Origin of the sequence: Staphylococcus petrasii, assembly GCF_002902565.1 — a bacterium.
Taxonomy (GTDB): domain Bacteria; phylum Bacillota; class Bacilli; order Staphylococcales; family Staphylococcaceae; genus Staphylococcus; species Staphylococcus petrasii.
The window spans coordinates 1-57671 of record NZ_PPRC01000020.1; the positions used below are offsets into that span (position 1 = coordinate 1).

General features: G+C 33.1%; 57 protein-coding genes and 1 pseudogene (1 of these 58 running past the window's edge). 41 read left to right on the top strand and 17 right to left on the bottom strand.

What is annotated here, in order from left to right; genetic code table 11:
• Window positions 1-240 (top strand): annotated as a pseudogene (locus CD127_RS12630) (DUF4097 family beta strand repeat-containing protein); the annotation flags it as partial.
• A 55-nt stretch (window positions 241-295) separates the two neighbouring features.
• Here the strand turns inward: CD127_RS12630 and CD127_RS04110 are convergent.
• Window positions 296-1336: a C45 family autoproteolytic acyltransferase/hydrolase gene (locus tag CD127_RS04110; RefSeq protein ID WP_103365862.1), complete on the bottom strand. Its 1041-nt coding sequence runs from the start codon at window positions 1334-1336 to the stop codon at window positions 296-298.
• Between the two features lie 339 nt (window positions 1337-1675).
• On the opposite strand from CD127_RS04110, the gene CD127_RS04115 reads away from it, so the two are divergent.
• Together CD127_RS04115 and pglS are read left to right on the top strand one after the other, a co-directional pair.
• The gene (locus tag CD127_RS04115) at window positions 1676-1849 is read left to right on the top strand and encodes a hypothetical protein (protein WP_103299074.1); all 174 of its coding nucleotides are present in this window, start codon (window positions 1676-1678) and stop codon (window positions 1847-1849) included.
• A 158-nt stretch (window positions 1850-2007) separates the two neighbouring features.
• Window positions 2008-3045: a 6-phosphogluconolactonase gene (gene pglS / locus CD127_RS04120; RefSeq protein ID WP_103365863.1), complete on the top strand. Its 1038-nt coding sequence runs from the start codon at window positions 2008-2010 to the stop codon at window positions 3043-3045.
• A gap of 51 nt (window positions 3046-3096) precedes the next feature.
• Here the strand turns inward: pglS and CD127_RS04125 are convergent, their stop codons facing one another.
• The 3 genes from CD127_RS04125 to CD127_RS04135 all read right to left on the bottom strand — a co-directional run bounded on the left by CD127_RS04125 (window position 3097) and on the right by CD127_RS04135 (window position 6164).
• Window positions 3097-4482 (bottom strand): aldehyde dehydrogenase, encoded by a 1386-nt coding sequence (locus CD127_RS04125; RefSeq protein ID WP_380493277.1) that lies wholly within the window; start codon window positions 4480-4482, stop codon window positions 3097-3099.
• Between the two features lie 142 nt (window positions 4483-4624).
• Window positions 4625-5554 carry a manganese-dependent inorganic pyrophosphatase gene (locus CD127_RS04130; protein ID WP_103365865.1) on the bottom strand — a complete coding sequence of 310 codons (930 nt, stop codon included), beginning with the start codon at window positions 5552-5554 and terminating at the stop codon, window positions 4625-4627.
• Between the two features lie 55 nt (window positions 5555-5609).
• Complete coding sequence (locus CD127_RS04135; protein ID WP_103365866.1) at window positions 5610-6164, bottom strand: cysteine hydrolase family protein; 555 nt, start codon at window positions 6162-6164, stop codon at window positions 5610-5612.
• 195 nt (window positions 6165-6359) lie between these two features.
• On the opposite strand from CD127_RS04135, the gene CD127_RS04140 reads away from it, so the two are divergent.
• Complete coding sequence (locus CD127_RS04140) at window positions 6360-7463, top strand: glycosyl hydrolase family 28-related protein (RefSeq protein WP_103365867.1); 1104 nt, start codon at window positions 6360-6362, stop codon at window positions 7461-7463.
• A 152-nt stretch (window positions 7464-7615) separates the two neighbouring features.
• Here the strand turns inward: CD127_RS04140 and CD127_RS04145 are convergent, their stop codons facing one another.
• Window positions 7616-8416 (bottom strand): prephenate dehydratase, encoded by an 801-nt coding sequence (locus tag CD127_RS04145; RefSeq protein WP_103365868.1) that lies wholly within the window; start codon window positions 8414-8416, stop codon window positions 7616-7618.
• Between the two features lie 30 nt (window positions 8417-8446).
• Window positions 8447-9514 (bottom strand): nitric oxide synthase oxygenase, encoded by a 1068-nt coding sequence (locus tag CD127_RS04150; protein WP_103365869.1) that lies wholly within the window; start codon window positions 9512-9514, stop codon window positions 8447-8449.
• Window positions 9515-9695: 181 nt separating this feature from the next.
• On the opposite strand from CD127_RS04150, the gene CD127_RS04155 reads away from it, so the two are divergent.
• The 10 genes from CD127_RS04155 to CD127_RS04200 all read left to right on the top strand — a co-directional run bounded on the left by CD127_RS04155 (window position 9696) and on the right by CD127_RS04200 (window position 21125).
• The gene (locus CD127_RS04155; RefSeq protein ID WP_103297980.1) at window positions 9696-11165 is read left to right on the top strand and encodes a nicotinate phosphoribosyltransferase; all 1470 of its coding nucleotides are present in this window, start codon (window positions 9696-9698) and stop codon (window positions 11163-11165) included.
• The gene (gene nadE / locus CD127_RS04160; protein WP_103365870.1) at window positions 11158-11979 is read left to right on the top strand and encodes an ammonia-dependent NAD(+) synthetase; all 822 of its coding nucleotides are present in this window, start codon (window positions 11158-11160) and stop codon (window positions 11977-11979) included. The genes CD127_RS04155 and nadE overlap by 8 nt, the downstream gene beginning before the upstream one ends.
• A 147-nt stretch (window positions 11980-12126) precedes the next feature.
• On the top strand, window positions 12127-12732 hold the full coding sequence (locus CD127_RS04165) for a DUF2179 domain-containing protein (RefSeq protein ID WP_103297982.1): 606 nt from the start codon (window positions 12127-12129) through the stop codon (window positions 12730-12732).
• On the top strand, window positions 12713-12892 hold the full coding sequence (locus CD127_RS04170) for an NETI motif-containing protein (RefSeq protein WP_103297983.1): 180 nt from the start codon (window positions 12713-12715) through the stop codon (window positions 12890-12892). Before CD127_RS04165 ends, CD127_RS04170 begins: the two co-directional genes overlap by 20 nt.
• Before the next feature lie 259 nt (window positions 12893-13151).
• Entirely contained in the window at window positions 13152-14447 is a 1296-nt protein-coding gene (purB, locus tag CD127_RS04175) for an adenylosuccinate lyase (protein WP_103365871.1), read from the top strand.
• 95 nt (window positions 14448-14542) lie between these two features.
• Window positions 14543-14845: a YerC/YecD family TrpR-related protein gene (locus CD127_RS04180; RefSeq protein WP_103365872.1), complete on the top strand. Its 303-nt coding sequence runs from the start codon at window positions 14543-14545 to the stop codon at window positions 14843-14845.
• Between the two features lie 167 nt (window positions 14846-15012).
• A complete protein-coding gene (pcrB, locus tag CD127_RS04185; protein ID WP_103365873.1) occupies window positions 15013-15708 on the top strand; it encodes a heptaprenylglyceryl phosphate synthase in 696 nt (231 codons plus the stop codon).
• Entirely contained in the window at window positions 15705-17897 is a 2193-nt protein-coding gene (gene pcrA, locus CD127_RS04190) for a DNA helicase PcrA (RefSeq protein ID WP_103365874.1), read from the top strand. Before pcrB ends, pcrA begins: the two co-directional genes overlap by 4 nt.
• A gap of 3 nt (window positions 17898-17900) precedes the next feature.
• Window positions 17901-19904: an NAD-dependent DNA ligase LigA gene (gene ligA / locus CD127_RS04195; RefSeq protein WP_103365875.1), complete on the top strand. Its 2004-nt coding sequence runs from the start codon at window positions 17901-17903 to the stop codon at window positions 19902-19904.
• A gap of 12 nt (window positions 19905-19916) precedes the next feature.
• Complete coding sequence (locus CD127_RS04200; protein WP_103365876.1) at window positions 19917-21125, top strand: CamS family sex pheromone protein; 1209 nt, start codon at window positions 19917-19919, stop codon at window positions 21123-21125.
• A 753-nt stretch (window positions 21126-21878) separates the two neighbouring features.
• On the opposite strand, the gene putP is transcribed toward CD127_RS04200, so the two are convergent.
• Window positions 21879-23417 carry a sodium/proline symporter PutP gene (gene putP / locus CD127_RS04205; protein ID WP_103365877.1) on the bottom strand — a complete coding sequence of 513 codons (1539 nt, stop codon included), beginning with the start codon at window positions 23415-23417 and terminating at the stop codon, window positions 21879-21881.
• Window positions 23418-23859: 442 nt separating this feature from the next.
• Here putP and gatC point away from each other — a divergent pair, with 442 nt between their 5' ends.
• The 7 genes from gatC to dinB all read left to right on the top strand — a co-directional run bounded on the left by gatC (window position 23860) and on the right by dinB (window position 31629).
• Entirely contained in the window at window positions 23860-24162 is a 303-nt protein-coding gene (gene gatC / locus CD127_RS04210; protein WP_103298593.1) for an Asp-tRNA(Asn)/Glu-tRNA(Gln) amidotransferase subunit GatC, read from the top strand.
• 1 nt (window position 24163) lies between these two features.
• Window positions 24164-25621, top strand: a complete 1458-nt coding sequence (gene gatA, locus CD127_RS04215; RefSeq protein WP_103365878.1) for an Asp-tRNA(Asn)/Glu-tRNA(Gln) amidotransferase subunit GatA — start codon at window positions 24164-24166, stop codon at window positions 25619-25621.
• A 12-nt stretch (window positions 25622-25633) separates the two neighbouring features.
• The gene (gatB, locus tag CD127_RS04220; protein WP_103298591.1) at window positions 25634-27061 is read left to right on the top strand and encodes an Asp-tRNA(Asn)/Glu-tRNA(Gln) amidotransferase subunit GatB; all 1428 of its coding nucleotides are present in this window, start codon (window positions 25634-25636) and stop codon (window positions 27059-27061) included.
• 203 nt (window positions 27062-27264) lie between these two features.
• Window positions 27265-28203, top strand: a complete 939-nt coding sequence (locus CD127_RS04225; protein ID WP_103365879.1) for a diacylglycerol kinase — start codon at window positions 27265-27267, stop codon at window positions 28201-28203.
• Between the two features lie 151 nt (window positions 28204-28354).
• Complete coding sequence (rlmD, locus tag CD127_RS04230; protein ID WP_103365880.1) at window positions 28355-29725, top strand: 23S rRNA (uracil(1939)-C(5))-methyltransferase RlmD; 1371 nt, start codon at window positions 28355-28357, stop codon at window positions 29723-29725.
• A 167-nt stretch (window positions 29726-29892) separates the two neighbouring features.
• Entirely contained in the window at window positions 29893-30441 is a 549-nt protein-coding gene (locus CD127_RS04235; RefSeq protein ID WP_103298588.1) for a DUF3267 domain-containing protein, read from the top strand.
• Between the two features lie 117 nt (window positions 30442-30558).
• Window positions 30559-31629, top strand: coding sequence for a DNA polymerase IV (dinB, locus tag CD127_RS04240; RefSeq protein ID WP_103365881.1), 1071 nt, complete (start codon window positions 30559-30561; stop codon window positions 31627-31629).
• A 51-nt stretch (window positions 31630-31680) separates the two neighbouring features.
• Here dinB and CD127_RS04245 read toward each other — a convergent pair whose 3' ends face one another.
• Together CD127_RS04245 and ftnA are read right to left on the bottom strand one after the other, a co-directional pair.
• Window positions 31681-32235, bottom strand: a complete 555-nt coding sequence (locus CD127_RS04245) for a 3'-5' exonuclease (RefSeq protein WP_103365882.1) — start codon at window positions 32233-32235, stop codon at window positions 31681-31683.
• Window positions 32236-32392: 157 nt separating this feature from the next.
• Window positions 32393-32893, bottom strand: coding sequence for an H-type ferritin FtnA (gene ftnA, locus CD127_RS04250; RefSeq protein WP_103365883.1), 501 nt, complete (start codon window positions 32891-32893; stop codon window positions 32393-32395).
• A gap of 191 nt (window positions 32894-33084) precedes the next feature.
• On the opposite strand from ftnA, the gene murT reads away from it, so the two are divergent.
• Entirely contained in the window at window positions 33085-34395 is a 1311-nt protein-coding gene (gene murT, locus CD127_RS04255) for a lipid II isoglutaminyl synthase subunit MurT (RefSeq protein ID WP_103365884.1), read from the top strand.
• A gap of 2 nt (window positions 34396-34397) precedes the next feature.
• Window positions 34398-35117, top strand: coding sequence for a lipid II isoglutaminyl synthase subunit GatD (gatD, locus tag CD127_RS04260; RefSeq protein ID WP_103365885.1), 720 nt, complete (start codon window positions 34398-34400; stop codon window positions 35115-35117).
• Between the two features lie 143 nt (window positions 35118-35260).
• Here the strand turns inward: gatD and CD127_RS04265 are convergent, their stop codons facing one another.
• The gene (locus CD127_RS04265; protein ID WP_103365886.1) at window positions 35261-36271 is read right to left on the bottom strand and encodes an FUSC family protein; all 1011 of its coding nucleotides are present in this window, start codon (window positions 36269-36271) and stop codon (window positions 35261-35263) included.
• A 148-nt stretch (window positions 36272-36419) separates the two neighbouring features.
• Between CD127_RS04265 and map the strand changes: the two genes are divergently transcribed.
• Entirely contained in the window at window positions 36420-37172 is a 753-nt protein-coding gene (map, locus tag CD127_RS04270) for a type I methionyl aminopeptidase (protein WP_103298581.1), read from the top strand.
• A 91-nt stretch (window positions 37173-37263) separates the two neighbouring features.
• Here map and CD127_RS04275 read toward each other — a convergent pair whose 3' ends face one another.
• Together CD127_RS04275 and CD127_RS04280 are read right to left on the bottom strand one after the other, a co-directional pair.
• Window positions 37264-38121: an SDR family oxidoreductase gene (locus CD127_RS04275; protein ID WP_103365887.1), complete on the bottom strand. Its 858-nt coding sequence runs from the start codon at window positions 38119-38121 to the stop codon at window positions 37264-37266.
• Window positions 38122-38248: 127 nt separating this feature from the next.
• Window positions 38249-39262, bottom strand: a complete 1014-nt coding sequence (locus CD127_RS04280) for a HoxN/HupN/NixA family nickel/cobalt transporter (RefSeq protein ID WP_103365888.1) — start codon at window positions 39260-39262, stop codon at window positions 38249-38251.
• A gap of 234 nt (window positions 39263-39496) precedes the next feature.
• Between CD127_RS04280 and CD127_RS04285 the strand changes: the two genes are divergently transcribed.
• The 4 genes from CD127_RS04285 to vraR are packed head-to-tail and all read left to right on the top strand — an operon-like array spanning window position 39497 to window position 42274.
• Window positions 39497-39883 (top strand): hypothetical protein, encoded by a 387-nt coding sequence (locus tag CD127_RS04285; protein ID WP_103365889.1) that lies wholly within the window; start codon window positions 39497-39499, stop codon window positions 39881-39883.
• Between the two features lie 27 nt (window positions 39884-39910).
• Window positions 39911-40612 carry a cell wall-active antibiotics response protein VraT gene (gene vraT / locus CD127_RS04290; protein ID WP_103365890.1) on the top strand — a complete coding sequence of 234 codons (702 nt, stop codon included), beginning with the start codon at window positions 39911-39913 and terminating at the stop codon, window positions 40610-40612.
• On the top strand, window positions 40609-41655 hold the full coding sequence (vraS, locus tag CD127_RS04295) for a sensor histidine kinase VraS (RefSeq protein WP_103298576.1): 1047 nt from the start codon (window positions 40609-40611) through the stop codon (window positions 41653-41655). The genes vraT and vraS overlap by 4 nt, the downstream gene beginning before the upstream one ends.
• Window positions 41645-42274, top strand: coding sequence for a response regulator transcription factor VraR (gene vraR / locus CD127_RS04300; RefSeq protein ID WP_103365891.1), 630 nt, complete (start codon window positions 41645-41647; stop codon window positions 42272-42274). The genes vraS and vraR overlap by 11 nt, the downstream gene beginning before the upstream one ends.
• 52 nt (window positions 42275-42326) lie before the next feature.
• Here vraR and CD127_RS04305 read toward each other — a convergent pair whose 3' ends face one another.
• The 3 genes from CD127_RS04305 to CD127_RS04315 all read right to left on the bottom strand — a co-directional run bounded on the left by CD127_RS04305 (window position 42327) and on the right by CD127_RS04315 (window position 44390).
• The gene (locus CD127_RS04305) at window positions 42327-43541 is read right to left on the bottom strand and encodes a YihY/virulence factor BrkB family protein (RefSeq protein WP_103365892.1); all 1215 of its coding nucleotides are present in this window, start codon (window positions 43539-43541) and stop codon (window positions 42327-42329) included.
• A 93-nt stretch (window positions 43542-43634) separates the two neighbouring features.
• A complete protein-coding gene (locus tag CD127_RS04310) occupies window positions 43635-43919 on the bottom strand; it encodes a YtxH domain-containing protein (RefSeq protein ID WP_103298573.1) in 285 nt (94 codons plus the stop codon).
• 6 nt (window positions 43920-43925) lie between these two features.
• The gene (locus CD127_RS04315) at window positions 43926-44390 is read right to left on the bottom strand and encodes a low molecular weight protein-tyrosine-phosphatase (RefSeq protein ID WP_103365893.1); all 465 of its coding nucleotides are present in this window, start codon (window positions 44388-44390) and stop codon (window positions 43926-43928) included.
• 140 nt (window positions 44391-44530) lie between these two features.
• Here CD127_RS04315 and CD127_RS04320 point away from each other — a divergent pair, with 140 nt between their 5' ends.
• Genes CD127_RS04320 through CD127_RS04330 form a run of 3 tightly spaced genes read left to right on the top strand, consistent with a single transcriptional unit; the run spans window position 44531 to window position 46571 of the window.
• The gene (locus CD127_RS04320; RefSeq protein ID WP_103298571.1) at window positions 44531-44737 is read left to right on the top strand and encodes a DUF1128 domain-containing protein; all 207 of its coding nucleotides are present in this window, start codon (window positions 44531-44533) and stop codon (window positions 44735-44737) included.
• Between the two features lie 13 nt (window positions 44738-44750).
• The gene (locus tag CD127_RS04325) at window positions 44751-45998 is read left to right on the top strand and encodes an aminopeptidase (protein WP_103365894.1); all 1248 of its coding nucleotides are present in this window, start codon (window positions 44751-44753) and stop codon (window positions 45996-45998) included.
• Between the two features lie 39 nt (window positions 45999-46037).
• A complete protein-coding gene (locus CD127_RS04330; RefSeq protein WP_103298569.1) occupies window positions 46038-46571 on the top strand; it encodes an acyl-CoA thioesterase in 534 nt (177 codons plus the stop codon).
• Between the two features lie 220 nt (window positions 46572-46791).
• On the opposite strand, the gene yfkAB is transcribed toward CD127_RS04330, so the two are convergent.
• Window positions 46792-47931 carry a radical SAM/CxCxxxxC motif protein YfkAB gene (gene yfkAB, locus CD127_RS04335; RefSeq protein WP_167409919.1) on the bottom strand — a complete coding sequence of 380 codons (1140 nt, stop codon included), beginning with the start codon at window positions 47929-47931 and terminating at the stop codon, window positions 46792-46794.
• Window positions 47932-48089: 158 nt separating this feature from the next.
• Here yfkAB and CD127_RS04340 point away from each other — a divergent pair, with 158 nt between their 5' ends.
• From CD127_RS04340 to CD127_RS04370, 7 genes are all read left to right on the top strand, one after another.
• Window positions 48090-48251: an SE1561 family protein gene (locus tag CD127_RS04340; RefSeq protein ID WP_103298568.1), complete on the top strand. Its 162-nt coding sequence runs from the start codon at window positions 48090-48092 to the stop codon at window positions 48249-48251.
• Window positions 48252-48322: 71 nt separating this feature from the next.
• Window positions 48323-48841, top strand: a complete 519-nt coding sequence (locus CD127_RS04345; protein WP_103298567.1) for a type 1 glutamine amidotransferase domain-containing protein — start codon at window positions 48323-48325, stop codon at window positions 48839-48841.
• Between the two features lie 228 nt (window positions 48842-49069).
• The gene (gene sgtB, locus CD127_RS04350; protein WP_103365895.1) at window positions 49070-49882 is read left to right on the top strand and encodes a monofunctional peptidoglycan glycosyltransferase SgtB; all 813 of its coding nucleotides are present in this window, start codon (window positions 49070-49072) and stop codon (window positions 49880-49882) included.
• A gap of 177 nt (window positions 49883-50059) precedes the next feature.
• A complete protein-coding gene (gene recX, locus CD127_RS04355; protein ID WP_103365896.1) occupies window positions 50060-50863 on the top strand; it encodes a recombination regulator RecX in 804 nt (267 codons plus the stop codon).
• A complete protein-coding gene (locus CD127_RS04360) occupies window positions 50856-51170 on the top strand; it encodes a YfhH family protein (protein WP_103298564.1) in 315 nt (104 codons plus the stop codon). The genes recX and CD127_RS04360 overlap by 8 nt, the downstream gene beginning before the upstream one ends.
• A gap of 15 nt (window positions 51171-51185) precedes the next feature.
• A complete protein-coding gene (locus tag CD127_RS04365; RefSeq protein ID WP_103365897.1) occupies window positions 51186-52703 on the top strand; it encodes an ATP-binding cassette domain-containing protein in 1518 nt (505 codons plus the stop codon).
• On the top strand, window positions 52682-53521 hold the full coding sequence (locus CD127_RS04370) for a teichoic acid transporter (RefSeq protein ID WP_235851303.1): 840 nt from the start codon (window positions 52682-52684) through the stop codon (window positions 53519-53521). The genes CD127_RS04365 and CD127_RS04370 overlap by 22 nt, the downstream gene beginning before the upstream one ends.
• A gap of 50 nt (window positions 53522-53571) precedes the next feature.
• On the opposite strand, the gene CD127_RS04375 is transcribed toward CD127_RS04370, so the two are convergent.
• The gene (locus CD127_RS04375) at window positions 53572-54549 is read right to left on the bottom strand and encodes a metal-dependent hydrolase (RefSeq protein WP_103365898.1); all 978 of its coding nucleotides are present in this window, start codon (window positions 54547-54549) and stop codon (window positions 53572-53574) included.
• A gap of 143 nt (window positions 54550-54692) precedes the next feature.
• Here CD127_RS04375 and mutY point away from each other — a divergent pair, with 143 nt between their 5' ends.
• The 3 genes from mutY to CD127_RS04390 form a co-directional block, all read left to right on the top strand.
• On the top strand, window positions 54693-55736 hold the full coding sequence (gene mutY / locus CD127_RS04380; RefSeq protein WP_103365899.1) for an A/G-specific adenine glycosylase: 1044 nt from the start codon (window positions 54693-54695) through the stop codon (window positions 55734-55736).
• A gap of 125 nt (window positions 55737-55861) precedes the next feature.
• Window positions 55862-56404, top strand: a complete 543-nt coding sequence (gene ntdP / locus CD127_RS04385) for a nucleoside tri-diphosphate phosphatase (protein WP_053030354.1) — start codon at window positions 55862-55864, stop codon at window positions 56402-56404.
• Window positions 56405-56567: 163 nt separating this feature from the next.
• On the top strand, window positions 56568-57671 hold the 5' portion of the coding sequence (locus CD127_RS04390; RefSeq protein ID WP_103298560.1) for an ABC transporter ATP-binding protein. Its footprint extends 633 nt past the window's final position; 1104 of the gene's 1737 nt are visible here — the first part of the coding sequence; it begins with the start codon at window positions 56568-56570; the stop codon falls past the right edge of the window.

Sequence of the window (57671 nt, forward strand, 5' to 3'; positions counted from 1 at the left end):
AGTGATAATGGAACACTTAAATTTATAGATATGGATAGTGAATCAGATTTAAAAGGTTCAAGTAAACGTCAATCAATCATAATGAGTTATAAAAATAAACCTAAAGATACGCTTTTAAAATTACATCCTGGAACTGGTGAGGCCAAAGTGAAAAATAAAGCTTTTCATGATGGGAAAGTTGGGAAAAGTAAGAATATTGTAGAATTTTACACTATAAAAAGAGAAATTATTATAAAATAATTGTATACATAAATAAATGTCGACGGACTATTTCAAAGTTCGTCGACATTTTTTCTTAATAATTAGCGAAGGTTAAATCTGTATCAATCTGGCCAGTAAATTGTTGTATATCAAGTTCATTGCCATCAAGCCATGATTGGAAATCAATTGAAGTGGGCGTTTGATTCTCACCTAATGTCATCCAAGCCGTTAAACTTTGCGGTTCATACATAGAAGTATGTATCGTACCTGACCAACTTCTAAATAATTTACTATAAATTTCATATTGAGGATTATTAAAAAGTTTAAAAGCAGTGAATTTATCTAAGTCTTGTGACACTTGGTTAACGGTACGTTCTAAACGATCACGAGATTCTGTTGTATAATTTCGATTTTCATGCGTTAGCAATTCAAAATGATTGGTACACACTTTATTGTATCTAACATCGAAGGAACGAGGCGTGATTTCGACAATAGCGTGATTTAATTGTTTGTCCATTAAAATATAACTAAATGAACTTCTATGAGGAAGTTCTTTTAAAAATCGAATCGCTTCTTCAACATCTTTACAATGCTCTAAGACTAAGCGACCAATCATATAACAGACAAAACCATTAGCGGGTTTCTTACGATGCATAAAGTTATAACCCATACAAAGACCAGCTTCATTCATCCCATCCATACGTCCTGTAACACGTGAAGTAGGACCAATTTGCGCTAATCCACCATCATTAGGTTGAAATAATAAATATCTGCCATCGTAGGTAGCAGGGTGGTAATCATAATTACGTACCATATAATCTGGACCTTGGAATACGGTACAACCACTTTCTTTTAAATCAGTAAAGCGATAATGAGCAAAGTTTAAAATCATTTGTTTCGTTGGCAAATTAAGTACTTCTTGCATTCCCATTAATTCTTCCCAAATTTGGGGCGCATACGTTTGAAAAACGGAATAAGTTTCATTTACATCTATATCAAAACGTGGCATACGTTTTTTCCATTCGCGTTCACGATTTTCTAGTAAAGGCGTTTGTTTAAGCCATTGAGCCGTGTTAACACCTAAATCAAAATGTGACCCTCGAAACGTCATGATATCTGATTTCACTTGTTGCATGAGAAGGCCTCCTGAAAATTCAAAATATTGTAAAATAGCATTAATTGAAAACTAATATAATTATTACTATACTGAACATGATAGCAAGAAAATTCAAAAAAACAAGGAGGGGTATAGGATGTTTTCAGAGGCGTATTATAGAGTGGTTGATTCAGTAAAATCTTGGTGGTTATCTTAGATTGAATTGAAATTTAAATATTATGAAGTTCTATAATTTTTGAAATTCGTTTTTTAGCGATTATTATAAGACGAAAAAAGGTATCTATTTAACCATCACAGTAAGTATGATAAAATATAATATTGTAAACGCACTTATTTTTATTTCAGAGGTGAAACTTAATGTGGGATTTAATTAAAGGTTTATTCAAATTCTTATTAAGCTTTGTAGTCATTACTACATTAGTAATTGGTGTAGGCGTAGCTGCATTTGCTTACATTTTCAAAAAAGACTTTGAAGATATCGAAAGAAAAACAAAAGAAATCGTTTCAGATATCGAAAGCAATAATGCTTAATTAATTAATTTAACTATCCAGTAATTTCTTATGAAGTTGCTGGATTTTTTATTTGAACAAAATGATTTAGTTCTAAATAAAAACTTAGAGTAGGAATAATTGGCATGTATATCTTACTTTTAATAAAATGAAATTAATAAATGATTGGAGGTTTTTCTATGGCAACGAGAGGTTATATTGGATCTTACACTAAAAAAGAAGGTAAAGGTATTTATCGCTTTGAATTAAATGAAGATAATGGCCAAATTGATTCAGTTGAAACTGGATACGAGATTGAAGCTTCAACATATTTAGCACAAACTGGAGACTTCTTATATGCGATTACTAAAGAAGGCGAACAATGCGGAGTAGCAGCTTTTAAAAAAGATGAAGAAGGTAACTTAACATTAATTAATAAATGTTTAGAGTCTACTCAAGGCACAGGATGTTATATTTCTGTTGCATCTAATCGCAATTATTTATTTGAAGCGGTTTATGGCGCTGGACTAGCACGAATCTATGAATTAAATAAAGAAACTGGCGAAGTAGTTAGATTAATTGAAGAATTAGCACATGACTATCCAACAGGTAGCCATGAACGTCAAGAACAACCACATGTTCATTTTATAAACGAAACACCTGACAATAAATTTGTAGTTACTGCAGATTTAGGCACAGATAGATTAGTCACTTATGAATTTGGTGATAATGGATTTAAAGAGCATGCTGTTTCTCAATTTAAAGATCAAGATGGCCCTAGACATATTGCTTTTCATAAAAATGGAGAATATGCATATGTAGTACATGAATTATCCAATTATGTAAGTGTCGTGCGTTATAATGATGGGAAGTTTGAAGAAATAGAACGTCACTTAACAATTCCTGAAGACTTTGAAGGAGATACTAAATTAGCAGCTGTTAGATTATCTCATGATCAACAAAGTTTATATGTAAGTAACCGAGGTCATGATAGTATTGCAGTATTCACTGTTACTGAAGATGGTGCAGCGCTTAACCCTGTAGAAATTGTAAAAACTGGAGGAGAATTCCCTAGAGATTTCAATATTACAGAATCAGATGAATATCTTGTGTGTGCTCATCAAGAAGGGAATTATGCAGTGACTGTTTTTACTCGTGACACAAATTCTGGTAAGTTGACACCTAAAGATAATCAACATATAGCTCCTGAAGGTGTATATGTAGGATTTTTAGAATAATTATAATTAAAATAAAGCTACGACATTTAAATGATGTCGTAGCTTTATTTTTTAATTTTTGAAAAAGGCTTTAATATATTTAAATTTACCTTTGTATGGTGGATAAATAATACTTGAATCTAAGCGTGTAGATTTAAAGATATATGATTTTTGATGACTAAATGTGTCGAAAGTATATTTACCGTGATATTGACCTATACCTGAAGCGCCTACGCCACCAAATGGTAAGTTTGGATTTGCTAAATGCATAAGTGTGTCATTGATAGCACCGCCACCGAATGATAATTCATTTAAGACACGGTGAGTAGTGTTCTCATCTTCACTAAATAAATATAAACTTAAAGGTTTTGATTTACTTTGGATAATATCTAGCGCTTCGTCAAAATCATCGTAAGTGATAATTGGTAAGAGTGGACCAAATATCTCTTCTTGCATAATTTTGTGACTTGGATTAATTCCTTCTAAGATTGTAGGTTCAATATAACGTTCAGATGTGTCCGTTTTACCACCAAATGATATTTCATTTTGATGGACGGCTAATAGTTCACTTAATCTGTTAAAATGTTTTTCATTAACAATTCGTCCGAAGTCAGGACTTTTTTGAATATCTTTGCCGTAAAATTCGCGTATGCTTTGTTTTAAGGCTTGAATAAGTTCATTTTTAACTTTTCGATTAACAAGAATATAGTCAGGAGCGACGCAAGTTTGACCAGCATTTGTGAATTTACCAAAACTGATACGATCACTTGCTACTTTTATATTCGCTGTTTCATCTACAATGACAGGGGATTTACCACCTAGTTCAAGCGTAACAGGTACTAAATTCTTACTAGCAGCTTCATAGACAACTTGGCCAACTTTCTCACTTCCTGTAAAGAACATATAATCGAATGGTAGATTGATTAAAGCTTGTGTTTCTTCGATACCGCCTTCTACAGTAGAGATATATTCAGGCGCAAATGTTGATTCAATTATTTTGCTAATCACACTAGCTACGTGAGGTGTTAATTCAGATGGTTTAACGATGGCAGTGTTACCAGCAGCAATGGCACCAATTAATGGTTCAAAAACAAGTTGTACAGGATAATTAAATGGACCGATAATTAACACTGTGCCATAAGGTTCAGGGTTGATATAACTTTTAGAAGGGAACATGAATAAAGGTGTGTCTACCTGTTTTGTTTTAGACCAGTTTTTAAGTTCTTTACGCGCCATCTTAATACTTTTTAATAAAATACCGATTTCTGTAGCGTAAGCTTCAACAGGACTCTTACCTAAATCTTCTTTTAAAGCTTCAAGTAATTCATTTTCATGATTTTTGATACTCTTACTTAATTGTTTTAATTGTTGTTTTCTAAATTTAATATCTTTCGTTTTATGTGTTTTAAAAAAGGTTTTACTATTTTCAAATTGTTGCGCTATTGATGACAAGCACATGACCTCCTTGAATTTTAAATATTTTTAATAAATTACCTTAATAAAAATAGTGAATATGATTTATATTATCTATACCCAATTCTTAAATAATTTAAAAAAACTGAGCCACAAATTGTGACTCAGTTTAAACAAAAACGTCAAATTATTTAGTTAATACTTCAGTAATTTGTGGTACGACTTGTTTTTTACGTGATACAACGCCAGATAAGAAGGCCATGCCATCATCTAATTGAACTTTGAAAGCTTCGCCGACTTTATCTTTTTCAGAACCTACAACTAAAATTTTAGAGTCACTATTAATAATATCAGTCACTACTAATACAAATAAATCGTATTTTTCGTTAGTACTTGATTCTAACATTGCTTTTTCTAATTCATCTTTACGATCTAATACTTCGTCAATATCAACTGTATTAACTTGAGCGATACGAGTTACGTAGTCACCCATGTTAAATGATTTAGCATCCATGTCTAATAATTCTTCAGCAGATTTATCAGTAGTAGACGCACCTGCTTTTAACATTTCTAAACCATATTCGTCTAAATCAACATTAGCGATATCTTTTAATTCTTTAGCAGCATTCACATCTTCTTCAGTGCATGTTGGAGATTTGAATAATAAGCTGTCAGAAATAATAGCAGAAATCATTAATCCTGCAATTTCAGGTTTGATTTCAAAACCACGTTCTTTATACATTTTATATAGAATAGTTGCAGTACAGCCAACTGGTTCAGCACGATAGTATAGTGGACCTGCTGTTTCAAAGTTAGCGATTCTGTGATGGTCAACTACATTTAAAATTGTTGCATCAGCAATTGTTTCTGCACTTTGTTGGAATTCATTATGGTCAACTAGAATAACGTTTTGTCCTTCTAGATTATCACTTAATAATTCTGGTGCTTTGACTTCAAAATGATCAAGCGCATATTGAGTTTCAGCGTTGATATCGCCTAAACGATAAGCAGTCGCTTCAGAATTACCAGTTAATTGTTCAAAATCAGCCATGATGATAGCTGATGAAATAGCATCAGTATCTGGATTTTGATGTCCAAAAATATAAGTTTTTGCCATAGTTTTAATTCACCCTTATCCTATAAATTTAATATCATTTTAGCATGTTTTAAGGTTATACTTCTACCTCGGCGCCTAGTGAGTTTTGGAAATGGCCTAATGCCCACTCATGTCCTTGTGCATTAAAAGAGGCAACGCCGTCTTTTGGAATGACAATATGGTAACCAAGATTATATGCAGAAACGGCAGTGTGTAATACACAAATATCTGTACAAACGCCGACAATTTCAACTTCAGTGATACCTCTCTCACGAAGTAAGCTATCTAAAGGCGTGCCATAAAATGAATCATAACGACGTTTGTCTAGGTAATGAATGTTGTCACTATCTTTATGTTTGTCATAAAAAGTTTTAACGTTTCCATATAATTCACGACCTGGCGTACCAGCAATATTGTGTGGAGGGAATAGTTTCGTTTCTGGATGATATTCATCGTTCTCATAGTGCAAGTCCATCATAAAGAAGATGTTATCATTTTGAGCTTGATAGTCTTCAAGACGTTGAATAATAAAGTTTTCAATATCTTGACCGGGTTTGCCACAAGTTAAACGGCCATCGTCTGCGATAAAATCATAAGAATAATCTACAACAATTAAAGCTTTTTTAGTCATATTCTACCTTCCTCTCAAGTGCATGTTTGAGGTAATTAAAAATTGTATAATAATATAGATAAGACTGTTAGATATACCTCAAATATAGTTTAACTAAATTTGTTAACTATAGTATAGCTTTACTCTAAATTTGATACAAATTTATACATAAATTTTAAAATTGTAATACATAATGATAGATAGGGGACAATAAAAATGTTAATTAATGCTCAAGATTATGGGTTAAAAGGGAAGAATAAACGTAGAGATACTAAGGCAATTCAACGTGCATTAAATGCTGCAAAAGATGGCGAGCATACCGTTTATATTCCTAAAGGTACCTATCATATCGGTAAAGCTTTAGTGATATATGATTCAACAACACTGCTTCTTGAAGATGACACAGTATTGTTACGTTGTAGTAAGGACGCTTTATTGAAAAACGGGAAACGATTTGGTTTTTATCATGGTTACAAAGGAAACAGTCACATTTATATTAAAGGTGGCATATTTGATATGAATGGTGGAGATTATCCTTATAATAATACGGCAATGTCTATTGGGCATGCGGAAGATATTCAACTACTAGGTGTAACTGTTTTAAATGTAGTAGGTGGCCATGCGTTAGATGCTTGTGGTATTAACGGTTTATATATTAAAGACTGTGTATTTAAAGGATTTTACGATATCAATGGGGACCGCTCATTTTCAGAAGCAATTCAATTAGATATCCAAGTGCCTGGTGCATTTCCTAAATTTGGCACGACAGATGGCACAATTACTAAAAACGTTGTTATTGAAAATTGTTACTTTGGCGACTCAGAACATCCAAAAATGCAAGCATGGAATAGAGCTATAGGTTCCCATGCGAGTCGATATAACAAATTCTATGATAACGTGCATATCCGAAATAATATTTTTGACGGTTTAAATGAATATGCCTTAACACCTTTAAAAGCTAAAAATATGATTATTTCACGTAATGAATTTAAAAATTGTAATGGTGGTATTCGCTTTTTAGGTGTAAAAGATGGCAAGAACGCCGCTGACCCAATAACAGGTCTCGTTCAAGCGTCTCAAGCAGGAGAGAATTTCAGTGTGATTGGAAATATCTTTGAAGGCGAAATGAAGAGAGATGCAATTCACGTGAGAAGTTATAATAATGTAAAACACACGAATGTCTTTATAGCGGGGAATATATTCGATCATGCCTCGCAAAAAATACATTTAGAAGATATTTCTGATTTAACCTATAACCAAAGCGATGATGTGCCAGTGAAAAAATTAACGTTCAATAGTATATATCATAAAATAGGCTAAGACTTAAAAAAATATGCTCTGGGAAAATGATTAACGGCTTCCCAAAAGCAGGATTTTCGGCAGAGACCGTCACGACTCGACAAAATTTGGGAATCAATTTTGCTCATCGTTCGGTTCTGCTCAAATCCTAAACGCTTTTGTCCAGACCTCTTTTAATGTCTATTAAATGCTCCAATGACTTTTACTTTAAAATCTAACGTTTCTAAGATAGACATCACTTTATTGAGTTCATTACATAAACCAATATCAGCTTGAACGTAGAAGCGGTACATGCCTAGTTTCGTTTTTAAAGGTCGCGATTCAATCCATGACAAATTAATATTAAATAACGCAAAGGTATTTAAAATACTCGCTAATAAGCCGGCTTTATCAAATTTCGGTGTAATAAGCAGTATTGTATTTTTAGCTTCCGAATTATAGCGGTCGTGATTTTTCACCACTAGGAAACGAGTCACATTATGAGGATAATCTTGAATGTTACTATCTATAGGCGTATAACCATATGCTTCACCGCTTCCAAGAGGCGCGATGGCACCTTCAGTATCTGAAATTTTATCTAATCCTTGTATAGTGCTATCCACATAATCATATGTAAATTGGTGTCGATAAATATAAAGGCTTGTTTGGCTTATAGCTGGCGCAATTGAATATACTTTTTTTATATTTTCCACGGTAGCACCTTCTTTACCATATAGCGCAAAGTTAATGGCTAGGTGAATTTCACCATGAACATAAATTTCTTGTAATGCTAGTGCATCAGCAATAATGTTGATTGTTCCTTCGATAGAATTTTCAATAGGTACAATACCGATTGAGTCGTCATTTCCATTAACTGCTTTGACTACTTCATATAAATTCGACTTCGGTGAATATGTAGCTTTCTCTTCAGAGATAAAAGTCTTTGCAGCTAGGTAAGAGAACGTCCCTTTAGGACCTAAATAATATAGTTGCATCTTATAATGTCACCCCATGACTGTTGAACACTAGTGGAATGGACATTTCATCGATTGTTTCTCTTTGTAATGGAAGTTAGGGTCTTTCATTTCATTGTGATAACCATGATGATAATTCGCTGTTAACGTTGGTGAAAGTGGAGGTGCTAACCAAGACCATTTACCAGTCACTTCACGTTGTGCTGCATGCTCTTTCTGTTCAAATAATTCAAATTGCTTTGATGCAGTCAAATGATCAACGATAGATACACCTTGAGATTTAAATGAATGATAGACAGCATAATTTAACTCTACTAATGTTCGATCTTTATTAAATGATTTATTTTTAAGTGTATCAAATTCGAAAGCTTCTGCAACTTTTTCTAATAAATCATATCGATAGGGGTCTGTGAAATTACGTACGGCTATCTCTGTTACCATATACCAGCCATTAAATGGTGCAGTAGGGTAAGTGATACCGCCAATTTTTAAATCCATATTAGATATGATAGGCACACCATACCACTTTAAATTTAAATCTTTTAATTTTGGAAAATGGTCATGTTCAATATCGACTTCTTTTACTAAAGACGGTGGTAAGTTATACAACTTTACCGATTCGCCATGCAATTGATAAATTAATGGCAAAACATCAAAATCTGTACCTTGCCCTTGCCATCCTAAATGTTGTGCCAATTGTGTGATGTCACGTTCAGACGGGTCGCCTTTATCTTCATAACCTGCATAACGTATAAGTTGATTGTTGTATATGCGGGGTGCCTTTTCAGAAGAGAAAATAGTAATATAAGGCTTGATCTTACCGTCGTTCGTTGCTTCGTCTAAATGCGTATTAATCGCTTCGATGAAATCTGCTTCAGTCGTCACGTCTCGAGCGTCTTTCACGTAAAGTGAATCCCAAAATAGACGACCGATACAGCGATTAGAGTTTCGCCATGCCATTTTTGCCCCGTAACTTAACTCCTCATAAGTATGCGTATAGGTACCAGTTTGTGCGATTTCTTCTTTGATTTCATTGATTCTTTCTTCTGTTTTATTCGTTGGATATGCTAATTCGGAATACATGGTTTGTATAAATGACTTTGCTTCTTCAAATATCATATGAACACCTCAATAAGTATTATAATCTAGGCAACTAATGAACACATTCAAATATATTTTTTGTCACGAATTTGTCAGATAACTTTATTTTTATTTTTAAAAAAGGGTAAATGTTGAGAGAATACTCACAATTCACTTATTGTGATAAAATATACAAAAAGGATCGTTAGGAGAGATTAAGGTGTATCGTTACGAAGATGATAGTTTAATGCTACATAATGATTTATACCAAATTAATATGGCCGAAAGTTACTGGAATGATGGCATTCATGAACGTAACGCTGTATTTGATTTGTATTTTAGAAGTATGCCATTTGAAAGTGGTTACGCTGTGTTTAATGGATTAAAACGAGTAATTCAATTTATTGAGAATTTCCACTTCAGTGATTCAGATATTGAATACTTACAATCTATTGGATATCAAAATGATTTCCTATCTTATTTAAAGAATCTTAAATTTACAGGTAATATTCGTGCTATGCAAGAAGGGGAATTATGCTTTGGGAATGAACCATTATTACGCGTCGAAGCGCCTCTTATTCAAGCACAACTGATTGAAACGGTATTATTAAATATTATTAATTTCCATATATTAATAGCTACAAAAGCGAGCCGTATCCGCCAAGTAGCGCCGAATGATACGTTGATGGAATTTGGAACAAGACGTGCTCAAGAACTTGATGCAGCAGTTTGGGGCGCACGTGCAGCTTATATAGGTGGGTTCGATTCAACAAGTAACGTTCGTGCTGGTAAATTATTTGGTCTTCCAGTTTCTGGAACACACGCGCATGCGTTAGTACAAACATACGGTGATGAATATAAAGCATTCAACATTTATGCTGAACGTCATAAAGATTGTGTCTTTTTAGTAGATACGTTCCATACCTTGAAATCAGGTGTTCCAAACGCTATCAAAGTAGCTAAAGAATTAGGCGATAAAATTAATTTCGTTGGTATTCGTTTAGATTCAGGCGATATTGCTTATTTATCAAAAGAAGCACGACGTATGTTAGATGAAGCGGGCTTCACTAATGCGAAGATTATCGCTTCTAATGATTTAGATGAACAAACGATAATGAACTTGAAATCTCAAGGCGCTAAAGTGGACTCATGGGGTGTAGGTACGAAATTAATTACCGGCTATGATCAACCAGCGCTAGGTGCGGTATACAAATTAGTAGCGATTGAAGATGAAAACGGAGAATATATTGACCGTATTAAACTATCTAATAACGCTGAAAAGGTTACAACACCTGGTAAGAAAAAAGTTTATAGAATTATTAACACAAAAACTGGTAAAGCAGAAGGTGACTACATCACGTTAGAACATGAAAATCCTAATAATGAAAAACCTTTAAAAATGTTCCATCCAGTTCACACATATAAAATGAAACACATTAAGCATTTCGAAGCCATTGACTTACATCACTCTATTTTTGAAAATGGTCAACTCGTTTATGATTTACCAAGTGAAAAAGAAGCACAAGATTATTTAAAACAATCACTTTCTAAATTATGGGATGAAAATAAACGTTACTTAAACCCTCAAGAGTATCCAGTAGACTTAAGTACAGCATGTTGGGATAATAAACATAAACGTATTTTTGAAGTCGCAGAGCATGTAAAAGAAATGGAGGAAGACAATGACTAAATTACAAGATATCGTAGTGAAAGAAATGAAAGTGAAAAAACAGATTGATAGTGAAAAAGAAGTTCATGAAATTATTCATTTTATTAAAGAATATGTTCAATCTCATGCTTTTATTAAATCACTCGTGTTAGGTATTTCAGGTGGTCAAGACTCTACATTAACAGGTAAACTTGCTCAACTTGCTGTAGAAGAACTACGTAAAGAAGGACGAGAATGCCAATTTATCGCAGTGAAATTACCATATGGTATACAAAAAGATGCTGATGAGGTAGAAGATGCGCTCAAATTTATTCAACCAGATGAAACAATTACAGTTAATATTAAGCCTGCGGTAGACCAAAGTGTTCAATCACTGAAAGAAGCGGGAATTGAACTAACAGATTTCCAACGTGGTAATGAAAAAGCACGTGAACGTATGAAAGTACAATTTTCAATAGCTTCTAACCGTAGCGGTATTGTTATTGGCACAGATCACTCTGCTGAGAATATCACTGGTTTCTATACTAAATATGGCGATGGAGCTGCTGATATTGCACCAATTTTCGGATTAAATAAGCGACAAGGTAGACAATTATTACAATATTTAAATGCGCCTAAACATTTGTATGAAAAAGTGCCAACAGCGGATTTAGAAGATGATAAACCGCAATTGCCTGATGAAGAAGCACTTGGCGTTACTTATGATCAAATTGATGATTATTTAGAAGGTAAAGAAGTGCCAAGTGAGGCACGCGAAACGATTGAAAAGCATTACGTTCGCAATGCGCATAAACGTGAGTTGGCTTATACACGTTATACTTGGCCAAAGAATTAAATTCGAATGACAACGGTTTTCTTGCAGTCTTTAATCTTTAAATTATTTTTTAATCACTATTCTATAAAGATTTTTTAGTGACAAATTAAATATTCACTGATAAAATAATTTCGATTTCAGTTATACAAGGAAGAAATGGGGATTAACATGTCAGTGATAACATCAAATCCATGGTCCATGGTTATAGCGATATTCATCATCAATGTGTTTTACGTAACGTTTTTAACAATGCGTACGATCTTAACATTAAAAGGTTATCGTTATATGGCAGCAGCAGTGAGTTTCCTTGAAGTATTAATATATGTGGTTGGTCTTGGGCTAGTAATGTCTAGTCTTGATCAAATACAGAATATCTTTGCATATGCTTTCGGTTTCTCAATAGGAATCATTGTAGGTATGAAGATTGAAGAGAAACTTGCCTTAGGATATACAGTCGTCAATGTAACTTCAGCAGAATACGAATTAGATTTACCTAATGAATTAAGAAATTTAGGTTATGGTGTTACTCACTATGAAGCACATGGTAGAGATGGTAGCCGAATGGTTATGCAAATTTTAACACCACGTCGTTTTGAACGTAAATTAATGGAAACAGTTCGTAACTTAGATGAAAAAGCATTCATCATTGCTTATGAACCAAGAGCAATTCATGGTGGATTCTGGACGAAAGGCGTACGTACACGTAAAGTTAAAGCATATGAAGTAGAAGAAATAGAAAGCGTTGTGGAACACAGTGAAGTTCAGAGTAAATGAGAACGAAACGATTGCTGATTGTTTAGCACGTATGCGTGAAGAAGGCTATATGCCAGTCCGTCGCATTGAAAAACCAGTTTATACAGAAGATAAAAATGGTAATGTAGAAGTTTTACGACAAGACATTCAATTTGTAGGTAAGAAAATCGAAAATGATTAATTGAATAGAAAGATTTAAAAGAGAAATCTAAGTGCAATTTATAAATATTGATAGCACTTAGGTTTCTTTTTTTATTGGAGACATCAGTGTCTATTTTCTAAATAATCTATTATACTTATTATATAGAAAAAAGGTTTACACTTTTTAAATAGAATCTGTTAAACTAAAAACAAGTACTTAAACACGAACTATTAACGTGTTTTTATAATTAATGTACAGTTTTTGTGATGAATCTAATACATAGAATAGGAGTTTAAAAATGATTGAACGTTATTCAAGAGAAGAAATGGCTAGTATTTGGACAGACCAAAATAGATATGAAGCGTGGTTAGAAGTTGAAATTTTAGCATGTGAAGCATGGAGTGAATTAGGCCACATTCCAAAAGAAGATGTTAAAAAAATTAGAGAAAACGCTAAAGTTGATGTTGAACGTGCGAAAGAAATCGAAGAACAAACACGTCACGATGTTGTAGCCTTCACTCGACAAGTGTCTGAAACTTTAGGCGAAGAACGTAAATGGGTTCATTATGGATTAACTTCAACAGATGTCGTTGATACAGCTTTAAGTTATGTGATTAAACAAGCTAATGAAATATTAGAAAAAGATATCGAACGTTTTATCGACGTATTAGAACAAAAAGCTAAAAAATATAAATATACTTTAATGATGGGACGTACACATGGTGTGCATGCTGAACCTACAACATTTGGTGTAAAAATGGCATTATGGTACACAGAAATGAAACGTAATTTAAAACGTTTTAAAGAAGTACGTAAAGAAATTGAAGTAGGTAAAATGAGTGGCGCAGTTGGTACGTTTGCCAATATTCCACCAGAAATTGAAAGTTACGTATGTAAACATTTAGGAATCGACGCTGCACCTGTTTCAACTCAAACGTTACAACGCGACCGTCATGCTTACTACATTGCAACATTAGCATTAATTGCTACTTCTTTAGAAAAATTTGCAGTAGAAATCCGTAATTTACAAAAAACTGAAACACGTGAAGTAGAAGAAGCATTTGCTAAAGGACAAAAAGGTTCATCAGCAATGCCTCATAAACGTAATCCAATTGGTTCAGAAAATATCACAGGTATTTCACGAGTTATTCGTGGTTATATTACAACAGCTTATGAAAACGTACCTTTATGGCATGAACGTGATATTTCACATTCATCTGCAGAACGTATCATGTTACCTGATGTAACAATCGCATTAAATTACGCGTTAAACCGTTTTACAAATATCGTTGATCGCTTAACAGTATTTGAAGATAATATGAGAAATAATATTGATAAAACATTTGGTTTAATCTTCTCACAAAGAGTATTATTAGCTTTAATTAACAAAGGTATGGTTCGTGAAGAAGCATATGACAAAGTACAACCTAAAGCGATGGAATCTTGGGAAACTAAAACACCATTCCGTGATTTAATTGAACAAGATAGTTCAATCACTGAGGTGCTTTCTAAAGAAGAATTAGATGAATGCTTCAATCCTGAACATCATTTAAATCAAGTAGATACTATTTTCAAACGTGCTGGATTAGAATAAACCTATACTCTTTTTTCAATAAAATGACTACACTTTAATTATTTAATGCGTTAAAATAAATGTATATTGAAATTGGAATATAGGGGTTGTTTGTGATGCAAATCGAGAAACTACGCGGAGAAGCATTAGATGAATTATTTGATGCGATATTAACACTAGAAAATAGAGAAGAATGTTATGAGTTCTTCGATGATTTATGCACAGTAAACGAAATCCAATCATTATCTCAAAGACTTCAAGTCGCTAAAATGATTAAACAAGGTTTTACTTATGCCACAATTGAAAAAGAGTCTGGCGCTTCAACAGCTACCATTTCTAGAGTAAAACGTTCATTACAATGGGGTAATGATGCATATACAATGATTTTAGACCGTTTAAATATTGAAACAAAAGAATAAATGTTATATATATCAGGCTGAGACTTTGTGTCTCAGCCTTAATTAATGCCTTCTTGTTCAAAAATTTAAATTTTATTTTTCCTATAAAAAGCCGAGGAATCTATTTAGAACTCAAAGATTAAAAATGCTATAATTTAGTGTATGTTAAAAAAAGGAGTTATGGATATATGTACGACATTAAAGAGTGGCAACATGTGTTTAAACTTGATCCCGCAAAGGATATTAGTGACAAGGATTTAGAAGCACTTTGTATGTCTGAAACTGATGCAATAATGATTGGTGGTACAGATGATATCACTGAGGATAATGTCATTCATTTAATGAGTAGAGTGAGACGATATCCATTACCATTAGTGCTTGAAATTTCAAATTTAGAAAGTATTATGCCTGGCTTCGATTTTTACTTTGTACCAACTGTATTGAACAGTAAAGATACTAAGTATCACAATGGCATTTTACATAAAGCGTTAAAAGAATATGGTCATATGATTAATTTCGATGAAGTCATATTTGAAGGTTACTTGGTGCTTAATGCAGAAAGCAAAGTAGCACAAGTGACACAGTCAGAGACAGAGTTAACTACAGAAGATATTGAAGCATATGCACAAATGGTAAATGATATGTACAAATTACCAGTTATGTATATTGAATATAGTGGTACATATGGAGATGTTGAACAAGTGAAAGCAGCATCTCAAATGTTATCAACGACTCAGTTATTCTATGGTGGCGGTATTAGTTCATTAGAAGAAGCTAAGGAAATGAAAGATATTGCTGATACTATTGTAGTAGGTAATATAATTTATTCTGATATTAAAAAAGCATTAAAAACTGTAAAAATAAAAAAGGAGTCTAATAAATGAATTCATTAGTAGCAAACATGAATAAAGAGCAAAGTGAAGCTGTAAGAACGACTGAAGGACCATTGCTTATTATGGCCGGCGCTGGTTCTGGTAAAACAAGAGTATTAACGCATCGAATCGCTTATTTATTAGATGAAAAAGATGTTTCTCCTTACAACATATTAGCAATCACTTTTACAAATAAAGCAGCAAAAGAAATGAAAGAGCGTGTAGAACATTTAGTAGGAGAAGAGGCACAAGTGATCTGGATGTCTACCTTCCACTCAATGTGTGTGAAGATATTAAGACGTGATGCTGACCGTATTGGTATAGAACGTAACTTTACAATTATTGATCCTACCGATCAAAAATCTGTTATCAAAGATGTCTTGAAAAATGAAAATATTGATAGCAAGCGTTTTGAACCGCGCATGTTCATTGGCGCAATTAGTAATTTGAAAAATGAATTAAAGACACCTGAAGATGCGATGAATGAAGCAAATGATTTCCATTCACAAATGGTAGCGACAGTTTATAGTGGTTATCAACGCCAATTATCACGAAACGAAGCATTAGATTTTGATGACTTAATCATGAAGACCATTCGTTTATTTGAACGTGTGCCAGATGCATTAGAATATTATCAAAATAAATTCCAATATATTCACGTAGACGAATATCAAGATACTAACAAAGCACAATATACACTTGTTAAATTACTAGCAAGTAAATTTAAAAATCTATGTGTAGTAGGTGACTCTGACCAATCTATTTATGGTTGGCGTGGTGCCGATATCCAAAATATTTTATCTTTCGAAGAAGACTATCCTGAAGCTAAGACCATTTTCCTAGAACAAAACTACCGTTCAACTAAGACGATATTAACAGCTGCCAATGAAGTTATTAAAAATAACACAGAACGTAAGCCTAAAGGATTATGGACAGCTAATACTGGTGGGGAAAAGATTAAATATTATGAAGCGATGACAGAGCGTGATGAAGCGGAATATGTAGTACGCGAAATCATTAAACATCGCAAATTAGGTAAAGATTATAGCGACATGGCTATTCTGTATAGAACAAATGCCCAATCTCGTGTACTAGAGGAAACATTTATGAAATCGAATATTCCTTACACAATGGTAGGGGGTCAAAAGTTCTATGACCGTAAAGAGATTAAAGACTTATTAAGTTATTTACGCATTGTCGCTAATAGCAATGATGACATTAGTTTACAACGTATTATTAATGTCCCTAAACGTGGTATTGGTCCATCTTCAGTTGAGAAGATTCAACGCTACGCAATGGATAATAATATCAGTATGTTTGACGCATTAGGCGAAGTTGATTTTATTGGTCTTTCTAAAAAGGTTACACAAGAATGTATTCAATTCTATGAACTTATTCAAAACTTAATCAAAGAACAAGAGTTTCTTGAAATTAGTGAAATTGTAGATGAAATCCTTGATAAATCAGGTTATCGTCAAATGTTAGAACGTGAGCAATCGATTGAATCACGTTCACGCTTAGAAAATATCGATGAGTTTATGTCAGTACCTAAAGACTATGAAGAGAATACACCACTTGAAGAACAATCATTGATTAACTTTTTAACAGATTTATCATTAGTGGCAGATATTGATGAAGCGCAAATTGAAAATGGTGTGACACTAATGACAATGCACTCTGCAAAAGGTTTAGAGTTTCCAATCGTCTTCCTCATGGGTATGGAGGAATCATTATTCCCACATATTCGAGCAATTAAGAGCGATGATGAGCATGAAATGGAAGAGGAACGCCGTATCTGTTATGTAGCAATTACGCGTGCAGAAGAAGTATTATATATTACTCACGCAACATCACGTATGTTATTCGGACGTTCCCAATCAAATATGCCATCACGTTTCTTACGAGAAATACCTGAAGATTTATTAGAAAAGCCTGCGAAACAACAACGACAAGTTATTACTCCTAAATCAAAAGCGCCAGCTAAACGTGGATTTAGTAAACGTACAACATCATCTAAAAAACAAGTATCCGCTTCAGACTGGAAAGTTGGCGATAAAGTGACGCATAAATCTTGGGGAGAGGGTATGGTAAGTAATGTAAGTGAGAAAAATGGCTCAGTCGAATTAGATATTATCTTCAAATCTGAAGGTCCTAAACGACTCTTAGCCCAATTTGCCCCAATTACTAAAAAGGAGGATTAATGAATGGAAAACATCCAACAACGTGTTAATGAACTACATGATTTATTAAATCAATATAGTTATGAATATTACGTGCAAGATAATCCTTCAGTTCCTGATAGCGAATATGATAAATTATTGCGCGAATTAATAGATATTGAAGAGGCACATCCTGAATACAAAACTGCTGATTCACCAACTGTACGTGTAGGAGGAGAAGCTCAATCTTCTTTTGAAAAGGTTGATCATGATACACCAATGCTTAGTTTGGGGAACGCCTTCAATGAAGAAGAATTACGACGTTTCGATGCACGTATCCGTGAACAAATCGGACAAGTTGAATATATGTGTGAATTAAAAATTGATGGTTTAGCTGTGTCACTGAAATATGTAGACGGACGCTTTGTGCAAGGATTAACACGTGGTAATGGAACAACAGGTGAAGATATAACAGAAAACCTACGTACCATTCATGCGATACCTCTAAAAATTAAAGAACCTTTAAATTTCGAAGTACGTGGTGAAGCTTATATGCCACGAAGTTCATTTATGGCTTTAAATGAAGAAAAAGAAAAGAATGAGGAACAGCCATTTGCCAACCCTCGAAACGCAGCTGCAGGTTCATTAAGACAATTAGATCCTAAGTTAGCAGCAAAACGTAAATTGAGTGTATTCTTATATAGCGTCAATGATTTTACTGATTTTGAAGCTACAACGCAAAGTGGGGCGTTAGATGAATTAGATCGCTTAGGATTTAAAACCAATCATGAACGTGAACGCGTTGCTGATATAGAAGGCGTATTAGAATATATTAAAAAATGGACAGAGCAACGTGAAAATTTACCTTATGATATAGATGGTATTGTAATTAAAGTTAATGACTTAGAACAACAAGATGAAATGGGCTATACACAGAAATCACCAAGATGGGCAATTGCTTATAAATTCCCAGCAGAAGAAGTAATTACTAAGTTACAAGACATTGAGTTAAGTATTGGACGTACAGGTGTGGTGACACCTACAGCTATTTTAGACCCAGTCCGCGTTGCAGGAACAACTGTTTCAAGAGCATCACTTCACAATGAAGATTTAATTAAAGAACGTGATATTCGTATCGGAGACAGTGTCGTTGTGAAAAAAGCTGGTGACATCATTCCAGAAGTCGTACGCAGTGTCATTGACCGTCGTCCTGAAGACGCCGTGCCATACCATATGCCGACGCATTGCCCAAGTTGTGGACACGAACTTGTACGTATTGAAGGAGAAGTTGCACTACGTTGTATTAATCCTCAATGCCAAGCACAATTAGTTGAAGGTCTTATTCACTTCGTTTCACGACAAGCGATGAATATTGATGGTTTAGGTACAAAGATTATCCAACAACTTTATCATAATCATCTAATTAAAGATGTTGCGGATATCTTCTATCTTACTAAAGATGATTTATTACCTTTAGAACGCATGGGCGCTAAGAAAGTAGATAATCTGTTAAATGCTATTGAAATGTCTAAATCGAATTCATTGGAACATCTATTATTTGGCTTAGGTATTCGTCATTTAGGCGCTAAAGCAAGCCAAGTCCTTGCTGAGAAATATGAAACGATGGACCGTTTGCTTGAAGTAACAGAAGAAGAATTGGTAAGTATCCATGACATTGGTGATAAATTAGCGCAATCCGTTGTTACTTATCTTGAAAATGAAGATATTAAAGAATTAATTGAAAAACTTAAGCATAAGAATGTTAATATGAAGTATAAAGGTGTCAAATCTAGTGAAATAGAAGGGCATCCTGATTTTAAAGATAAAACAATAGTGTTAACAGGAAAGCTACAACAAATGACACGTAAAGAAGCGACGGCTTGGTTGGAAATGCAAGGAGCAAAAGTTACAAGTAGTGTGACTAAAAGCACTGACATAGTCATTGCTGGCGAGGATGCAGGTTCAAAATTAACCAAAGCAGAAAAATTTGGCACAACAGTTTGGACTGAAGACCAATTTGTAGCGAAACAAAATGAAATATCAGGTTAGAGGAGTACGGCAATGAAGCGGACACTACTATTAGTTATAATTTCGCTCGTGCTATTAGCGGCATGTGGCAACGGTAATAGTAATAAAAATGATCAATCAGTTAATAAGCAACAAGATACACAATCAAATTCAAATAATGTTAAAACAATCGCTACCGATAAAAATGTTCAAGGCGATAATTACAGAACAATCTTACCATTTAAAGAAAGTCAAGCACGTGGTGTCTTACAAGATAATATGGCAAATAGCTATAATGGGGGAGACTTTGAACATGGCTTACTAAACCTAAGTAAAGAAGCCTTTCCTACAGATAAATACTTATATCAAGATGGTCAGTATTTAAATAAAGATACGATTAATGCTTATTTAAGTCCTAAGTATTCTAAAAAAGAAATCGATAAAATGAGTGAAAGTGAGAAAAAATCTAAAAAAGCAAATCAGAATTTAGGTTTAAACCCTTCTCATGATGGAGAAACGAAACCAGAAAAAATTGCTGACAATTCTCCTGCCTATTTATCGAATATTTTAGAACAAGATTTCTATGATAGTAATGATACTAAAGGTTCTAACATTAAAGGTATGACAATTGGATTAGCTATGAATAGTGTATATTATTATCAAAAAGAAAAAGATGGACCAACGTATAGTAAAGACCTTGATGATAAAGAGATTGAAAAACAAGGTAAAGCGATGGCATCTGAAATGTTAACGCGATTACGCGCTAATGATGATTTAAAAAATATTCCTATTCAATTTGCTATTTATAAACAATCAGGTCAAGATTCAATTACACCTGGTGAATTTATCGCAAATACAGTGGTAGATGATGATCAAACTAAAATCAGTAAGTGGAATAAAATTAATGAAGTATCAACATTATTACCTTCTGCGACTGCTGAGAAGTATGATGAAAACTTAAATAATAACTTCAAACAATTTAATAATAATTTGCAGTCATATTTCACTAACTTTACTCAAGCAGTAGGGAAAATCAAATTTGTTGATAAAAAGCCACAACAATTAACGATTGATTTACCAATTGATTATTATGGTCAAGCTGAAACAATTGGCATTACGCAATATGTGACTACACAAGCTGAAAAATATTTTGACAATATTGATAGCTATGAAATTCGTATTAAAGACGGTAATAATGCGCGTGCTTTAATTACAAAAACTAAAGATGATAAAGAACCACAAGTTCATATTTATGATAATTAATGAAGTAAGTTTAGAAAATTATTCATAAAAATAGCCAGTAAATGAATTTATAAAACCCATTTACTGGCTTCTTTATTTACAATACTTTGTTTTGTCGACTCGCTTGTCTATGGGATTGGATCGAGCCGTAGTCTTGTAAAGCAGTTCTTAAATGGATTGTCATTGCACTTTAGTTGAGATGCTTGCCTAGGGGGCTGGGTCGAGCCTTGGTCTTGTAAAGTAGTTCTTAGATGAATGTTACTCATTTTGTTGCGACGCTTTCTTGCGGGAAAGGCTTAAGCTTGTAGAATTATAAAGGCGTTCTTAGATAGATGTTCACTCACTTAAGTTGCTAAGCTTTCCAGGGGTGCCGTCTCAGCCTGTAGTCTTCGACTGGCACTGCTCCCCTAGGAGTCTACACAACTACGTTTCGTTATCTATCTTAGAACGCCTTACGCAAGTACACGGGCACTTGTGTTCAATATAAAAAAATGCCAAGAGTCGCGCAACGCCATTCGTTATTCATCTTAGAACTACTTACGTTCATCATTAAACGTAAACCTCTCAGGTGTCACACAACGTCATTCGTAGTTCATCTTTAGAATTTCTTACATTATTAATATGTAATTTTAAATATGCATACTTTAAAAATAAGGTACTTTCGTATAATTTAATGAGAATCATTAAACTAACTAAGTACCTTACAAAAATGAATTTACATATTTTATTAATGAAAGCTTCAATTCTGAGTCTCATTATTTAATATTTGAGTATTTATTTTTCTCTTACGATTGATTTAACTTTATCTAAATCTCGTTTTACAAATTCACCAGGTGATTGAGTTAATAAGCTGACAACATAAGTTACGATGACACTAGCTAAGAAACCAGGAATGATTTCATACATACCGAATAACTCGTTGATATTAGCTAAAGGTTTAATCCATACTATCCAAACAATCACGACTAGGGCACCAGCGACCATACCACTTACAGCGCCAGCACGTGTTAACTTTTTCCAGTATAAAGAGAAAAGAACAAGTGGACTGAATGAAGCACCGAAGCCTGCCCAAGCATTACCAACTAAGTTAAGTATCGTGTCATTTGGAGACCAAGCAATCGCAATTGCTACAATCGCTACTGCTAATACAGATAAACGGCCAACTAACACGAATTCTTTCTGATGAGTATTAGCTCGTTCTTCACCACGAAATAGTTTATAAAAGTCTTCAGTTAATGAACTTGAAGTAACTAATAGTTGAGATGAAATTGTGCTCATAATGGCAGCAAGGATAGCTGCTAATAAGAATCCACCAACTAATGGATGGAATAGAATTTGGCTCATAATAATAAATAACGTTTCTGGATCTTCCATTTTAATATGATTATCAGAAATAAAGGCAATACCTGTTAAACCAACGCCTACTGCACCTAAAAGACCTACAGCCATCCAGCTAATACCTAGACGACGAGCTTTTGGTAATAATTTATGTGATTTGATAGACATAAATCGAACGATAATATGAGGCTGTCCAAAATAACCAAGCCCCCAAGCAAAAAGTGAAATGATACCTAAAAATGTAGTACCTCTAAATAAATCCATATTTGTTGGTTTCATTTCAGCAACACGGTGAAACGTATCCCAACCATTAAGTTGCATCATTGCTACGATAGGCACCATGACCATTGCTATTAACATGATTACCCCTTGGAAGAAGTCAGTGATAGATACAGCTAAATATCCTCCAAAGAAAGTATAAAGTATCACGATGACCGCTACTAAGATTAAACCGAAATGATAATTTAATCCAAATGCGCTTTCGAATAATTTACCTCCAGAAACAAATCCAGAATGCGTATATAAAGTAAAGAATACGACAATGATGAGACCAGAAATAATTTTGATAATGTTTTGTTTATCATTTAGACGATTTTTGAAAAAGTCTGGAAGCGTGATAGCATCTCCAGCGATTTCTGTATACACTCTTAAACGTGGTGCGACTACTAAATAGTTAATATAAGCACCAAGTGTAAGACCAATAGTAATCCATATTGCTGATAGGCCAGTGCTATAAACTGAACCTGGTAGTCCCATAATCATCCAACCACTCATATCAGAGGCGCCTGCAGATAATGCAGTAATGTAGGGACCAATGCTTCTCCCGCCCAACATATATTCACTTAAATTACCTGTGGCTTGTTTGTAACCATAATAGCCAATAACTAATAAAATAATAAAATAAATCGCAATCATGATATAAGTTTGCCAATCTGTGTTAACATGACTGCTTAAACTTGCTCCCAAAGTAAACATCTTTATACCCCCTTTATTCTTTTTAGGTGAATGCTTATAAAATATTTAGTTTCAATAGATTATGAATAACTGCACCTATAAATTAAATTAGTTACATGTAATATTATACATTATAATGAATACATTAGAGAAGTATTATTTTAGAAAATGTGTACTAATTAACTTTTAACATTAGTTAGTAAGCGTTTTCTTAAATAAAATCTAATTAATGAATGTTTATACTTTAATTGCATAATTTATATTATTTAAACCTTTATAAAGTATTTGAATTATGAATAATTTTAAATAAGTTACATAAAGAAGTAGAGTTATACTTAGTTAATTTTCAAAAAAAGCGAGATTAAGCACTATACCAATATGAATTATGAGAAATATTTAGATTTTTCATCGGAAATTTGATACAATTTTATGATGAATGAGTAATAAGGAGGCTTTTTAATTAATGACTAAAGTTACACGCGAAGAAGTTGAACATATAGCACATTTAGCAAGACTTCAAATTTCTGAAGAAGAAACAGAAATTATGGCTAACACGCTTGAAAGTATCTTAGATTTTGCGAAACAAAATGATACAGCTGTTACAGAAGGTGTTGAGCCAACTTATCATGTATTAGATTTACAAAATGTGTTACGTGATGACAAAGCAATCGAGGGCATTCCTCAAGAACTTGCATTAAAAAATGCTAAAGAAACAGAAGATGGTCAATTTAAAGTACCAGCTATCATGAATGAGGAGGACGCTTAAGATGAGTATTCGCTATGAATCAGTTGAAAAATTATCAGAAATGATTAAAAACAACGAGATCAAACCTTCTGAAATTGTTAAAGATATTTATGATGCAATTGAAGAAACTGATCCAACTGTTAAATCATTTTTAGCTTTAGATAAAGAAAATGCAATCAAAAAAGCTGAAGAGCTAGATGAGTTGCAAGCTAAAGGCCAAATCGAAGGTAAATTATTTGGTATTCCAATGGGTATCAAAGATAACATTATTACTAAAGACGTTGAAACAACATGTGCTAGTAAAATGTTAGAAGGTTTCGTGCCTATCTATGAATCTACTGTAATGAATAAATTAAATAATGAAAATGCCGTGTTAATTGGTAAATTAAACATGGATGAATTCGCAATGGGTGGTTCAACAGAAACATCTTACTTCAAAAAAACAGTAAACCCATTTGATCATTCAGCAGTACCAGGTGGTTCTTCAGGTGGTTCTGCAGCAGCAGTTGCAGCTGGTTTAGTACCATTTAGTTTAGGTTCAGATACAGGTGGTTCAATCAGACAACCTGCAGCTTACTGTGGTGTAGTAGGTATGAAACCAACATATGGTCGTGTATCACGTTTCGGTCTTGTAGCATTCGCTTCATCATTAGACCAAATTGGACCAATCACACGTAACGTTAAAGATAATGCTTTAGTTTTAGAAGCCATTTCAGGTGTTGATGAACACGATTCAACAAGTGCACCAGTAGAAGATGTAGATTTCACATCAGAAATTGGTAAAGACATTAAAGGTCTAAAAATTGCATTACCTAAAGAATATTTAGGTGAAGGTGTAAGCGAAGACGTTAAAGAAGCAGTTAAAAATGCTGTTGAAACTTTAAAATCTTTAGGCGCTGACGTAGAAGAAGTTTCATTACCAAACACTAAATATGGTATTCCTTCATATTATGTTATCGCATCATCTGAAGCATCAGCTAACTTAGCTCGTTTCGATGGTATTAGATATGGTTACCACTCTAAAGAAGCACAAACGTTAGAAGAATTATACAAAATGTCTAGATCAGAAGGATTTGGCGATGAAGTAAAACGCCGTATCTTCTTAGGTACGTTTGCATTAAGTTCTGGTTACTATGATGCATACTACAAAAAATCTCAAAAAGTAAGAACATTAATTAAAAATGACTTTGATAAAGTATTTGAAGATTATGATGTTGTAGTAGGTCCTACTGCACCAACAACTGCATTCAACTTAGGCGACGAAATCGATGATCCTATAACAATGTATACTAATGACTTATTAACTACGCCTGTTAACTTAGCGGGTCTACCAGGTATTTCTGTTCCTTGTGGCCAAGCAAACGGACGTCCAATCGGTTTACAATTCATCGGTAAGCCTTTTGATGAAAAAACGTTATACCGTGTTGCATATCAATATGAAACACAATTCAATTTACATGACGCATACGAAAAATTATAAGGAGTGGAAATAATGCATTTTGAAACAGTTATCGGACTTGAAGTTCACGTTGAGTTGAAAACAGACTCAAAAATGTTCTCTCCATCACCAGCACACTTTGGAGCTGAACCTAACTCAAATACTAATGTTATTGATTTAGCATATCCAGGTGTTTTACCAGTTGTTAATAGAAGAGCTGTAGACTGGGCTATGCGTGCATCAATGGCACTTAACATGGATATTGCTACACATTCTAAATTTGACCGTAAAAACTATTTCTATCCAGATAATCCAAAAGCTTATCAAATTTCTCAATTTGACCAACCAATTGGTGAAAATGGATATATTGATATTGAAGTAGATGGTGAAACTAAACGTATTGGTATTACTCGTCTTCACATGGAAGAAGATGCTGGTAAATCAACACATAAAGATGGTTACTCTTTAGTTGACTTAAACCGTCAAGGTACACCATTAATCGAAATCGTATCTGAACCAGATATTCGTTCACCTAAAGAAGCATATGCTTACTTAGAAAAATTACGTTCAATCATTCAATACACTGGCGTTTCTGACTGTAAGATGGAAGAAGGTTCATTACGTTGTGATGCCAACATTTCATTACGTCCATATGGTCAAAAAGAATTCGGTACTAAAACTGAATTGAAAAACCTTAACTCATTTAACTATGTAAGAAAAGGTTTAGAATATGAAGAAAAACGTCAAGAAGAAGAATTATTAAATGGTGGAACAATCGGACAAGAAACTCGTCGTTTCGATGAATCTACTGGTAAAACAATTCTTATGCGTGTAAAAGAAGGATCAGATGACTATCGTTACTTCCCAGAACCAGATATCGTACCTTTATACGTAGATGACGAGTGGAAAGAACGCGTACGTCAAACTATTCCAGAATTACCAGACGAACGTAAAGCGAAGTATGTAAACGAATTAGGTTTACCTGAATACGATGCACATGTATTAACACTTACTAAAGAAATGTCAGACTTCTTTGAAGGTGCTATCGAGCACGGTGCTGACGTTAAATTAACTTCTAACTGGTTAATGGGTGGTGTGAATGAGTATCTTAATAAAAATCAAGTTGATTTAGAAGATACTAAATTAACACCTGAAAACTTAGCAGGAATGATTAAACTTATTGAAGATGGCACAATGAGTAGTAAAATTGCTAAGAAAGTCTTCCCAGAATTAGCTGAAAATGGTGGAGATGCTAAACAAATCATGGAAGATAAAGGTTTAGTACAAATTTCAGATGAGGCTACTTTAACTAAATTTGTTACTGAAGCTTTAGATAATAACCCACAATCTGTAGAAGATTATAAAAATGGTAAAGGTAAAGCAATGGGCTTCTTAGTCGGTCAAATCATGAAAGCGTCTAAAGGCCAAGCTAATCCACAAAAAGTAAACCAAATTTTAAAACAAGAATTAGATAAACGATAAAATTAATTCTATAAAAATCCATCTCATGATAAAAGGAAGACAAACCTTATGTCCTATTCCCATCATTTGAGGTGGATTTTTTGTTTTTTTATAAATTTTATAATTTTTAAATAATCTTGATTAAGATAATTGGATGAAATACTTTTATCTCACTCCTAAATCATTTAATATAAGTGTATGTAAAAAAAGTTGAGGGATAATTTATGAGAAAACGTGCAAGAATCATCTATAATCCAACTTCTGGAAAGGAAATGTTTAAGCGAACTTTACCAGATGTTTTAATAAAATTAGAACGTGCAGGCTATGAAACAAGTGCATACGCAACTGAAAGGGAAGGCGACGCTACACTTGAAGCGGAACGTGCACTGAAACAAAATTATGATATTCTTATTGCTGCAGGTGGCGATGGTACTTTAAATGAAGTCGTAAATGGGATTGCAGAACAACCAAATCGTCCCAAACTCGGCATTATACCAATGGGTACAGTAAATGATTTCGGTCGCGCTTTACATTTGCCAAGTGACATTATGGGAGCTGTAGATGTAATAATAGAGAATCATACGACGAAAGTAGATATTGGTAAAATGAATAATCGCTATTTTATCAATCTAGCAGCTGGTGGGAAATTGACTCAAGTCTCTTATGAAACACCTAGTCGTTTGAAATCCATTGTAGGACCATTTGCGTATTACATAAAAGGTTTCGAAATGTTACCTCAAATGAAGGCAGTCGACTTAAGAATTGAATATGATGATAATGTCTTCCAAGGTGAAGCATTACTATTTTTATTAGGATTAACTAATTCTATGGCTGGCTTTGAAAAGTTAGTACCAGACGCTAAGCTAGACGACGGACATTTTACTTTAATTATCGTTGAAAAAGCTAACCTAGCAGAACTAGGGCATATCATGACATTAGCATCAAGAGGGGAACATACGAAACATCCGAAAGTGATTTATGAAAAAGCAAAATCTATCAATATATCTTCATTTACAGAAATGCAACTAAATGTAGACGGAGAATATGGTGGTAAATTACCAGCTAATTTCTTAAATTTAAAACGTCATATTGAAGTATGTACGCCTAAAGATATTCACAATGAAGAGTTAACTGAAGACCAACAAGATGACGTGGAACATTAAGTAAGGTCAAAAAGCCGAACGACATAAAAGTGAAAATTAAATAATTTAATAAATATTAAGAAGAGGTTGAGTCATAGTTTGACAACACAGGGGAAGTATCATCACCTATATTAAGCTACTCAAACCTCTTTTTCATGTGGGGTGAAAAAGAGTGGAAGCATTAAAGAAAAACGACATAAAACAGGGACATGTAGTCGACTTAACGCATGAAGGTCACGGCGTCGTTAAATTTGACCGCTATCCTGTATTTATTCCAAATGCGCTAATTAATGAGGAAATAGAATTTAAAATTATTAAAGTGAAGAAGAATTTCGCTATTGGAAAATTGCTTGAAGTTAAACAAGCGAGCGAAGACCGAGTTGAACCTCCTTGTAAATATTATTGGAAGTGTGGAGGATGTCAATTACAACATATGACATATGAAGCGCAACTCGCTATGAAGAAAGAACAAGTGGTAAATCTTTTCCATAGAAAAGCGCAGTTTAACGAGACGTTAATCAATGACACGATAGGTATGGAAGACCCATGGCGTTATAGAAATAAATCACAATTACCTATTGGGAAAAATAAAGATAATCACACTATTATGGGATATTATCGTCAAAGAAGTCATGACATCATTGATATGGATAGTTGTTTGATTCAAGATCAGCAACATCAAGAGATTATGAATCATGTTAAACAGTGGCTTATTGATTTCAATATAAGTATATATAATGAGCGTACTAAGAAAGGACTATTAAGACATTTAGTTATTCGTACAGGGCATTATACAGATGAAATGATGGTTATTTTTGTGACGAACGGTTCTAAATTTAAACAGGCTCAATTATTAGTTGAAAAGTTAACTCACACGTTTCCAAACATAACGAGTATTAAACAAAATATTAATGATAGCCATTCTAATGTGATTATGGGACAACAATCTATTACATTATATGGCAAAGATAAAATTATTGATTCATTAAGTGATATTACCTTCAAAATTAGTGACCAATCGTTCTATCAAATTAACTCAAGTCAGACGGAAAAATTATATGGAAAAGCCATTGAGTATGCACAATTAAATGGACAAGAAACAGTGCTTGATACTTATTGTGGAATTGGCACAATTGGTTTATACATGGCACCAGTAGCTAAACATGTATACGGAGTGGAAGTTGTGCCATCAGCAATTAAAGATGCCAAGCAAAATGCGACCTTAAACGGATTTGATAATACGACTTTTGTCTGTGGTAAAGCAGAGGAAGTCATTATAGAATGGAAACAACAAGGAATTAAACCAGATGTAGTCATGGTCGATCCTCCCAGAAAAGGATGCGATGAAACCTTCTTACAAACACTTCTAGCACTTAACCCGAAACGTATTGTTTATATTTCTTGTAATCCTTCTACACAACAACGAGATGCACAAATTTTAGCCTCTAGTTATGACTTAAAAGAGATTACACCAGTGGACATGTTCCCTCAAACAACACACATTGAAACGGTTGCTTTATTTGAAAGAAAAGAAGATAAATAAACAATTTTTATCTTTTTAGAAGTGGTTAATTCTTCTTTCATATTCAATCTAGTTTGATTAATATTAAGAAATGATTACAGAGTGTTTAATTTACAAAAAAATACTTTTTTTCTTTTATTTGTCCATGTATACTATGAATGAATTAAGAGGGATAGGGGGTCATAATTGTGCATAAAATCGATTTAAATCATAACCGATTAAACTTATCGAAGTTTATTGCCATACAAATCGTCGTTATATTATTTGCAATTTTACTAACATATAAATGGGCTTTTTCATTTACAAAAGTGATCGAACAATCATTTTTAACTAATATAGTATTTGGGTTATTAGGCTTTGGTATCGTCCTAGCTATACATGAATTAATCCATCGTTTTTCTTTTTATGTTTTTTCAAAAGGGGAGAAACCTCATTTTAAATATAAAAAAGGAATTTTATTAATTCATATTTCGAAAAAGTACTTCAATAAATGGCAATTTTGTACAATTATGTTAGCTCCAGCGATTATGATTACTGCTGCTTTAATGGTTTTATTTAGTTTTTATTCTTACTCATCGATTATCTTTATGTTAAGTATACATATTGGTTATTGTTTACTTGATTTATATTTAGTAGGTATCGTGTTAATTAATAAATTCAAATACGTTCAAGCCACTGACGAAGGTTTATATATGTATCACTATCAACCATTCCAAGCTCAGAATGATTACGAATAATATAAGTTAAGTCTCAATACAATCGTACTATGCACATCTCATGAGTTTTACTCATAGACGCAGTATAATTGTATCGAGGCTTTTTTTATTTTTATTTTCAGGAAAAGGAGGGACATGATGGCAGAAAGACGTATTGTGCATATCGATATGGATTGTTTTTACGCACAAGTCGAAATGAGAGATAATCCTAAGCTACGTGGGAAACCTGTAATCGTAGGAGGAAAAGCAAGTAACCGTGGTGTAGTGTCGACAGCATCTTATGAGGCACGTAAATATGGCGTTCATTCTGCCATGCCGATGTCTCAAGCGCATAAACTATGTCCTAATGGTTATTATGTTAGAGCGCGTTTTGATGCGTATCGTGAAGCTTCTGGTATTATTATGAATATTTTTAAAAGCTATACAGATGTTGTTGAACCGCTTGCTTTAGATGAAGCGTATTTAGATATTACTCATTTAGTGAGACCAGATATGCCGGCTTCTAAAATTGCTGCCTTTATTCGTCGAGACATTTTCGAAAAAACGGGGTTAACCTCTTCAGCGGGCGTCTCATATAATAAGTATTTGGCTAAACTGGCGAGTGGGATGAATAAGCCGAATGGCATGATGGTCATTGATTATAATAATGTGCATGATATTCTTATGAAGTTGGATATTGGGGAGTTTCCCGGTGTCGGAAAAGCGTCGAAGAAGATTATGCATGAACATGAGATTTATACTGGAAAAGATTTGTATGAGAAATCAGAGTTCGAATTAATTCGCTGGTTTGGTAAAAAAGGAAGAGGACTATACAACAAAGCGAGAGGCATCGATAACAGTGAAGTTAAAGCCACGCGTATTCGCAAATCTGTAGGTACTGAGCGCACCTTCTCAACAGATGTGAACGATGATGATGAGATTCTAAGGAAAGTGTGGGAGTTATCAAGTAAGACGGCAGAACGCTTAGCTAAACTACAAAAGTCTGGCAGTACAGTAACTGTAAAGATTAAGACCCATAAATATGAAACATTCTCCAAACAACGTAGTTTAAGAGAAATGGTAAGTAGTGAAACAGACATTTATAACGTGGCATATGATTTGTATAATGAATTAAAAGATCCGGATGTACCTATTCGCTTAATCGGAGTAACAGTCGGAAACTTAGAACAAGCCACATATCAAAATATGACCATATATGATTTTATTTAGAAGATAAAGGTTTATCGTTTTATAAGACAAATTTGACTCTAGTCTTAGATATCAACCTTTATCTTTTAAATTTTTACCATAAATCTGTAACATACTATCCAGATTATCATAGTGTTTTAACAATCTAAACGTAATCATGGCGCATGCTTTCGCATCGTTCAGTGCATCATGATGCCCATGGAAATCCAATTTATAATGGTTCATTAAATGCTTTAAGCCATAGCGATAAGCGCTAATTGTGCGTTTAGCTAATTGATAAGAACAGAAATACATTAAAGAAGGCGTTTCTATTTTTAATTGCTTTAAACTTTGATGTAGCACATTCATATCAAACGCTGCATTATGCGCTACCACAGGAAGCTCGTCAATGAATTGCAACATATAAGGATAGACATATGCAAAGCTAGGCGCATCTTTAACATCTTCAGGCTTTATGCCATAGACAGCTATATTTGTTTTTGAAAAGTAATCAAATGGATTTACTAGCGTATAGAATGATTCTATGATTTCATTATCAACTACTTTCACCATACCAACTGAACAAATACTAGTACGCTTACCATTAGCTGTTTCAAAATCGAGTGCTACAAATGAATTACTAGACATATACGGCTCCTTTCTTTAATTAAAGATGTTGTTAGTTTAGCTTAATATCGCTTAAAATAACAGAAAGTTGCACACAAAATAACCCGTATTACTCCAAACTGTGGGGGAGAGTAATACGGGTTAAATTTATGCATTAATTTTTAAATTAAATTTAAACTTATTCTTCGTTGAATGAACGAGATGCAAGTTCTTTTTCATATAAGTATAATGTGTTGCAATCGTCACCGATACGAGTTAAGTAATCGATGTGAGTTTCAAATGTAGCTTCTTCTTCTACTTGTTCATCTAAGAACCAATTTAAGAATGAAATTGTAGCATAGTCTTTATCTTTTTGAGCAATTTCAGATAAGTTGTAGAAACGACGTGTTACGTCTTGTTCTTGAGCTAAACCATCTTTGAATGTTTCTAAGATAGAGTTGAACTCAGTTTTTGGTGCAGGAATTGCTCTGAATTCCGCACGTTCTCCACGATCATTGATATAGTCATAGATTTTTTTACCGTGGAAGCGTTCTTCTTTAGCTTGTTGGATATAGAAGTTAGCAAATCCTTCGTATGATTTATCATCACAATATGCCGCCATTGCCATATATGCATGTGCTGCGAAATACTCGTGGTTCATTTGGTCATTTAATGCTTCTAATAAGTCTTTACTTAACATAATTAAGTCACCTCAAATAAAAAATTTAGTCATCTCTGTTTGTTCTTTTTGAGTATAACAAATTTATTCTCATTAGTAAATAATAATTATTATAATCTAGAGTGTAGAATATCATTTCTAATTGAGAATGTTTTTTGTTATACCCGTAACGTGTTATAATTATGCGAGTGAATTAAACAAGGAGGAAACTCATGAGACAATGGACTGCAACCCACTTAGCTAAATTGGCCCGTAGAGCAAGTATCGCAGCTGGTAAAAAGGGTACTGACTTACCTGGCCAAATTGCACGTAGAGTGGATCAAAATATATTACGTAAATTAGCCGCACAAGTAGATGATATCGTATTCGTAAGTGGTACGAACGGAAAGACTACCACTTCTAATTTAATAGGTCATACCTTAAAAGCGAATAATATCGATATTATTCATAATAACGAAGGCGCAAACATGGCGGCTGGTATTACATCAGCATTTATTATGCAATCAAATAAAAATACAAAAGTAGCGGTAATTGAAATTGATGAAGGTTCTATTCCGCGTGTATTAAAAGAAGTAACACCAACGATGATGATTTTTACCAACTTTTTCCGAGATCAAATGGACCGTTTCGGTGAAATTGATATTATGGTTAATAACATTGCGAAATCTATTAGTAATAAAGGAATTAAGTTATTACTTAATGCAGATGATCCATTTGTGAGTCGTCTTAAAATCGCTAGTGATACGATTGTTTATTATGGCATGAAAGCACATGCCCATGAATTTGAACAAAGTACCATGAATGAAAGTAAGTACTGTCCTAATTGTGGTAGATTATTAGAATATGATTACATACATTACAATCAAATTGGTCACTATCATTGTACATGTGGTTTCAAACGTGAAACGCCTAAGTATGAAGTGAACACATTTGATGTATCACCATTCTTAAAATTAAATATTAACGATGCACACTTCGATATGAAGATTGCCGGAGATTTCAACGCGTTCAATGCTATCGCCGCGTATTCAGTATTAAGAGAGTTAGGACTTAATGATGAGTCAATTCGCAAAGGCTTTGAAACGTATACTTCTGATAACGGACGTATGCAGTACTTTAAACTAAATGAGAAAGAAGCAATGATTAACTTAGCTAAGAACCCTGCAGGTATGAATGCAAGTTTATCAGTAGGCGAGCAACTTGAAGGTAAGAAAGTTTATGTGATTAGTTTAAATGATAATGCAGCAGATGGTCGTGATACATCATGGATTTATGACGCTGATTTTGAAAAGTTAAGCGAACAAGATATTGAAGCGATTATTGTAACAGGCACACGTGCAGAAGAGTTACAATTACGTTTGAAATTAGCAGAAGTGACAGTTCCTATTGTGCTTGAAAAGGATATTTACAAAGCAACAGTATTAACAATGAATTATAGTGGCTTCACTGTAGCGATTCCAAACTATACATCATTATCACCAATGCTTGAACAACTTAATCGTTCATTTGTAGGAGGGCAATAATTATGAATGAATTAACAGTCTATCACTTTATGTCAGATAAATTGAACTTATATAGTGACATTGGGAATATTATCGCCCTTAAGCAACGTGCTAAAAAACGTAATATCAAATTAAATGTTGTAGAAGTCAATGAAACAGAAGGTGTCACTTTAGATAATTGTGATATCTTCTTTATCGGTGGCGGAAGCGATAGAGAACAAAGTATCGCTACGAAAGAATTAAGTAAGATTAAAACAAAATTAAAAGAAGCGATTGAAGATGGTATGCCAGGCCTTACGATTTGTGGCGGTTACCAATTCTTAGGTACGAAATATATCACGCCAGATGGCACTGAATTAGAAGGTTTAGGTATTTTAGATTTCTATACGGAATCACGTACAGACCGTTTAACTGGAGATATCGTGATTGAAAGCGATACGTTTGGTACCATCGTTGGCTTTGAAAATCATGGTGGCCGTACACATCATAACTTTGGTACATTAGGTCACGTAAAAGTGGGTTATGGCAATAATGATACGGATAAACGTGAAGGTATTCATTATAAAAACTTATTAGGTACATATTTACATGGACCAATTTTACCTAAAAACCATGAGTTAACAGATTACTTATTAGAAAAAGCATGTGAGCGTAAAGGTATTCCTTTCGAACCAAGACAGCTTGATAACACTGAAGAAGAAGCCGCTAAACGTGTCATCATTGAACGTTCAGCTAAAAATTAAATATAAATAAAAAGGCTGAGACAAAATAAAATGTCTCAGCCTTCATTAGCATTATGGCAGTAGCTGACTGATTTGAAAATGCGCTTAAATCAAGCTTTTTTCAAACCTAGTCATCCTTGCCGGGGCGGGACAACGAAATTATTTTAATTTCTGTCCCGCTCCCTTTCTTTGTCTTCAAAGCGAGTATCAAGTATTTTATAAATTAATAAAATTTCATAGATAAGATGACTTTTAATTTGATTTTGATCAAATTCTTCAAGTAATTTAACAGATGATTTTAATGTGGAAGCCGCTTCTCTTTGACGAATGAATTCATCATTTGAAGGGATTTTATTAACACTTTTACTAATTCTAATGATGGCCATTTTTTCATCAGCCGTAAATTTAAGATGAATGTTTTTAGGCAAGTAGATAATATTAGAAAGATGGGTGGCAAATAAACGGTCGCTATATGCACGATTGGAAATATCTTTTAATCGTTTCCATTCTTTCTCTTTATTTTTATGATATCTTAACTCATCTCGTTGGTATCCAATTAACGTCTCTGTTTTAGTATTGAGTCCTACTAATTTATCAAGTAAATCATTGCTCTCATCTGATTGAAATTTGCCTAATAGCAATTCTTGGCATCTGAGCGCGAACAATTTATACATTTTTTGTTCTATAACCGATAAATTATCTTCTATTTGTTGATAATATTTTGGAGGTAAAACGATGAAGTTAACTAATCCTGCAGTGACTAATCCAATTAAAGCGGTTAATAATCTGGAAAAGAAATTAAAGTAGTAGGCATGATGAATACCAGGTATCATCGCCATAGCGGTTAATACTGCCACTGTTGTACCCACTTGTAAGTTTAATTTAGTACACAGTAAAATAGTAAATACCGCAGCAAACGTATACGATAAAGGAGATGTATCTCCAAATATATAAGTGAATATTACTGCAAATAATGCCCCGATTACTGTAGCGGGTAATCTACGGTAACCCTTTTTCAAAGAAGCCTTAGCAGTAGGTTCAATCGTAACAATTGCAGTAAGGGTTGCGAAGATAGGAGTTAGATTTAGCATTAAACAAAATAGGGAGGTCAGAAAGGTTGCTAACCCTGTTTTAATTGTTCTAGCTCCAATAATATGCTTATACCATTTGTTCATGAATCTATAAATCCTCTCGTTGACCGAAAATAATCCTGTATATATATTTAAAAATAATAATTATTAACGTTTTGTTTATCATATTTAGTATATCAAAAAAATTTTGGTATAATAAGGTGTAACAACAATTAAAAAGGAACGGGATAATATGATTGTAAAAACAGATGAAGAATTACAAGCCTTAAAGGAAATAGGTTATATTTGTGCTAAAGTTAGAGATACAATGCAAGAGGCTACTAAACCTGGTATCACAACTAAAGAATTAGACAATATTGCTAAAGAATTATTTGAAGAACATGGTGCTATTTCAGCTCCAATTCATGATGAGAACTTCCCAGGCCAAACTTGCATTAGTGTGAATGAAGAAGTTGCACATGGTATTCCTGGCAAACGTATCATCCGTGAAGGTGACTTAGTAAATATTGATGTTTCTGCTTTGAAGAATGGGTACTATGCTGATACAGGTATTTCATTTGTAGTAGGAGAAGCGGATAATCCATTAAAACAAAAAGTTTGTGATGTTGCTATTATGGCTTTTGAAAATGCAATGTCTAAAATTAAACCGGGCACTAAATTAAGTAATATTGGTAAAGCAGTTCATGCTACAGCTCGCCAAAATGATTTAACGGTTATTAAAAACTTAACAGGCCATGGTGTAGGACAATCATTACATGAAGCACCAAATCATGTTATGAACTACTACGATCCTAAAGATAAAACACTTTTAAAAGAAGGTGTCGTGATTGCAGTAGAACCATTTATTTCTTCTAAAGCAACATTTGTGACAGAAGGTAAAAATGAATGGGCATTTGAAACAAGAGATAAAAGTTTTGTTGCGCAAATCGAACATACAGTTATCGTTACAAAAGATGGCCCAATCTTAACAACTAAAATTGACTAAAACTAAATGATGCAGTGGCGTCATATAAATAAAAGCCCTTAAAAGAGATTAATTGTCTCTTTTGAGGGCTTTAACTATAGGGAAAATATATTTATTTGCCTAATAATTTTTCAACTTGTGCTTGTAATAATTTTCCAGTAGGATCCGCTTCTGTTTTTAAACGTGTAAAGTCTTCAGACCAAGCCGATGTACGGACTCTTACAGGAGGCTCTTCCTTCTCAATCGTATCTACAATAACTTGCGCTACTTCAGCCGATGTTTGAGAAGAACCGGGCCCATAATTTTCTTTTAAACCGCCCATATAAGATTGGAATAATGGAAGATACTCGTCATCTTGAATGCCGCCTGTTGATTCAAGATGAGCCATTAAATTATTAGTGAATTCAGATTGGATGCCTCCAGGTTCAATTACACTAAACTTCACATTAAATTCAGGTTGCACATAACTAGCTAATGCTTCTGTATAGCCTTCAACACCGAATTTAGTTGCACAATAAATTTCATTGAAAGGTTGGCCAACTAAACCACCTACTGATGAAATATTTATAATATGTCCTTGTCGGTGCGTTCTCATTGTAGGTAAGACCGCTTTAGTCATACGCATAACGCCCATCAAATTTAAATTGACTTGCCACATCATTTCTTCATCAGTAGCATGTTCAGTCGTACGCGCAAAGCCGGCACCCGCGTTATTGATAAGCACGTCAATTGTTTCTTCCTCTTTTAAAATATCACTTACTGCATTTTCTATACTATTTACTTTCGTTACATCTAATTCTTTAATAACGATATTTAAATTTTTGTCTTCTGCTGCTTGTTTTAACGCATCTTGTTTATCTAAATTACGCATGGTTGCATATACTTTATAACCTTTTTCTGCTAATAATAAAGCAGTTTCGAAACCTAAACCGGATGATGCACCAGTAATTAAAGCAATCTTATTATTCATTTCATAATCTCCTTTGGCTCAATGTGAAACTAGTATTCACTATAACCCATCGTAAGTCAATTAATCCTTCTTTTAAGGAAAAAAAACACCTTAATGCAATCATGTATTACATCAAGGTGATTATCACTTAAGACCAATGTTCTTCAATTCTGCCAAATTTCCAGATTAACGTTGAAATGAGCCAAGTTACTAAAAATAAAGCCACTAAGATATAGCCTAAATAGTCAAATTGAATCGCTTGTATAAAATTCCAGAATGCACCACTTAAATGGAATTTATCAGCCATAATTTGAAGTAATTCAATCATACCTATAACTAAAGCTGCCACCACTGAAATAGCAGTTATCGTAATATTGTAATAGATTTTACGTATTTGATTGAAAAATGCCCAATTATACGCCGATTTCATAACAATACCATCTAACGTATCAAGTAAGCTCATACCAGACGCAAATAATATTGGTAGAGACAGAATACCTATAATGGAAATAGATTGTTGAGAGGCACCAGAAGATAGGGCAAGTAGAGCAATTTCACTTGCAGTATCAAATCCTAAACCAAATAAGAAACCTAAAGGTAAAACATGCCAACTTCGACTAATTAATTTAAAATAAGGACCTGCAAAGCGTGACACAAATCCTCGTGATTCTAACAAGTTATCTAATTCTTCTTCCTCAATATGTTCATGACGTAGTCTGATAAATAATTTTATTAAAGAAGTTAATATAATTAAATTTAGAACCCCTATAAGAATTAAGAAACAGCCAGAGACAAGCGTACCAATTATGCCTCCAATTTCTTGAAAATGCGGCAATGCATCCTTTGCCCATTTAACCGAAATTCCAAGTAATACCGCCATTAAAAATACAACAGTTGAGTGTCCAATAGAGAAATAGAAACCTACGCCAACAGGTTCACGGCGTTGTTGTAAAAGCTTTCTGACCGTATTATCGATAGCAGCAATATGATCAGCATCGAATGCATGACGCAAACCTAAAGTATAAGCGAGCAAGCCCATACCTAATAAAATATGAAGTTTGCTTCCAGCAATATATAAGAAACTAAAGCCAATAATATGAAGAATAATGACAACTACTATATAAGGGGCCCAACTATATTTGTTGAATTTCTGTTGATACATGACAATGTTCCTCTTTTCAAATAAATATATTTAATTATACGCTAAATAGATTTGAAAATGAAATTAATTTTTTTAGAGATACATAGATAACATTTATTAAATAAGGGGCAATCTAATGCAAGAGAATAATCGGAGTATTGGTACTTAAGTATGAGATAAAGATGGTTCCTAAGCCTATATTAAGTCATAGGTAAAAGCATTATAATTAAGCTTAATCAGGAACGAGGTGGTTCTATGAATTATATAGATTTATACGTACAACATTTTCTAAAAATAATAATTAAACAAAACATCAATGAGTACCGCGCAGCATTAGATAATAAATTAAACAGTATCGAAAGATATATTGCTTATTTAAAAACAAAAAAACTGCAAATGAATAAGTTAATTGACAGTTTAACAGCAACATTAGAAAATAAGTATATTGATATAGCAAATATGTATAATATTAAAAATGCTCAAGAAATTAATAATTGTGAAATTGAAAGTCTAAAAAGACAATTAGATATGTTTGAAGAATATTGCGCTAGAATTGAAGCGGATATTCATCGTTGTGCAAGAGAACGCATAACAACGCAAGGGCAGTGCGATATCATTGAGCAAATAAGCATCGTAGCTTAAAAATTTAAAAGGATAGGGGGCGACAGATTGACTCGTAAGTATATATCAACCGAATTATTAATTATTTTTACAGCTTTAATGATTATAGCGAACTTTTATTATATCTTTTTCGAGAAGATAGGCTACCTATTTGTATTGTTATTAGGATGTATATTAGTTTATGTTGGATACCTTTACTTTCATAAAGTAAGGGGTCTCTTAGCGTTCTGGATAGGTATACTTCTTATCGCTTTTACGTTATTGTCGAATAAATATACCATTATTATTTTGTTTATTTTCTTAGTTATTGTTATTATTAGATACTTAATTTTCAAATTTAAGCCTTTAGAAATAGTGGCGTCTGAAGAGGAAGTAACGTCTCCTCAATTTATTAAACAAAAATGGTTTGGCAAGCAACGTACACCTGTTTATGTGTATAAATGGGAAGATGTACAAATTCAGCATGGTGTGGGAGATATTCACATTGATATGACGAAAGCAGCGAATATCAAAGAGAATAATACAATTGTGGTTAGACATATGTTAGGAAAAGTTCAACTTATTGTTCCTACAAATTACAATATTAACTTACACATGGCAGCTTTTTATGGCTCAGCTAATTTAAATGGCCAATCATATAAAGTGGAAAATAATCATATTCAAGTTGAAGAAAAACCTAAAGAAGAAAACTATAATGTTAATATTTATGTTTCAACATTTATAGGTGATGTTGAGGTGGTTTATAGATGAATCACTACTTAAGAGCTATTGGTTCCATGTTAATTCTTGTGTATAGCATGTTAACCGCGTTCTTATTTATAGATAAGGTATTCGTGAATATAATTTATTTCCAAGGGATGTTTTACACCCAAATATTCGGAATACCCGTGTTCTTATTTTTAAATTTAATCATTATTTTATTATGTATTATCGTTGGTTCTATTTTAGCTTATAAGATTAACCAACAAAATCATTGGATTAAAAGTCAAATTGAACATGCTATCGAGGGTGAAACGGTAGGTATCAATGATCAAAATATCGAACTTTACAATGAAACAATTGATATTTATCAAACGCTCGTACCATTAAATCAAGAGTTACATCGCTTAAGAATTAAAACGCAAAATTTAACCAATGAAAATTATAATATGAATGATGTCAAAGTGAAAAAAATCATTGAAGATGAACGTCAACGTTTAGCGCGTGAATTACACGATTCTGTAAGTCAACAACTTTTCGCAGCTAGCATGATGCTCTCAGCTATTAAAGAAACGAATTTAGAGCCACCACTGGACCAACAAATTCCAGTTCTTGAAAAAATGGTTCAAGAATCTCAGCTAGAGATGCGTGCACTTTTATTACATCTTCGCCCAATTGGCCTTAAAGATAAGTCATTAGGTGAAGGTATTAAAGACTTAGTCATTGATTTACAGAAGAAGGTACCTATGAAAGTGATTCATGATATTGAAGACTTTGAAGTGCCTAAAGGGATTGAAGATCATTTATTTAGAATTACGCAAGAAGCTATTTCTAATACGTTACGCCATTCAAATGGTACAAAAGTAACGGTAGAATTATTCAATAAAGAAGATTATTTATTATTGCGAATTCAAGATAATGGGAAAGGCTTTAATGTTGATGAAAAGCTAGAACAAAGCTATGGATTAAAAAATATGCGAGAACGGGCGTTAGAAATTGGAGCTACATTCCATATTGTTTCCTTACCAGATGCAGGAACAAGAATTGAAGTGAAAGCACCATTACATAAGGAGGATGATTTGTATGGCGATTAAAGTACTATTTGTGGATGATCACGAAATGGTTAGAATTGGTATTTCTAGTTATTTATCAACTCAAGAAGATATTGAAGTCGTGGGGGAAGGCGCATCAGGAAAAGATGCCATTGCTAAAGCACACGAATTACAACCAGATTTAATCTTAATGGATTTACTTATGGATGATATGGATGGTGTTGAAGCTACGACTCAAATTAAGAAAGACTTACCTCACATTAAAGTAGTGATGCTTACAAGCTTTATTGAAGACAAAGAAGTATATAGAGCGTTAGATGCTGGGGTAGATAGCTATATTTTAAAAACAACGAGCGCAAGCGATATAGCTGAAGCGGTACGTAAAACATATCATGGTGAATCTGTATTTGAACCAGAAGTCTTAGTTAAAATGCGCAATAGAATGAAAAAAAGAGCAGAATTGTATGAAATGCTAACTGAACGTGAAATGGAAATTTTATTATTGATTGCAAAAGGGTATTCAAACCAAGAAATTGCAAGTGCGTCTCACATTACAATTAAAACGGTTAAAACACACGTAAGTAATATCTTGAGTAAATTAGAAGTACAAGATAGAACCCAAGCTGTTATCTATGCTTTCCAACACAATTTAATTCAATAATACAGAAAAAAGGTCAAGACGAAAGAGTGTCTTGACCTTTTTTTATTACTTATTATTTATTTTTATTGTCGTCATCATCATGACTGAATTTATCTTTAATTTTATCAGTAATTGATTCTTTTTCATCTTTTTTATTATCAGGATCTTTATCTACTTTATAATCTTCATCTCGTCCAGCAGGTGTTTGTTTATATTGATATGTTGTGTCTTCGTTGTAATGATTTTGATTATTATCATCATGTTTTAATGCTGCTTCTTCTGGTGATAGTCCTTTGATTACTTTTCTTTGGTGAATGATAGCATTAATTTCTGCACCTACAAGAATAATAAAGCTAGTTAAATAAATCCAAATTAATAAAATGATAATACCTGCGATACTACCATAAGTTTTAGAATAATTACCAAAGTTTGAAATATAGAAACCAAATGCAAATGAACCAATTAACCAAATAACTGACGTGAAAACAGCACCTGGTAACACAGATTTAAATTTTGTTTTAACATTTGGAGCTACTGAGTAAAGAATAGTGAATAAAATTAAAATGATTATAAATGGTAATACAACTTGAATTAAATTAAATATCCATTTCACTTCGTCATCTAAACCTAAAGGTCCAAATAAGAAATCAGCAATCACTGAACCCATAGTAGGTAATGTCATAGCTGCTAAAAAGACAACGCCTAATACGACAGTGAATACCACACTTAAGACTTTTAATAAAATACCATTTCTACTATCTTCAACGTCGTAAGCAACATTGAAAGAGTTCATAATAGCTGTCATACCGTTAGAAGCTGACCAAATTGCTAAGATCAAACCAACAGAAAGTAAGCCGCCACTAGAGTTTTTAGTGACATCTGAAATAACGCCTTTAATTATTGTAGACGTTTCTGCTGGGGCATTACTTAATAAATCGGTAATTTGTTTTTGGTCTAAATTAAATAATGGTAAAAGTGTTAATAAAAAGATAAGCATAGGGAATAAAGCTAAAACAAAATGGTATGTCATTTGTGCAGCTAATCCTGCAGCGTCATCTTTTCCGATACGATAAATTAAATAAGAGAAAAAATTAGAATCTTTAGTGTATTTGGCAGGTTTGTTCAATCTAGAAACAAAGAAAACTTGGTTGTCTTTTTTAGGTTCCTTAGATTGGAATTCTTGAGGTTCAACATATGTACGATCAACCTTAATCTTATCTTTCTTCTCATTCTCTTTATCTTTAATAGAATTAAGATAGTTCGAATTTGATTGATTTTGATTAGACATAACAATCTCCTTTGTACATTAAACAATTATTAAATTTTTAAAACTAAAGGCAAAATTTCTTTGAGGAAAAGGAATTTTGCCTTTAAATATCAATTATTTGCCGATACGATTATTTTTACGATTTACAAACGTATCTTTAGCATCTCTAATTGATCTTTCTAACTCTGGATTGTTACGGCGAATTTCTTCGATTGTATCTTTCCAGTATAGAACTTCATCTTTAATAGAACTAATTTTAGAAGGTTTACGAGAACGATTGCCTTCTTTAATATCTTTAAAAGATTGAATTAATGAGTTACGTGTTGATTTGTCAGCTAATGTAGCTGCGCCACCAACAACAGCACCAATAATAATGCCAGGAATTAATTTGTTTTCCATTTTAAATTACCCCTCTTTCAAATTTGCATCTTTAACGATGAAATCGATTAAATTGTCACAAGATGATTGTACCATTTCATACACATCTTCGAAATTGTTTGTGTAATAAGGATCAGGTACATCACTCTCTTCCATGTTACTAAATTCCAGCAATTTGAACAATTGTCCTTTAAGATTAGGATTAATCGACTTGATATTATTTACATTACTTTGATCCATTGCAATGATGTAATCAAAGTCATCATTCGGTTCAAAAAGCTCACTAATCATACCATCGAAGGGTACATTATGACGTTTTAGAATATCTTGGGTACCCTCATGAGGAGGTTCACCTAAATTCCAACGACCTGTACCTCTTGAATGAACATTTATACCAGAAATACCGCGATCTTTTAAACGCTGACGCATAATTGCTTCAGCCATAGGAGAACGACAAATATTTCCTAGACAGACAAAAGCTACATCTATCAATATACATACCTCCAAACTATAATATAAAACCATTTTATAGTTAATTTAAACATTTAGAAAGTAATAAATTTGCCAAATTCTATAAAAGTTTATTAAATATTCATACTTTGATAGAATATTGAAATAAAGAGGTGAAGAATATGGCACAAAATAATGAAGAAATGATTAAAGATATTAGAAAGAAATTAAACATAGTTAATCAAGGTTTATTGAATCCTGATAAATTTAAAGAGGCAAACACTCAAGATATTGAAGAAATTCATAGTTTTGTAATGTCTAAAGAGTCATTTTCACCGAGTGAAGTTACAGCGATAGCAGATGAATTAGGCAATTTACGTCAAGACTAAGGAGGAAGTTCGAATGACAACATTGAGTTATGAAGAGAAATTACAACAATACGCAGAATTATTAGTAAAAGTAGGGATGAACGTTCAACCTGAACAACCTGTTTTTATTAGATCATCTGTAGATGCAATAGAGTTAACACGTTTAATTGTTGAAGAATCTTATAAAGCAGGTGCATCAGATGTCAGAGTGGTGTATGGTGACCCTACGCTAAGTCGCCTAAAATTTGAATACGAGTCTGTAGAGACTTTTGAAAATTCACCAGTAAAATCATATGATGTTGAAGAACGCATGGATTATGCGAACCGAGGCGCTGCTAATTTAGCGTTACTTACCGAAGATCCTGATTTATTAAATGGGATAGATTCTAAAAAATTAAAAGCGTCTCAAATGAAATACGCTCAAGCATTTAAAGGTTATATGGAAGGTAGCCAGAAAAATAAATTCCCTTGGGTAGTTGCCGCATTTCCTTCTAAACCATGGGCTAAACGCGTTTACCCTGAACTTTCAGAAGAAGAAGCATTTGAAAAATTTGTAGACGAAGTATTTGATATCGTGCGCATTGATGGTAATGATCCAGTTGAAAATTGGAAAAAACATGTTGAAAACCTAAGTGTGCATGCGAATAAACTTCAAGAGAAAAATTATAAAGCATTACATTATCTATCTGAAGGAACAGATTTAGTAGTAGGCTTACCAGAAGGGCATATTTGGGAAGATGCTACAAGTTATGTTAATGGCGATCAACAACCTTTCATCGCGAATATTCCTACTGAAGAAGTGTTCACAGCGCCAGACCGCAATAATGTAAATGGTTATGTAACGAATAAGCTTCCATTAAGTTACAATGGTACTATTATTGACGGTTTTACATTAACTTTCAAAGATGGTGTTATCGTTGATTTTAAAGCTGAAAAAGGTGAAGACGTATTAAGAGACTTAATTGAGACAGATGAAGGCTCTAAACGTTTAGGCGAAGTAGCACTTGTGCCAGATGATTCACCGATTTCTAACCGTAATACTATTTTCTACAATACTTTATTTGATGAGAATGCATCATGTCATTTAGCTATTGGCTCAGCATACGGTTTCAACGTTAAAGGTGGCACAGAAATGACTACTGAAGAGAAGATTGCTAGCGGATTAAATGATTCAAATACACACGTAGACTTCATGATAGGTAGTTCAGATTTAACGATTTACGGCATCCTTCATGATGGCAGTAAAGAATTAGTTTTTGAAAATGGGAACTGGGCCCAATAACATACTAGAAAGATAGATTATATAAAAGGGGTAGTCAAAATGTCACAACAGCAAGTTGAGAAAAAATCAATGTCTGAGTCAAAAAGTATAAAAGCCAAACAAGTCTTTCCACAAGACACAAACCATCATCACACAATGTTTGGTGGTTCTTTAATGGCTAATATAGATGAAATTGCTGCAATTACTGCAATGAAACATGCGAATGCGCAAGTAGTAACAGCATCTACAGATTCAGTTGATTTCTTAAGACCAATTAAAACAGGCGATATTACATCATATGAAGCAATGGTAAGTTATGCAGGTACAAGTTCAATGGAAATCTGCGTACAAATTATTATTGAAGATGTTTTAAATAAAGAAAGACACTTAGCTGCATTAAGCTTTTTAACATTTGTAGCATTAGATGACGATGGTAAACCTGTACAAGTACCAAAGGTTTATCCAGAAACTAAAGTAGAAAAATGGTTCTACGAAAGTGCACCTAAACGCGTTCAACGTAGAAAAGATAGACGCGAAGAAAGTAAAAGTACATTAGATTTCCTTTCAAACGCACAAAATATCGAAGAAGTATAAAGAAGAGCCTGGGACATTATTAAATGTCACAGGCTCATTTCACATTTGGCAGTAGCTAACTGAATTGAAAATGCGCTTATATCAAGCTTTTTCAATTCTAGTTATCCTTGACTGGCGGGCGGGGCCCCAACATAGAGACTTTCGAAAAGAAAGTATACAAACAAAGCAAGTTGGGGATACAACGAAATTATTTTAATTTCTGTCCCGCTCCCTCTTTTATTTAATTAAAGATATGCTCGCTATGCATAGCAATTTCATTTTTTCTGAAATCCGTATTAGGATAATACATATTTTTAACTAACACATTTGGTCCTAAACAATGGAACGCTTCACAATGACAATTTAAAGATTTCGCTAAATCAGTATCTAACCATGTATTAAATACATCAGTTAACTTATCACGTTTGATATTAGAAATTGTCCCATTTTCATCACCGAAATCTGTAACAATTACATCTCCACTAAATACATTAACGTTTAAACGACTACGTCCATCAGGGTCGTTACGCATAGTAACGTTTTTAGCATCTCTTAAACGTTGCAATAACGCTTGGTCATTCTCATCATTGATACATGGATAAATAGGTAATGTACCAAATAACATCCACACATCTTCATCACGAATATCTAATAAATGATGAATAGCCGATTTCATTTCTTTGAGAGATAACACATTGAGTTGACTCGCAAAGTCAGCAGGATACATAGGATGAACTTCATGTCTGCTACATTTCATATCATTCACAATTTCATTATGTATCTTATCTAAATAAGGTAGAGTGCTTTGATTTAACATCGTTTCAGCTGATACAAACATTCCTTGTTCAGATAAAGTACTCGCATTATCTAACATTTGTTCATATAATTTTAATTTCGCTTTCAATGGTGGTTGTTTCTTCATCGCGCCGAAACCAACATCAGTAAATTCTTGAATTGTTCCCCAGTTATGAGAAATATGCATCACATCAATATATTCAGCAATATCTAAATATCGGTCTTGAGGGAGTGTTAAATTAGAATTCATTTGTACATAAATACCGCGATTTTGCGCATATTTTAAAAGTGGCTTCACCACATTTTTAATGGATTTCTTAGAAAACATTGGTTCGCCACCAGTAATAGACATTGTACGTAAATGAGGGATTTCATCTAAGCGTCTATAAATAAGGTCCATAGGTAGAGGATCTGGATCTTTCGTTTGTAATGTGTAACCTACAGCACAATGACTGCATCGCATATTACATAAATTAGTAGTAGTGAATTCAATATTACTTAAAGTTAAGTTCCCATGTTCTTCGATGTCGTTATAAGCTTCCCACGGATCATTTGTGATAGAAATGGGTTTTTTACTATTTGTCATCAACATTATTATTACTCCTAAACTTATAAATTCCTTTCTCCGTTGCTAAAAAGTACAGTAAACATTATTAAGATTATATCCCTTTTTGTCAAATTCTGTTAGGATAAAACTAACGTAATAGTTAAATAAAATAATTTTTTAAAGGAGTGTTCATTTTAATGGACGAAAAACAAACTATTGACCAAATTAAAAGTCGTTTATCAAAATTCTTAGAAGATATCGATCATGTTAATCCTGATGAAGTAAGTGTAGAAGATATCGATGAATGGATTGGATTACTTGATCAATTAGAAGAGAAAGTAAAACAAGTCTCTAAATAAATTTCATGTTTAAAGCACCTTAAACTTGTCTATATATTAAATATAAATTAGTTAAGAAAGGTGATACACATATGGCTAAAAAAGTAGCAATTATCTTAGCAGACGAATTTGAAGATATCGAATTAACAAGTCCTAAAGAAGCTTTAGAAGAAGCTGGATTTGAAACTGAAATTATTGGAGATACTGCTAACGCAGAAGTCGTTGGTAAACATGGCGAAAAAGCTACAGTAAATGTGAGCATTGCAGATGCTAAACCAGAAGACTATGATGCATTATTAATTCCTGGTGGCTTCTCTCCAGACCACTTACGTGGAGATGCTGAAGGTCGCTATGGCGCATTCGCTAAATACTTCACTAAAAATGATGTACCAACATTCGCAATTTGCCACGGACCTCAAGTATTAATCGATACTGATGATTTAAATGGTCGTACTTTAACTGCTGTATTAAACGTACGTAAAGATTTATCTAACGCAGGTGCAAACGTGGTTGATGAATCAGTAGCAGTTGACAAAAATATCGTTACAAGCCGTACACCTGACGACTTAGATGATTTCAATAGAGAAATCGTAAAACAATTAGAAGACTAATAAGTTTAATATAATTACCTAACATTTGAAACATGTGTTTGTTTCAAGCGAAGCTGTCCACGAAGTCACTGACTTTGTGGACATTTTTTTATTTTTATCTATATGTATAGTCTCAGGTCTCATGCCTAGTACACCTTGGGACTGATTTTTAATGATAAGTATAGCTAAAAATATAAAGTACTGTTAAACTCTCAATTATAGAGTGAGTTTAAGTAAAGGAGCTAGCGCATGAAAAGAAGCCAAAGATATAACAACTCGCCTGAGAGCTATTCACATCATCAAAATGAACCACATTATAATACGTATTACAGACCTGTAGGTAAACCGCCTAAAAAGAAAAAAAGTAAACGTATTTTTTTAAGAATATTTATTATTTTAGCCATCCTATTCGCCTTGTTTACTGGTTTAATGTATTTCTTATCATCTAGAGCGAATGTAGAGGCTTTACAAACGATTGAGAATAAAAGTAGTTATGTTCCAGTAGATAATATGCTTGACTATGTAAAAGGGGCATTTATTTCTATGGAGGATGAACGATTTTATAAACACCATGGATTCGATGTTAAAGGGACTGTCCGTGCTATATTTTCAACGATAGGTGAACATGACGTTCAAGGTGGCAGTACCATAACGCAACAAACTGTAAAAAACTATTATTATAGTAATGAGCGATCATTTACTAGAAAACTTAAAGAACTGTTTGTAGCTCATAAAGTCGAGCAAGAATATAATAAAAATCAAATCTTAAGTTTTTATCTAAATAATATTTATTACGGTAGTGACCAGTATACAATTGAAAGTGCTGCAAACTATTACTTCGGTACTACGACTAATCAAAACAATAGTAGTATGTCTCAAATCACTGTGTTACAAAGTGCTATTTTAGCAAGTAAAGTGAATGCACCTAGTGTATATGACATCAATAACATGTCCGATAATTTTAAAAATCGTATTAAAACAAATTTAGAAAAAATGAAACAACAAGATTATATTAATGATAGCCAATATCAAGAAGCATTATCACAATTAAATAATTATTAAGTTATTGTTATGAATGAAGAGTAAGATATATACAAAGTCTTAGTCTTCATTTTTTATTTATTAAGGTGGTTAAAATGCTTTGAGAGTGGCGATAGCTATTATAAAATAATAAATGTTGAAGTTGGAAAAATTCCCGATCAGTTATAATAATTCATTTTCAAAAAAGGAGGGGAAACAATGCCTAAAATTACTAAAATTGAACTTCAAAAGAAGAATAAGGAACGTTTCAATCTGTTCTTAGATGGAGAGTTTGAAATGGGTATCGATATTGATACGTTAGTAAAGTTTAATTTAAAAAAGGACCAAGTTGTTGAAGCGGCTGAGATGGAACGAATCCAGAAATATGAACACTATAGATTGGGTGTTAATATAGCCATTCAATATTTATCTTATAAGAAAAGAACTGAAAAAGAAGTGCGCCAACATTTAGAGAAAAGTGAAATTAGCGATGTGGCAATTCAACAAGTTATTGATTACTGTTATAAAGAAAAATATATTAATCACAATGATTATGCTGAAAGTTTAAAAAATACAATGATTAATACTACAGATAAAGGTCCGGAAGTTTATAAACAGAAATTGTACCAAGTAGGGGTAGAACCTAACATTATTAATCATTTCGTGACAATTTATGAAGAAGAACAGCCTTTAGAAGCGGTGGTTAATGTAGCTCAAAAAATTATGAAAACTAAAAAAGGTCCAGAAAGTAAAGTAAAACAAAAAGTTTTACAGGGTTTAATTCAAAAGGGTTATTCCATGGAGGTAGCTAATCAAGCTATGAGTGAATTAGACTTCACGCAAGATGAAGCAATGGTGGATGATTTGTTACAACGTGATTTAGAAAAAGTTTATAACAAACAGCGTCGTAAACATGATGGACAAATGCTTGTGATGAAAACCATTGAGTCCCTTATGAGAAAAGGCTATAAATATGATAAAATTAAAGATAAATTAGAAGAAAGTGGTATTTCTGATGAATGATAAAAAACTCAGTGAAATGTCTGAACAAGAATTAAGACATGAAATTCAAACTTATAAAGAGAAAATGCGTAAAGCAGAAATGAATGGCATTATGAATGAATATGATGTCTATCAAAGTAAAGTGATTGTAGCGGAAAGTTATTTAGTAGATCGTACTAAAATCGAACTTGGCAGAATATATAAATTAACAGATGGCAGTGAACAATATTTTAAAGTTGAACGCTTAAAAGGTATCTTTGCATGGGGGTATAGAATTAATAGTTCTAATCCTGAGGAAGGTTTACCAATCGCTTTATTAAAAATTTAGAAGGATGTAACAAGAATGGGAAGTTCAATAGTTTTAAAGTTACTTAATGTTACGCAATATTATAGAAACAAAAAAGATAGGAAATGGTATTTACCATTTGGCTATGCTGCTGAAGACATTGAATTAAATAAAATATCTTTGCATATTTATCAAGGTGAAGCGCTAGCCATTATAGGAGAACCTGGCTCCTCAAAAACATTGCTTGGCAGAATTATGTCCGGTGATATCAAACCCGATAGAGGGAAAGTACTCCAATCAGTTTCTACATATTATGGTGATATTAAAGATAAACATTTATTAAATATTACAGTAAAAGAATATACTAAAGATATTCAACGACTCTTTACATATGAAACGTCCTCACATAGCGTGGAGCAAATTATTAAATTCGCACATTTGGATGATAAAGCTTCTACTAAAGTGAACGAACTCAGTCATTCAGAATTTGCCCAATTGATATTAAGTATTGCTAGAGTATGTCGCAATGAAGTGATTATCTTAAATCACATTATTGAACACCTTAATGAAGACTTTTTAGAGAAAGCGAAACAATTGTCTAAAGATTATGTATCTGAGAATTTGTCCATCGTCTTTATTGATAATGATGTAGAAAAAGTCGCTAAAGTAAGTAACTATGTCGCATGGATTTCACATGGACAATTACGTTTAGAAGGCTCATTAAATCAAGTATTACCAGTATTTAGAGAGCATGAACGTGATAGATTAAGTATTGAAGGTGAAGATGAGCAACAAAACTTTGATCTGGATTGGAAAGAAAGTCGAAGTCGATTGCCTGAAATGAGTTATAACTTTAAAAGAGTTGAACGATATAAACATGTCAAAATTCCAGATTTCATAGTGAAATTTTGGACGATATTAATTGCCGGGTTATTAGCTTTCGTGTTATTTGGTGCATTGGTAGTAAATAACGTTGGTAAAGTTGAAATTCCGGCCAATGAAGTTCAAAAGAAAGTTCAAAATAAAGATAAAGATCCATTCGAAGAAAAATTGGCATATGGCATTGTGCTAGATAAATCAGTCAAACTTAATGGAGAAGAAAATCGCAATATACCTAAATATAGTTTCGTTACTATTACAGGCGAAAGTGCTAAAAATTACCGCGTTGTTGTCGATGGTAAAAATTATGAGATTGGGAAAAGTAAACTGCAGTACTTCAACCCAGCTGCACTTTATGAATCTCATGAATTTAAAACGTTGGCACCATATATGAAATCAAATTATAGTAATTATGTTGATTATTTCAATGGTCAATTACATAAAAAACATGAGCAAGTTAAGAAAACACTTGTACCTGAAGAAGACCAACGCTTTGTAGTTCCTATCACACAACAACCTATTGATATGTTATTTAACGATGAGAATAAATTGACTGGGTTTGTTTATCCAATCGTAGACAAAGATAAATTAAAAGATAAATACCATATTAAACAAGATTTATGGACGGTTAAAACGAGCGATGGCTATTTAATTGCTGATATGAAGAACAATAAATGGATTTATGTGGAATTGTAGGTGGAAAAATGATAGATAATTTAATTTTATATTTTAAACACTTTCCATCGCTTTTAAAATTTGCAAAGCAAAGATTACTTAATACATGGAAATGGTTTGCATCATTATTTTTAGCACAGTTGATTCTTGTAGTCATCTTACTATTATGTGTATCGTTCCTAGAAATAGAAGAGGTAGTTAAAGCCCAATGGTTATATAGACTTCTCACTTTTATAACCTTTATAACAATGGTAGGTACAATTTATAAAGCATATACAGAGTATAGTCGAGATTACCTAATTACTAAGTCGTTTCAATTAACGCCTTTAGTTACTGCAATCATGAATGTCATAATGGGCAATATTGTTATTTGGATCTTATCACTAATCATAGCTATTTTTAAACCTACGAACTTGGAAACATCAGTGCTTTCATATTTATTCTTTGCTTTAATGTGTATGCTGTTTATGATATTCATTGTCGTAGCGTTAGGATTACTTGATTTAATTAGAAACAAAGTAACTAAACTATTTATCATTGTGAGTGTGATTTGTTTCTTCTTAGCACCAATTATTTATATTCCGAGCACGAAATTCCATATTATTAACCAAATTTTAAAGATTAATCCAGTTTATTATCTTTTAGACGGCTCAGCTAGTTCCGTTATATTTGGGTCGGTAAATATGTATAATATCGCTTATCATATTTATTTCATTATCTTTTTAGTTTTAGTAGGCACAATCAATTTTATGTTAGTGCGATACGTTGCTCATGAAAAGTATAAATATACGCATCATACCCAGAATGTAAAAGAGGGTACAGAACATAAGGCAAAATAAAAAAAGAGGTACGCTATCAAATGTATTTATTGATAGCGTACCTTATTCTATTAATGTGAGTATAATTTCTTCTGTAATTTCTCTTCAGTAAATACCCAACCTATATAAGAATGATCGATATGATTATCTTTATCTAAATGTGCAATAGCTGCAAAAGAATAATGACCTTTATTCAAATAACGTAAATCGATTAATCTAATTTCGGTAGTATCATCATCTAGTTGACGTGACTGCCAACGATAAATTGATGAGAAATTTAAAAATGTTCTAATATCAGGATTACCTTTAATCTGCCATAATAATGAATCTGGTGAAAACTTCTGACGTTTAACTTTGTCAGTAAATGTGACGTTTCGACCGTAAGCACGTCCCACATAATCATGTTCTTCAGTTTGAATTGCGACACGCCACTCCATAAATTTCATTGTAGGTGCTACAAAGATTTTAACTGGACGATGTTGTTGTTGAATTTGTTTTAAAGCTTGTTTGCGAATAATCGCTTGCATTTTAAAACGAATAATATAATAAACGATAAGTATTGCTATAATTGGGAAGAATACTAAGAACGGATGAACTCCGAATGCCCAAATGATAATACCAAGACATAAAATACCAAAGATGATTGGATCAAATGTATTAATAACACTGAGTTGAATCCACTTATTAGTAATAGGTCGCAATGCTTGTGTACCATAAGAATTGAAAATATCTACAAATACATGAAGAAATACTGCAAGTTGCGCCCACAACCATATATGCGTTGCATCAATATGTGGAAATAAAATGTAAATGGCGAATGTAATTAGTATCGGCCACAAAATAGTAAACGGAATTGAATGTGTGATACCTCTATGATGAGAAATGTAAGTTGCATTATTTTTTAATTTTAAAACAGTATCACCATCAGGGATTAAAGATCCAGCAATTAAAGTTGTAGCCGTAGCTGCCATTGTATCCGCCATCACAGGATCTTGCGTAGCTAAGGCGGTCAGTCCGACACCCATAGCAATATGTGTGGCTGTATCCATAAAAGTTCACTCTTTTCATTTGAATTTAATATATATTATAATCTAAAAATTAGAATAACAAAATTAAGACACTTAATAAAAAATAAAAAATTAGTTAAATTGGATAAAGTAGAATAAAAATGAATGTAGAGAGGAAAATATCAATGTTAAACGAACCCACTTTTAAAAATAATATCGTTACATGGTTCGAAAAAAATCAAAGAGAAATGCCATGGCGTGAAACAACAAATCCTTATTACATTTGGTTAAGTGAAGTGATGTTACAACAAACGCAAGTTAAAACCGTCATAGATTATTATCATCGATTCATTAATCGTTTTCCAACAGTCGAAGCATTAAGCAATGCTAATGAAGATGAAGTTCTAAAATATTGGGAAGGTCTAGGATATTATAGTCGAGCACGTAACTTTCACACTGCTATTAAGGAAGTAGAAGAGAAGTATAATGGCGAAGTCCCATCATCTCCCGATAAGTTTGCTCAATTAAAAGGGGTAGGGCCATATACTCAAGCAGCTGTCATGAGTATTGCATTTAATCAACCGTTAGCTACGGTAGATGGAAATGTCTTTCGTGTATGGTCAAGATTGAACAATGATAAACGAGATATTAAGCTGCAGTCTACACGTAAAGCATATGAACAGGAACTACAACCGTACGTACAAGAAGAAGCGGGTACATTTAATCAATCTATGATGGAATTAGGCGCATTGGTCTGCACACCTAAAAATCCATTATGTTTATTTTGTCCTGTCCAAGAAAATTGTGAAGCGTTTAAAGAAGGAACAGTGCTTGAATTACCTGTTAAAACTAAAAAAGTGAGCAAGAAAACTAAAAATCAAAATGTCTTTTTAGTAAGAAATTCAAAAGGTGAATATTTGATAGAAAAAAGACAAGAAAAATTATTAAATGGTATGTGGCAATTCCCAATGTTTGAAGGAGCAGGTGCGTTAAAACAATTAGAAGAAAAATTGAATGTTGCAGTAACAATCGCAGACGAAAGAGTATTCCATCTCAAACATCAGTTTACACATATGACATGGGATATAAGTGTTTATAGTGTCATTGAAGACGTAGATATTTCTCTAGAGAGGTTTAAAGGTCAGTTGGATTGGTTAAATTTAAATGAACGTCATCAATATACGCTTCCTGTATCAATGGATAAAATATATAAATTTATTGTCGGATAAACTGTTTATCATGCATGACTCGGGAGAACGATGAATTTAGAAGTATTTTTAATGAAGTTTAAAGTCTTTTTTGAAAATATGCTATAATTTAAAGTGCAAAAAATGATTAAAAGGTGGTGTGGAGTATGGTAAAAGAATCCATACCTAAAGAAGGCGAAAATATAAAAATCCAGAGTTATAAACATGATGGAAATATCCATAGAGTATGGTCTGAAACTACTATTTTAAAAGGAACGGATCACGTTATCATTGGGGGAAATGACCATACTTTAGTCACTGAAAGCGATGGTCGCACTTGGATTACAAGAGAACCAGCAATTGTCTATTTCCATTCTGAATACTGGTTTAATGTTATATGTATGTTTAGAGAAGATGGTATCTATTACTATTGCAATTTATCTTCACCATTTGTTTGTGACGAAGAAGCTCTAAAATATATTGACTATGATCTCGATATAAAAGTATATCCAAATGGCAAATATCATCTATTAGATGAAGATGAATATGAACAACACATGAATCAAATGAATTATCCTCATGATATTGATGTTATTTTACGTCGTAATGTCGATATTTTACAACAATGGATTGAACAGAAAAAAGGACCGTTTGCGCCTGATTTTATTAAAGTGTGGAAAGAACGATACAAAAAGATTCGCAATTATTAAGCATAATAGATGTAATCAGTACATAATTGTTTTATAGTACTTGAGTAATAATAATTAGAGGTTGAAACTACTTTTTTATTACAGACGCTACAGTTTGTAAATTAAGTCTTCAACCTCTATTAATTTTCATAAATAAGCGTAAATGGATGGAGGGGGAACACGAATGATACGACGATATTTAGAATTCGTGAAACCATATAAATATCGTATATTTGCGACGATAATTATTGGTATTATCAAATTCGGCATACCAATGTTAATACCATTATTAATTAAATATGCTATAGATGGAGTTATTAATAACCATGCGCTATCTACGAATGAAAAATTCCAACATTTAGCAGTAGCGATTGGGATAGCATTATTTATCTTCTTAATTGTTAGACCACCTATCGAATATCTTCGCCAATACTTAGCTCAATGGACAAGTAACAAAATTTTATATGATATTAGAAAGCAATTATATAATCACTTACAAGCATTAAGTGCAAGATTCTATGCGAATAATCAAGTCGGCCAAGTTATTTCACGAGTGATTAATGATGTGGAACAAACCAAAGATTTCATTCTGACTGGTCTTATGAATATTTGGTTAGACTGTGTGACTATTATTATTGCGCTTTCTATTATGTTCTTTTTAGATGTTAAATTAACGTTAGCAGCAATTTTTATCTTCCCATTTTATATTTTAACCGTTTATTTCTTCTTTGGACGTTTAAGACAATTAACACGCAAACGTTCACAAGCCCTTGCAGAGGTACAAGGATTTCTACATGAACGTGTACAAGGGATGTCAGTTATTAAAAGTTTCGCTATTGAAGACAACGAAGCGAAAAATTTTGATCACAGAAATAAAAATTTCTTAACTAAAGCCTTTCAACATACGTCATGGAACGCGTATTCATTTGCAGCTATTAATACGGTAACAGACTTAGGACCAATTATTGTTATTGGTGTCGGGGCTTATCTAGCTATTAATGGTTCAATCACTGTTGGTACATTAGCCGCTTTCGTTGGATATTTGGAACAATTATTTGGACCGTTAAGAAGATTAGTTGCTTCATTTACAACGTTAACGCAAAGTTTTGCTTCAATGGATAGGGTATTCCAATTAATGGATGAAGATTATGACATCAAAAATGGCATCGGTGCTCAACCTATTGAAATTAAACAGGGACATATTGAATTAAAAGATGTAAGTTTTAAATATAATGACAATGAATCACTCATTTTAAAAAATATTAACTTAAATATTGAACGTGGAGAT

Coding starts and splice junctions, on each gene's coding strand:
- nadE (WP_103365870.1), top strand. CDS start 11,158: ATGACTAAATTACAAGATATCGTAGTGAAAGAAATGAAAGTGAAAAAA.
- ftnA (WP_103365883.1), bottom strand. CDS start 32,893: ATGTTAAGTAAAGACTTATTAGAAGCATTAAATGACCAAATGAACCAC.
- CD127_RS04375 (WP_103365898.1), bottom strand. CDS start 54,549: ATGGATACAGCCACACATATTGCTATGGGTGTCGGACTGACCGCCTTA.
- CD127_RS04165 (WP_103297982.1), top strand. CDS start 12,127: ATGTCAGTGATAACATCAAATCCATGGTCCATGGTTATAGCGATATTC.
- CD127_RS04265 (WP_103365886.1), bottom strand. CDS start 36,271: ATGAACAAATGGTATAAGCATATTATTGGAGCTAGAACAATTAAAACA.
- CD127_RS04135 (WP_103365866.1), bottom strand. CDS start 6,164: ATGACTAAAAAAGCTTTAATTGTTGTAGATTATTCTTATGATTTTATC.
- sgtB (WP_103365895.1), top strand. CDS start 49,070: ATGAAAAGAAGCCAAAGATATAACAACTCGCCTGAGAGCTATTCACAT.
- mutY (WP_103365899.1), top strand. CDS start 54,693: ATGTTAAACGAACCCACTTTTAAAAATAATATCGTTACATGGTTCGAA.
- CD127_RS04365 (WP_103365897.1), top strand. CDS start 51,186: ATGGGAAGTTCAATAGTTTTAAAGTTACTTAATGTTACGCAATATTAT.
- purB (WP_103365871.1), top strand. CDS start 13,152: ATGATTGAACGTTATTCAAGAGAAGAAATGGCTAGTATTTGGACAGAC.
- CD127_RS04275 (WP_103365887.1), bottom strand. CDS start 38,121: ATGAATAATAAGATTGCTTTAATTACTGGTGCATCATCCGGTTTAGGT.
- gatA (WP_103365878.1), top strand. CDS start 24,164: ATGAGTATTCGCTATGAATCAGTTGAAAAATTATCAGAAATGATTAAA.
- CD127_RS04145 (WP_103365868.1), bottom strand. CDS start 8,416: ATGCAACTATATTATTTAGGTCCTAAAGGGACGTTCTCTTACCTAGCT.
- CD127_RS04150 (WP_103365869.1), bottom strand. CDS start 9,514: ATGATATTTGAAGAAGCAAAGTCATTTATACAAACCATGTATTCCGAA.
- CD127_RS04225 (WP_103365879.1), top strand. CDS start 27,265: ATGAGAAAACGTGCAAGAATCATCTATAATCCAACTTCTGGAAAGGAA.
- recX (WP_103365896.1), top strand. CDS start 50,060: ATGCCTAAAATTACTAAAATTGAACTTCAAAAGAAGAATAAGGAACGT.
- vraR (WP_103365891.1), top strand. CDS start 41,645: ATGGCGATTAAAGTACTATTTGTGGATGATCACGAAATGGTTAGAATT.
- gatC (WP_103298593.1), top strand. CDS start 23,860: ATGACTAAAGTTACACGCGAAGAAGTTGAACATATAGCACATTTAGCA.
- CD127_RS04340 (WP_103298568.1), top strand. CDS start 48,090: ATGGACGAAAAACAAACTATTGACCAAATTAAAAGTCGTTTATCAAAA.
- CD127_RS04305 (WP_103365892.1), bottom strand. CDS start 43,541: ATGTCTAATCAAAATCAATCAAATTCGAACTATCTTAATTCTATTAAA.
- pcrA (WP_103365874.1), top strand. CDS start 15,705: ATGAATTCATTAGTAGCAAACATGAATAAAGAGCAAAGTGAAGCTGTA.
- CD127_RS04200 (WP_103365876.1), top strand. CDS start 19,917: ATGAAGCGGACACTACTATTAGTTATAATTTCGCTCGTGCTATTAGCG.
- pcrB (WP_103365873.1), top strand. CDS start 15,013: ATGTACGACATTAAAGAGTGGCAACATGTGTTTAAACTTGATCCCGCA.
- CD127_RS04370 (WP_235851303.1), top strand. CDS start 52,682: ATGGATTTATGTGGAATTGTAGGTGGAAAAATGATAGATAATTTAATT.
- CD127_RS04245 (WP_103365882.1), bottom strand. CDS start 32,235: ATGTCTAGTAATTCATTTGTAGCACTCGATTTTGAAACAGCTAATGGT.
- CD127_RS04360 (WP_103298564.1), top strand. CDS start 50,856: ATGAATGATAAAAAACTCAGTGAAATGTCTGAACAAGAATTAAGACAT.
- gatD (WP_103365885.1), top strand. CDS start 34,398: ATGAATGAATTAACAGTCTATCACTTTATGTCAGATAAATTGAACTTA.
- gatB (WP_103298591.1), top strand. CDS start 25,634: ATGCATTTTGAAACAGTTATCGGACTTGAAGTTCACGTTGAGTTGAAA.
- ntdP (WP_053030354.1), top strand. CDS start 55,862: ATGGTAAAAGAATCCATACCTAAAGAAGGCGAAAATATAAAAATCCAG.
- CD127_RS04180 (WP_103365872.1), top strand. CDS start 14,543: ATGCAAATCGAGAAACTACGCGGAGAAGCATTAGATGAATTATTTGAT.
- map (WP_103298581.1), top strand. CDS start 36,420: ATGATTGTAAAAACAGATGAAGAATTACAAGCCTTAAAGGAAATAGGT.
- CD127_RS04280 (WP_103365888.1), bottom strand. CDS start 39,262: ATGTATCAACAGAAATTCAACAAATATAGTTGGGCCCCTTATATAGTA.
- dinB (WP_103365881.1), top strand. CDS start 30,559: ATGGCAGAAAGACGTATTGTGCATATCGATATGGATTGTTTTTACGCA.
- CD127_RS04115 (WP_103299074.1), top strand. CDS start 1,676: ATGTGGGATTTAATTAAAGGTTTATTCAAATTCTTATTAAGCTTTGTA.
- murT (WP_103365884.1), top strand. CDS start 33,085: ATGAGACAATGGACTGCAACCCACTTAGCTAAATTGGCCCGTAGAGCA.
- ligA (WP_103365875.1), top strand. CDS start 17,901: ATGGAAAACATCCAACAACGTGTTAATGAACTACATGATTTATTAAAT.
- CD127_RS04125 (WP_380493277.1), bottom strand. CDS start 4,482: ATGTGCTTGTCATCAATAGCGCAACAATTTGAAAATAGTAAAACCTTT.
- pglS (WP_103365863.1), top strand. CDS start 2,008: ATGGCAACGAGAGGTTATATTGGATCTTACACTAAAAAAGAAGGTAAA.
- CD127_RS04325 (WP_103365894.1), top strand. CDS start 44,751: ATGACAACATTGAGTTATGAAGAGAAATTACAACAATACGCAGAATTA.
- CD127_RS04330 (WP_103298569.1), top strand. CDS start 46,038: ATGTCACAACAGCAAGTTGAGAAAAAATCAATGTCTGAGTCAAAAAGT.
- CD127_RS04320 (WP_103298571.1), top strand. CDS start 44,531: ATGGCACAAAATAATGAAGAAATGATTAAAGATATTAGAAAGAAATTA.
- yfkAB (WP_167409919.1), bottom strand. CDS start 47,931: ATGACAAATAGTAAAAAACCCATTTCTATCACAAATGATCCGTGGGAA.
- CD127_RS04140 (WP_103365867.1), top strand. CDS start 6,360: ATGTTAATTAATGCTCAAGATTATGGGTTAAAAGGGAAGAATAAACGT.
- CD127_RS04345 (WP_103298567.1), top strand. CDS start 48,323: ATGGCTAAAAAAGTAGCAATTATCTTAGCAGACGAATTTGAAGATATC.
- CD127_RS04130 (WP_103365865.1), bottom strand. CDS start 5,554: ATGGCAAAAACTTATATTTTTGGACATCAAAATCCAGATACTGATGCT.
- CD127_RS04310 (WP_103298573.1), bottom strand. CDS start 43,919: ATGGAAAACAAATTAATTCCTGGCATTATTATTGGTGCTGTTGTTGGT.
- CD127_RS04110 (WP_103365862.1), bottom strand. CDS start 1,336: ATGCAACAAGTGAAATCAGATATCATGACGTTTCGAGGGTCACATTTT.
- CD127_RS04285 (WP_103365889.1), top strand. CDS start 39,497: ATGAATTATATAGATTTATACGTACAACATTTTCTAAAAATAATAATT.
- vraS (WP_103298576.1), top strand. CDS start 40,609: ATGAATCACTACTTAAGAGCTATTGGTTCCATGTTAATTCTTGTGTAT.
- putP (WP_103365877.1), bottom strand. CDS start 23,417: ATGTTTACTTTGGGAGCAAGTTTAAGCAGTCATGTTAACACAGATTGG.